Below are 57,671 nucleotides of genomic sequence, written 5' to 3'. Positions count from 1 at the left end.
GCTGGCTTCAAGATAACCTTTCGCCTCATTGAAGACTCTCTCCAACGTCTTGAGTCGTTCTTCTCTCTGTTTTTTCAGCTCCTCTTCGCTCTGCATGAAGTACGGATACGCACCGCCGGTCATGCGTGGCCAGTTGAGATGCATGGCTGTTGGAGCCTTGAGAGTGGCTGATTCCCATGTCCACCCGTCCAGCATCATGGCGGCGGACGTTCCTGAAATGAGGCCACCCATGGGCGTCGTATGTATGATGGCGATGCCGTTTGAACGGGTGACGGGAATCAGTTCCGAATCGGGATTATAGCTCACTTCGGCACGGACGTTCGGATTTACCGTACCCGTCTCTGAGTAATCCAGTGTCGCCCTCACGGCGCCTATCTCCATCAGCCCCATGGTGGTAGTGGCGGCGATGAGGCCGGGATAGACGTGTCTGCCCACAAGATCGATAGTTTCCGTGTTGTCGGGAAGGTTACCGAGTCTGCGCCCTATGGCAGTGATGACGCCTTCCTCGAATAGGATATCGCCACGCTTAATGACTTTTGCAGTCACCGGGTGGATAGTGGCATTTGTCAGCAGAATGGGGTGCGTCTGAGGAGGTGCCGGAATCTGATCGGAGGCGATTGCCACCGATAGAAGTATGGTTATACCTTTTAGTAGTCTGCTCATTGGATCACCCCCTCAAGGCAGCTGTACGGATGTGACAGATGCGGCCTGTAGTGACCGCCTTGTTTTTTGCCACCGGGTGACTTATCCTCGGAAGCAAGAATCTTCTGGATCAACTCATTTCGCTCACGGCTCGCTTCCTCTCTCATCTGCTGATCTTTCACAAGATTGAAGTAGTTCCTGCCTTCGATCCATGTCTGTTCACAGACGGCAAAAGTGGAGAGAGGGCTTTCACTCCAGATGACGAAGTCGGCGTCTTTGCCCTCTTCCAGTGAGCCGACCCATTCATCTATACCCAGCTGAACAGCGGGATTGATGGTGACGAATTTCAGTGCGTCCTCCTCCGAGATTCCTCCATATTTGACGGCCTTGGCCGCCTCCGTATTCATACGCCGTGCCAGTTCGCTGTCGTCTGAATTGTAGGAGGTTGTGACGCCGACCTTCTGCATGAGTGCGCCGTTAAAGGGGATGGCGTCAATCACCTCAAATTTATAGCCCCACCAATCGGTGAATGTCGATCCTCCGGCGCCGTGGTCTGCCAGTGCTTCTGCCATCTTATAGCCCTCAAGTACGTGCTGAAAGGTACCGATACGGAAGCCGAAGTCCTCAGCCACCCTCACCAGCATGAGGATCTCATCCTGACGGTACGAATGACTGTGGACGAGGCGCTCTCCCCTTAGTATTTCTGCCAGCGCTTCCAGCTCCAGATCACGCCGTGGCGGGATCTTCTTGAGAGACTTGGACTTGCCGCCCCCATGCTCATCGAATTTTCTCTGGTATTCTCGCGCAGCCGTGAAAGCGTCACGGATAATCTGTTCAACGCCCATGCGAGTCTGGGGATAGCGAGTGGTGAAATCTTGGCCCCAATTACTCTGTTTCACATTTTCGCCAAGAGCAAACTTGATTCCCTGCGGTGCATCCTTCAATAGAAGATCATTGGGCGCTGTTCCCCAGCGCAACTTGATGACGGCATTCTGCCCGCCGATGGGGTTTGCCGAGCCGTGAAGAACATTCGCTGTGGTCAGCCCTCCGGCCAGCTGGCGATAGAGGTTGATATCATTGCTGTTGAGGACGTCGCGGATGCGTACCTCAGCTGTGACAGCCTGGGTTCCCTCATTGATGGAAGAGGCAGCGGTGTGACTGTGACAATCGATGAGGCCGGGTGTAATATGTCTCCCCTTGGCATCGATCACAACAGCATCTTTCACGCTTCCGGAAACTTTCAGATTTCTGCCGATTTTCCAGATCTTCCCCTTCTTCACCAGCAGGTCGCTTTCTTCTACAATGCCCGCCGGGCCCGAGGTCCAGATGGTAGCATTCTTCACCAGTACGATGGGAGATTGATCGGGCATCGCTTCGAGGCCGAAGGCCCCTTCGGGATAACGGACTGCCAGCGTACTTGCTTCCTCTCGCTTCTTGGGCTTCTCCTGCTCTGGCTTTTCTTCAAATGGGGTCGTCCGGCGAGCGAACCATCTAATCGTTTTTCCATCTGGAGTTCTCCCCTGTCCCTCGGCGTAATCTTCTTTCACACTCCCTGATAAGCGGACGATTCCGGTTAATTCGAGACTATCACCATCAAAGAGGAAAGAGACACTGTTATTGATCTCAATCTTGATGTTCTTCAAGTCGACTGACGATTCGTTCCAGACCAGTTTCGCCTTCAGTTTCGTCTTCTTGCCGGAGACGTCCAGCGTATCTTCTCGCATCATATCATTATACGTCCACTGCATCAGCCACTTGCCGCGGAGGTCTTCATCTGGCTCCTGAACAAGACGGTGACGGTTACCCTGAATCCAGACTTCTGTGACTTGAGACTCGCCCTCGAAATAATTGCCGTCAACCACTGTCAGGTTGGCGATCTTTCCCTCCTCGATAATGCCGAGCTGTTCTTCAAGTCCCAGATATCTGGCTGGTACTGTAGTGAGACTGGCCAGGGCGTCTTTTTCGGACAGACCCCGCTCCACAGACCGGCGCAAATTCTTGCTAAACGAGGTCCCGTCTTTAAGTTCTGAACTTGTGAGCGCAAAGGGGATCCCGGCCTCAATCATTTTGCGGGGGTTATCGGGAGCCAGATCCCAGTGCCGCAGTGCCGCATTCGTCTGCTGGAGGGATTTTTCCCATGTCTCAACGTCAGGTGTCTGCGGAAAATTAAGAGGAAGAATCACGAATGCGTCGAGACCGGCAATTTCTTTCAGACGGCGATACTCGTACCCATTCCCATGTAGCCACAGTTTTAAGTCAAACTCCTTCGCGATCTGTCCAGCGCGAAGTTCCGCCAGTTCATCGCCAGCCTCAAAACAGAAAGCGCCGTTAGCTTCGGTGTGTTGAGAGAGGATCTCCAGAGCACGATCCACTTCTGGTTGTTCGTTATTACCCGGGAAACGGCTGTAGGTTTTCCATGCATCAGCGTACCAATCGGAGTTGATTAATGTCTGACGCATGAGAGCGATGGACCCCAGCAGTGAATTGGGATAAGACCGATCTCTCCAGCCGCCGTATTCGAAAGCCGTCAGATGAACTGGCCCCTGTTCGTTAATGACAGATCCGGATGACCATTCTTCTAAATGTATCACGGCAGATCGTCCCCTGAAGATGCCTTCAGTCGGCACAAGGTGAGCCGAGGTGAAACCGAGTTTCCGCAACTCCTCCAGTTTCTTATCCTCGAGGACGAACTCGTCAAGAACCCTGTAATCCGGTCTGACCAGCTTATTCCAGTGAGCGGTAGCCGTTGCCTCTTCCTTTTTCGGTTCCCTTTCGCTTGGGCGTTCTCCGCGGCCACCTTTTCTCTTTTTATCACGTGTCAGGTAGCTCTCGACAAATCCGGCATAGATTGTCTTGCCTGTCAAATCTATCTCCACCGCGTCTCGGGGGTACTTGGCGACTTTTCCCACCGATTTGATGAGACCGTCCCGGATGACAATCTCACCCTTATCGATCGATTTTCCGGGTTCGGTAACCACCACCGCGCCCTTGAGGATAAACACGCGTGGTGTGTTGTAGTGCAGTCCTTGGTCGGGATCGACAGGTTCGACCTGCGCGATTCCTTGAGTTGCCAGAACAGCTAGGATTATGAGGTGTCCTAAGGTCGTGCGGTTCATATCTGCTCCATCTGTTAGGTTAGGATGAGTGAGAGTCGGTAAGTTAACTACACCCACCTTTTTGTGGGGGAGTTTTTTGATCCGAGGCAGATGATTACCGCAAGGCTATATTTATGCTCTGACATTTTTTTAAGCTAATAAAAATAGACGGGTATCCCGCGGGCGCTCCCATGGATCACCCGCTCTTTCCGCTATTGACCGTCTGATTTGTACCTCAGAAATTCTATAGAGGATCCGCTTTGATCTAATACTGCAATAGGTTTGTATTGGATGAGCGTCTGTGGGGAGGTTAGAAACTATCTCAACAGTACCATTTTCCTAGTCTGTCTGAACTCGCCTGCCTGCACCGTATATAAGTAGACTCCCGCGGAGACGGCTTCTCCAGCATCATTGGTGGCATTCCACTGCAGTGATTTAAGACCGGCTGTTTGTTCCCTGTCAATCACGGTTGCGACGTTTCTACCCATTATATCATAAATGGTCAGTGTCACTACTCCATCTCTTGGCAGAATGTAACGTATTATTGTTGCTGGATTGAAAGGATTGGGATAATTGTCAAAAAGCTGAAACTCTGTGGGCATCCATATCTCATTTTGTACAGTCAAAGAGGTCGTATTGAATTGTCCTGGTGAACCGTGTTCTTGCGAAGCAGACCAGTTTGCCGCTATGGCATTATCCGAATACGGATCAACCAACTCGAGCGTCGGCCCATTCCCGTCCGCTCCGATAGGCCATGGAAAAGAATCATCATATTCGACAACATCCACTAAAACGCCGCTGGCATCAAATAACCTGGTCAATTCACCTGCGCCGTCTAATCCAAAACCGAGATCACCAACGTAATTACTCACATCCGGGAATAAAGCTGAGAAGGCGTCAGCATCCTTGCATAACACCAAGTATTGATCTGGACCAAGGGAGCTATTTTCTGGAATGGTAAACACATGAGCATCATTTTCATCTTTGAATGTCCAATTGCCGATATTTATTGGGTCGTTAGTCGGGTTGTACAATTCGACCCAATCCTCCGGATCAAAGTCATCAGCTGAATTGTAATTAATTTCATTGATGACAACTGTAGAGCCTGAAGCGCCAAGGTCTACTGTATATTCATAGAATTCACGTTCGGCCTTTCTTGGACTTAGTATTAGTGCATCATCGTTGCTTGCTCTGACATAATACTTCACATGATTTCCACTGTCTTGAAAAGGGATAATAGCTCCATGAATAGAATCATTTGCATCTCCATCTCTATGTTCACCATCATCATACATGGGAATAGATGTAAAGTGAGAATTATATTCGTTAATCGTGGCCATTAACTCTACCAGGGTAGCTCCAGTCACTTGAGCCTGAATGAACACATCTTCTCCTTCTCCGGGATTAGTATTTTCCTGGACAACATTAGCAATGACCGGTGGAGTCTTTTTGATCTCCTTATGGTTTAACAGGTAATCAATCCGCTTATCGACGGTTGAAGTGATGCCGCACCAGTGGCCTCCGTCCGGTGTCACAAGATAATTGTCCACGTTGTATCGAAAATAGTCGCCGTTGACGAAAGAGGGAAACAGGTTGGGATCATTTTTAGCGTAAGGTTCAATTATATCCTGTATGTCGTAGGCAAGATCCTGAAAATATTCTATGGTGTAAATATCTTCTATAATGGTACGCATGTGTGCCGTATACAACTTTTTATATAATGGTATACTGATCAATTGACTGAAGAGGGGCCTCGCCTTATCATCCTCAAATAAGAATGGATCCCAGTAATAAACCCAGGAGGCGTCGCCCCCCATGCCGAGAATATCATTGATTTGAGCGCCACCAAACGTTTGATCCTTATCCCAGGGAATCGCTTCAAACTGACCGCTGCTTGTATTGCGGTACAAATAATAATTGTGCGTGTTCAAACCTGTATAAGCATCTAGATCAGGCATGACAGTTGATGCGGCAAAAAACCATAGTACTCTATCTACATTAAGGATTGTTTCAATGTTTTCGATGTCAAAATTCAAGGTATAGATAAGTTCCAGAAGTTCGCTCCAGCCGGATTCTGATTTCAATTCATACCCTTTTTGGTAAGCGTAAACGGTAGAATCACTTCCATACCAGCGCAGGTCAGGAGAAGCATAATAAGGATCACCATAGTGAAACTGAGGTTCACACTTGAAAAAAGTGCCGTCGTCGTTGCCAAAGTGCTTAGTCAGAAAGGGCTTAATTACCGACTCTACCGATACGTAAAGACCCAAAAGTTCTTCATTAACAAAAACATTCATATAGCCGGTTGCTGATGTTGGGAGATAATATGATTCAGTGATATAACCAATTTGCTCTCTCACAAAAGTGGCATCGAATATTGAATTAGACAGTTTGATTTTGTTGTAGCCCATGAGATCCTGGTCATCGTGAATTAGATCAAAATCAATGTTTAGAGGGAATTTGGGACTATCAGTCTCTCTCGCCCACCAGAAGGTCGAATTGCCTTTATAGCGAACGCCCACACTGTCCATTGTTTCACCATTAAAAGTGATAGTGGCCAGTTCGTAGGTCTTATCATCTATCTCCCATTGGGCCTGTAGCACGGAATCATAATCGGCATTATAGAATTCAATTTCCAGCGTATGAACTTTGTAAGGATCGAAAAGCTCCTGTCCGAAGAGGATTGTGCTTAATAAACACACTACTACTTTGATTGAAGAGAGATTAACGACATGGCGATCTTCTGAAGACTTCTTTAGAACCATTAATCAGAAGTTTCTTCCCTTCAGATGTGTCTTCGTCAACTCCTTGGTAAGAAACTGATAGGCGTCGTCCACGGAATCAGAGAAGTGAAAAAGGTTCAGATCTTCCTTTGAGATAGTACCTGCTTTTACCAGGTAATCGAAGTTCAGCACCTTGTTCCAGTAATCGGGGCCGTAGATGACTACCGGTACTTTCTTTCTGATCTTGCCGGTCTGGATCAGGGTCGATAGCTCCATCATTTCATCGAGCGTTCCGAAGCCTCCGGGGAAAACGACTAACGCCTTCGCCAGATAGAGAAACCAGAATTTGCGCATGAAGAAGTAGTGGAATTCGAGGTCTAACTCTTCGGTGGTATAACGATTGCCCTGAGGTTCGTACGGCAGTGAAATGTTGAGTCCGATGGCGTAGCCGGACGCCTCGCTTGCTCCGCGGCAGGCAGCTTCCATAATGCCTCCACCTCCGCCGGAAGTGACAATAAAGCGATGTTTAGAATGCTTCAACCCCTTGGACCATTTTGTGAGACGATAGGCCAGTTTTCTTGCATCTTCATAATATTCTACCAGATTGAGCAGATTGCCGTCAGACTTTTCTGCTCCTTTGTCCGGCTTTTTCGCATCCTCAGGTGAGGGGATTCTGGCTGAACCGAAGAACACGATGGTGTCTTTAATCTTTCGCCTGCGGAAAATCCGTAACGGTCCGAAATATTCGGCGAGCAGTCGCGACGGCCTGGCTTCGGAGCTGTTGAGGAAATCGAAATCTTTGTAGAACTTCTCTCTATTCTTATAGTCTCTGGTCATGTTATTCACTCCTGCATAATGTGGTCGTGCTTCAGAACAAGCGGACAAGATTACTAAACGTGCTCAGTAATGACAAGGGAAAGCAGGTGAGAAGCTAAACGTGATTCAGAACCGTGAGTAGTCTATTCCCTTCTGTACCCCCCACCTCCGGGTGTCTTGATTATAATCCGCTCGCCCGCCTGGACGATCTTCTCCGCTTTGGAATTGAGTTGAGTTACCGCGCCTTCCGCTGTAACGAGGAGATTTTTGCCCTTCCGTCCCGGACGACCTTCGGACATGCCGTAAGGCGGATACACTCTTCTTTCAGACAGGATCGAGACTTTGCGTGGCTCAAGGAAGAGTATCTCCCGCACAGTACCGTCACCGCCCCTGTTTCCTCCCTTTCCGCCCGATCTGCGCCTCAGGGAAAATTGCTCCAATCGCAACTCCGGAAAGCGGTGTTCCAGCACTTCCGGGTCGGTGGCACGCGTGTTAGTCATATGAACCTGAACCGCGGAAGCACCTGCGTGATTCTTGGTTGCGCCTGACCCACCGGCGATAGTTTCATAATACTGTTTTCCTTTACCGTCGATTCTGCCGAAGACAAAGTTGTTCATCGTCCCCTGCGAGGCCGCTGCTACGCCGAGGGCGCCCAGCAACACGTCAACAATCCTCTGGGATGTTTCCACATTTCCGCCGACAACAGCCGCTTCGTCGCTGGGAGAAAGAAGAGAACCTTCAGGAATGTGAATGTCAATCGGTTCCAGGCATCCTGAGTTCAGGGGAATTTCGGCATCGATGAGCGTCCTGAAAACGTAGAGGACAGCGGCTTTCGTTACGGCGATAGGAGCGTTGAGGTTGCCTTTCAGCTGGGGGCTCGTGCCGGAAAAATCTATCGTGGTGCTATGAGAGTGGGGAGGATCGTCTCCCCTTTCAATGGTGATGGCGACACGGATGCGCGAGCCGCCATCGAGGAAATCTTCGAACTGCGACTCAAACCGATCGTCCTTGGCGAGGAACTTCCCCAGTGCCAATCGCAAGGATTCGGCGGCGTTCTCGCGGATGTGACCCATGTATGCGAGTACTGTATCAAGCGTATATTTTTCAACGAGAGCGTTCAATTCGCGGATGCCCGTATTGACAGCGGCGATCTGGGCTCTCAGATCAGAGACTCTTTCGTCGGGATTGCGTGCCGGAAACGGGGAAGATCTTAGCATCAGCCGCAGTTTACGTTCCCTGAAATTTCCCGAGTGGACGAGCAGGAAGTTGTCGATGACTATACCTTCCTCATCGATTGATGTTGCAAAGGGCGGCAGGGAGCCCGGCGCGATTCCGCCAATGTCGGCGTGATGCCCGCGGGTGGCAGTGTAGAAGATCGGCTTTCCGCCGTCGACAAAGACGGGAGCAATGGTCGTCAAATCAGGAAGATGCGAACCGCCCCGGTGAGGATTGTTCATTAGGTAAACGTCACCTTCTTGCATCGTCCCTGTATTGGCCTCAATAATCGACTTGACGGACTCGCCCATGGCTCCTAGATGTACCGGCATGTGAGGTGCATTTGCGACCAGATTTCCGTCTGAGTCGAAAATAGCACAGGAGAAATCGAGACGCTCCTTGATATTGACGGAGTGGGCTGTATTACACAGCGTGTGACCCATCTGTTCAGCCACGCTCATAAATAGGTGATTGAATACTTCCAGCATAACAGGATCGCGGGCGGCGGAGACTTCCTTAGATTCTCTCTCGTGCTGAGTAATAATCAGGTGACCGTAGTCGTTGACTGAAGCCGAGAATCCCGGCTCAAGAACAGTTGTGGAGTAGGACTCAACTATGATAGCCGGCCCTTCGATTTCCACGTTGTTCTGCAGGTGATCGCGGTGATAAACAGGTGTCTTTACAGCGCCTTCAGTGAAATAGGATGTAGATGTTTGGAGTGGCTTCGCCTCTGCAAACGTTCTCGGCCCTTTGTGCTTTGCCTCACTTAGTTTCTCACTGCGCCCTGTGACATCTACGCGAATGTTCACCAGTTCAAGTTCAACGTCGATCGGTCTGAATCCGTAGTGCTGCTCATGAACATCGGCGAAAGCGTCCGCGATTCTTGTGAAAGGCATCATGGGAATGGACAGGTAAGAGTCGGTCCCCAGAGGCCGCAAGTCGAGATAGCGGTTGATTTCGATTTGATCTTCGGGAGTACCGCCTTCAGTCAACTCCTGCCTCAACGGTTCTGAAAGATCATCGAACTGTGTCTGGAGAGTGGCATAGAGCTTCTTATCCAGTAGCGCCACAACGGACTTGACTCCGTAGCGAAGTTGAACGGCCGTGGCGATTCCGTAGGCTGACAGCAATCCCGCCAAGGGATGGATTATAACAGTTTCGATTCCGAGAATTCTCGCAATGGCGCAGGCGTGCTGGGGAGCGGCGCCTCCGAAGCAGACAAGGGCGTGCGTCCTCACGTCGTATCCTCGAGAGACAGAGATTTCCTTTATGGCCTTAGCCATGGTTTCGTTGGCGATTGTGACACATCCGAGAGCCACTTCCTGGGGCGTCAGATGAGAAGAGGCGGCCTGGCTCACTTCATCAGTGAGGATATCGAATCTTGCCTTAGTGGCAGTTCTGTCCAGTGGCCTGTCTCGCGTGGGGCCAAAGGTGGTTGGGAAGAACTGCGGCACAATCCGGCCGAGTAGCAGGTTGGCATCTGTCAGTGATAGGGGGCCATCGAGGCCGTAGCAGGCAGGTCCCGGATCAGCTCCAGATGATTCAGGCCCTACGCGAAGCTTCTGGCCATCGAACCAGAGAATAGATCCGCCGCCGGCGGCTACGGTGTTGATGTTCAGGCTCGGCGCCTGGAACTGGATGCCCCCCGTTTCTACCTCGAAGACCGTTTCGAGTCGGCCGCAGGAGCGCGACACATCCGTGGAAGTACCGCCCATATCGAAGGCGATAACTTCGTCCAGACCGTTCACCTTCGCCACGCCCGCCGCTCCGATGACGCCTCCCGCCGGTCCTGAGATGATGGCATCCTTGCCCGTGAAAGAGTCGGCGTCGGTCATGCCGCCGGAGCTTTGCATGAATTCCAGTGGAATGCTGCCGGTGAAGGCTCTGACAGAATCGATGTAACGCATGAGAATAGGACTCAGGTATGCGTCAACCACAGTCGTCTGTCCCCGGCCGACGATCTTGATTAGCGGCATGATCTCATGACTGACAGACACCTGCCTGAAACCGAGCTCGCGCGCAATCTGCGCTACACACTCCTCGTGCTCAGAGTTCTTCCAGGAGTGCATCAAAACAATGGCGACCGAAGTGATCCTCATGCGGCGGATTCGTTTCAGATCCTCCCTCACTTTGGAGGCTTCAAGTTGCCTGATTATTCTGCCGCTGTGATCTATCCGTTCGTTCACCTCCTTAATGCAGCGGTATAGCTGTTTCGGCTTCTTTACAGCGAGCTTGAACAGTTCCGGTCTGGCCTGATGTCCGATCTGTAGCAGATCGCGGAATCCCTTTGTGATAAACAGCGCTACTGACGCACCTTTCCGCTCCAACAGGGCGTTAGTAGCCACGGTTGTTCCCATTCTTATTCGTGAGACGCGATTTTGCGGCATGGGTTGCCCTGTTTTGAGGTCCATCATGCGACGGATGCCTTCTATGGCTGGATCGGTGTAGTCGACGGAGTGGGAAAGCACTTTTATGCTCTCAATTTTGCCTTGAGGGCCGACGCCGATAATGTCAGTAAACGTGCCGCCCCTATCGATGGAAAAGGTCCATTTGCGGTGCGTCTGGTTGGCGGGCATTGAATTCTCCGTGATAGGTCAGAATGTACTGCGCCCCATGTCGATAGACGAAAGGAAAATCGGAGTTAGGCGGAGATCAGGAAGAGACTGGTTTTTCCGGTACGATGATCCAGGCGGCGATATAGGCGATGATGCCCGCACCGTGCCAAAGTACCAGAAAAACAAAAAATAGCCTGATGAGGACAGGATCGACGTCGAAGTATTCACCCAGTCCTGCACAGACACCGGCTATCTTTCCTTCCAGCCTGTTTCGGTAAAGACGCTTCATGTTTCAAGTAGAATCAGCTCCCCAGTCGTCATCAGAATCAGCGTAAAGGGGGTAAGGAAATCTAAGCCGAACCGTTCGTTTTTGCGCATGATTTTGAATCCGTCGGTGATTCCGATCCCGATAGCGGGCGGTCGCCGACAGGTTTGCGGGTATACCCTGGATTTGCCGTCAGCGACCCGCCAAGGCGGGCTCACAGACGGCTGGTGAAGGTTGTCCTTTGCGTTCTATTTGATCAAGCGTAGTTTTCTGAGTGCTCATTGTGTGGTATCTAATCGATGACTGACCGGTTGCGTTTCTTGTTCAGGAGGTTACCGCGTATTAACCAATTCTAGACGTAACTCTTAGAGCACAAAAGGAAAGTATGGAAGACCGTCTCGAGCAACTGTTAGCTGAGTTAGTGGCGTGTGATTCTGTCAATCCGGCGTGGAGTGAGGGGCCTGGTGAAAAGAGCGCTGCCAAATTCATCGCATCGGAATTGAGCAGCGCGGGAGTGACGCCGGCTGTGCAAGATAGCGGTTCTGGACGGGCAAATGTGGTGGCTACTATCCCGGGAGCGGGCGGTGCACCGTCCGTTCTCCTGAATGCGCACATGGATGTCGTGGGAACTGAGAATATGGACGATCCCTTCACTTTGCGGCGGGATGGAGATAAACTCTACGGTCGAGGCGCATACGATATGAAAGGCAGTGCGGCGATCATGCTGGCGCTGGCAGAACACTTTTCGGATCATTTACCTCCGGGCGATATTCATCTAACGTTCGTGGTAGACGAAGAAGACTTGAGTCTCGGCATGGAGCGGCTGATTGATGATTGGCTGCCGACGCTCCCCCAGCTACCGTCTGCGGGCATCTTTATGGAGCCGACAGAAGAGCAGATAGGTATCTGTCATAAGGGATTTGCCTGGTACGAGCTGACGATTGCCGGTAAGTCAGCTCACGGATCGCGGCCGGAGGAAGGAGTTGACGCTGCTCAGCCGCTGGGTCCTGCCATAGCGGAAATTGCCGAGATCCAGTCTGAGCTGCACGCTCGCGCGCCACACCCTCTTTTGGGACACGCGACACTGCACGTAGGGACCGTCAAAGGAGGCTCCGCCCTGCCTGTGATCGCGGCTGAATCGAGGCTGACGTGGGAGCGGAGGATACTGCCGGGGGAGGAGAAGGAAGATCTCAACCGTGAGCTGAAGCGGGTTGCGGACGCTGCGAACGCTTTCCCTGGAAATCACTCTGTCGACTCAAAAGAACTGTTCTACCGTCCGTCACACAGTCTTGATGCCGATGCAGAAATCGTCCTTCGCCTTCAGTCTGTGGCTCCATCGGCGGAGCTGAAAGGGATGTCATACTGGGCTGATTCAGCCCTCGCCGCCGCGGCAGGAATTCCTTCAGTCCTTTTCGGTCCTGTCGGTCACGGTGCCCACGCCGTCGATGAGTGGGTGAGTCTCAGCAGCTTAGTGAGAGTGTATGAGTCGCTACAAAAGCTGATCAGCAGCATGGATCAGTCATCGGTGAATTGATACGCATGCTCGAGACCCTCTTCAGGAGGTAATGATGGCAAAGGTGGAAGTTGGCGGGATCAATCTATACTACGACATTCACGGGACTGGGGAGCCGCTGTTGTTTATTCACGGTCTTGGCTCCAGCACGCGGGACTGGGAGGCACAGACGAAATTCTTTTCGGCGGACTATCGGGTAATCCTGATCGACCTTCGGGGGCACGGCCAGTCAGATAAACCGAAAGAACAATACAGTATTCTTCAGTTTTCAGCGGATATTGAAGCTCTCCTAAACGGGTTGGAGATAGAGTCTCTGCATGTTGTTGGGCTTTCACTCGGCGGTGTGATAGCGCTTCAGTTTGCGCTGGACCATCCCCATCGAGTCAGAAGTCTCGTTCTGGTAAACAGTTTTGTGGAGCTTCTCTTTCGAACCTTTAGCGAAAAGATGGAAATGTGGAAACGGAACACCGTCGTGAGACTTTTAGGGATGAGAAAGATGGGTAAAGTGCTGGCGGGCCGACTGTTTCCGAAGGACAGTCAGGAGGAACTGCGGAACGTCTTCATCGAGCGGTGGGCGGAGAATAACAAGCAATCTTACCTGAGTGCTTTCAAGTCTATGGCGGGATGGAGTGTTCGCGATCGGCTTGGGGAGCTTCATGTGCCTACGCTGGTGCTTTCCGCAGAACACGATTATACTCCCCTTAACGTGAAAGAAGCATACGTGTCCCAAATGCTCGGCGCTGAACTGGTAGTCATCGAAGATTCTTATCACGGGCTGCCGGCAGAAAAACCGGAGGAGTTCAACCACGCCGTGGCCGGTTTTCTGAACAGGTTAGACCGATAGGACAGAGTTTCTGAAGATGTCTGCCTACATCTATCAGTATGGTCTTGGTGGCATAGTCTTTTTTGCGGGACTTTTCTTCGCCTGGCGGCAGGGATATGTTGGATTGTCGGGCAAAGGGGTGCGTAATCTTCTCATTCTCTTTTTCGCCCTCGCCTTCTACGCCCTCCTTCAGGGCTATCTTCAATTTGGTTCCATGTCCCAAGGAGTAACCGGTATTTCCCGGGAACTCTGGTTGCCAGTCGGAACAATGGGCACACCCCTCGACTACGGCATCATGATCGCGTACTTCATTCTGATCCTCATCGTCGGGACGACCTTCGCCAGACGCCAGAAGACACTGGCTGACTTTTTTTTCGCCGGGCGGCGCTTCCGCTGGCCCATCATCACTTTTTCTCTGGTGGCGACGACGGTGGGCTCTTACAGCTTTGTGAAATACAGCCAGGTAGCCTTCAAGTATGGCCTCGGAAGTTCGCAGACCTATCTCAACGACTGGATGTGGCTACCGCTTTTCCTGTTCGGCTGGCTGCCGATCCTCTACTTTTCCCGAATCACCTCCATTCCGGAGTACTTTGAGCGACGGTTCGATTCGAAGGTACGACGCTGGGTGACATTCTATCTATTGATCTACCTCATCGGCTACGTGGGGGTGAATCTTTTCACCATGGGGAAGGTGCTGAACATCCTTCTCGGTTGGCCGATTCCTACGGCAGCGATCATTGTCGCAACCATCTCCGCCATCTATGTCACCGCTGGCGGACAGACAAGCGTCATCATGACTGACCTGTTGCAGGGCGTAATGCTCTTGGTCACTGGCATCCTGATTCTGTTTCTCGGAGTCAACTATTTCGGTGGATTTGATGACTTCTGGCATCACTTGCCGCGAAGTCACAGGCTGGCATTCCCGAACTTCAACAGCGATCCCTCGTTCCCCAGTGTCGGCATCTTTTGGCAGGACGGCATCGCCAACACGGCCATGTTCTACTTTCTGAATCAAGGGATCATTATGCGATTTCTGTCGGCGAGATCGGTGGCTGATGGCCGCAAGGCCATGGTGGCAGTGGTGCTGGTTCTGATGCCTGTGGCGGCTGTTGTGGTGGCATCGGGCGGATGGGTAGCGCGGGCGCTGGTTCAAGCAGGCGTTCTGTCACCGGGTACTGAATCGGCAGAAGCTTTTTTTATGGCAACCCACTTCCTGAGCCGTCCGGGAATCTTTGGACTCATTCTCGCCACCCTCACCGCCGCCCTCATGTCCACCGTCGACACCCTCATCACCGCTGTGGCAGCGGTGTTTGTGAATGACGTTTACAGGCCAATCTTCCGCCAGGAAGCTCAGGAGAAGGAGTTACTTGTGGCCGCGCGCCTCAGTTCAGTGGCCGTCACAATCCTTGGTATTCTACTCGTGCCGGTGTTCATGTCTTTCCAGACCATCTACGCGGCCCACGGCGCCTTCACCGCCGCGGTTACGCCTCCCCTCGTGGTGACACTCATGCTGTCCGTCTTCTGGCGACGCTTCACCCAGAAGGCCGCCCTCGCTACGCTCATCGGCGGGATGGGGGCAATCGTGTTGTCTCTGTTCGTGCCACAGATCATCACGCCCTTCGCCCATGGCGTCCCAATGACGGAGGGCGGCGACAGCCTCCTCGCGGGGATGAATCAGTTCAAGTTTATGCGCGCCTGTTTCGGTGTGGCAGTGAGCGGTCTTTTCGGCGTAGCTGTCACCTTCTTCTCGAAAGCCGAGCCGGCTGAACGGCAGAGAGGACTGGTTTGGGGAACGGTCGAAGAGAATTGATCGTTTGTTAGTAAGACTACTTCACCCTAACCCGCCTCTCCCTGATGAGCGCCATCAGCCGGTCGGGGTAGTCGGTGATGATGCCGTCCACACCCAGGTCAAGGAGCTGTGCCATTGTCTCAGTGTCGTTCACCGTCCACGGGATCACCTCAAACCCGGTGTTCTGAATTTCTTTCACGGTGCTCCCGAGAAAGAGTGAATCTTCTGCTACCACGAGTGCCCAGTGGGGAGAGAAGATATCGACGTAGGCGTCCGCCGCCCTGAGCAGTCCCAGAGACGTACCGCCCGATTTATGGAAGTCGATCCCGTTCAGCCACGGTGACGGTGTGGAATCGTTCATCGACTTGTATGTGTCGTCTCCGAGGAGGGCCGCCGTTCGTATGGATGGTGCGAGATTTCTGACACGTTCTAGGGCCGGCCAGTAGAAAGACTGGATCACCACGCGCCCTTCCATCCCGTTCAGGCGAATTATCTCCAGAACCGCGGTCACGAATTTTTCATCAGGAACCGTTACAGGATAGAGAGGATGGATCTTCAGTTCGAGGTTGAATCTGACGTTGCGTCCTTGTTTCTTCGCTAGATCGAATACCTCTTGGAGGGTTGGAATAGGTGTGCCTGGAAGGTTCACTCTCGGAGGTTCGGGGAAGCGCGCTGGATCAGGATTGAGGGAGCCGCAGTCAAATGATTGTACTTCTTTCAGAGTGAGGTTCATAATGAATGGGCCGTACCCTCCGGAATCGACTTCGATGGGGGAACCGTCGGCATTCAGGCACAGTCGCGGATTGATGTAAGGGTCGTGTGCGACAACCACCTGCCTGTCCTTCGTGACGCCGAGATCCAGCTCGATGGTGGAGACGCCGATCTCCATAGCCAGTTCAATGCCGGGCAGTGTATTCTCCGGGAGCAGCCCTCTTGCTCCCCGATGACCTTGGACGTCGAAGACCGGATCGGGAACGCACGAAATGTAGCAGAAAACGGTCGTTAAAAAGATATTCAGGGGACTATGAATAGTTCGATTTGTAACCAGTGACATGATGCTTCTTTTTCTTTCTGAATAATCTTACTTTAGATGGGACTGCAGAGTCTAATACTTCTGTCGCTAATAGTCAATCTATGACACATCACCAAATCAGGAGATGCGCTTCATGCTGAATAAATATCTATACCTCGTTTGCTGTCTCATGCTGATGAGTTGTAGTGGCTGGGTTAGTAAAGTGAGCAAACCGTTCGCGTACTCGGGTTTTTCTGCACCGGAGTTCAGCGGTTTCACAAAAAGTTCAGAATACGTGAAAATGTCTGACGGAACCAAGATCGCCATCGACATTTTCATACCGGCCGAAGGACCGCCAAGAGAGAGCTTCCCGACGGTACTGTGGTACACCCCCTATCAGCGTGCGCAGATCAATCCTGAGACAGGCGAGATCAGGGATATGTCTCACGAGGATGGGGCTACTTTTCTTCTGTCTCACGGTTATGCCCTGGTGTGCGCCGACATCCGCGGAACAGGTATCTCCAGCGGCTGGCTCATGGATTTCATGCCGGAAATCTGGCGGGACGGCAAGGAGCTTATCGACTGGATGGCGGCTCAGCCGTGGTGCGATGGAAACGTGGGCATGATGGGAGGTTCCTATGTCGGATGGTCGCAGACCGCCACAGCCTCTCAAAAGCCTGAGGCGCTGAAGTGCATTATGCCCGCTGTCATTCCTCTGGACGGCTACACCGGAGAGGTCTATCCCGGCGGTATCTACCTGGAAGGCTTCATGAAGGACTGGTCCGGCTTTATGTACTATTCCGAACGGAATTTCTATCACCCCGATATTAAGGCTATGACTGCCCCCGTAACGGATGAAGACGGTGATGGTGAACTGACCGATGAGATTCCCATAGATGTTAACGAAAATGGGATGTTCCTTGATGACGGCTATCCCCCTGCCTATCGTGATGAGAATGGTGCCGAGCGGGAACATATCTACTATCACGCTACCATGGATCACCATCAGAGAAACTATGACTATACAGAATGGGCGGAGGATCTCTTTTTTGTTGACGCCAAGAACCCCTTGGGATATGCGGCCATAGATGTCGGTCCCAACGCTCAGGCGACGGCCATTATGGAGTCGGGCATCGCCGTGTATAATGTGGGCGGCTGGTTCGACGGATTCACCCGGGGAAGCTTCGAGCTTTACTGTACCCTTGGACAGAAGAATCCTTCAAGAATAATGATAACACCAGCCTATCATAGTATTACCTCCGGTCCTTGGTGGCACTACTTTGGCTATACCGATGAGGAAGCTCTCGATATGGTTCTGACAGAACATTTGAGATTCTTTGACCGCTATCTTAAGGGGATTGAAAACGGAATTGAGCGTGAAGATCCTGTGTTGATCTACGTCATGAATGGTGACGGTTGGCGGCAGGAGAAAGAGTGGCCGCTGAAACGCCAGGTTGTCAGAAGTTACTACTTCGGACCGGAGGGGTTGCTGAGTGAGACATCGCCAAGCAGAGGTACCGATGACTATACAGTTGACTATTCTCACAGTTCAGTTTACGGTTCAAACAATGGCAATCGATGGATGAGCCTCTCTGGCGGACAGCCCGACGCTATTCCGGTGAGAACTGAACTGGACAAGAAGACACTGCTGTACACCAGTCCACCTATGTCCCGCGATACGGAGGTCACCGGCCACCCTGTTGTCGATCTCTGGGTTTCCTCAACTGAGGCCTACGGCGATTTTTTCATCTATCTGGAAGATGTGGACGAGACTGGTCAATCCGTTCTGGTGACAGAGGGGCAGCTCAGGGCAGGCTTCGCCGGGCTGTACGATAACGATGACATCATTCCGGGCAATAGCGGTATCGAAGTTTTGCCTGAACTCCCCTGGCACGGCTACCGCAAGGACCAGTATGTGGAAGGTATCCTTGCAGATGGGAGGACGGTCGAACTCAGGTTCGATTTTCACCCCACGTCATGGGTATTCAGGAAAGGGCACCGGATTCAGGTTTCCATCGCCTGTGCCGATGCGCCGACCTTCAGGCTCCATCCGAAGCTGGCGCCGAATAATGATCCGGATGATGGTGAGAATATTGTGCCTACAGTCACTGTGCACTGGGGCGGCAATCGCCCTTCGCGGATTGAACTTCCGATCATACCGTCCTCTTGAGGATGCCTCTGTCGCGGATTGCCCCTCACGTTAGACGTTCGAGGACGGGCGGACAAACAGCGAGTGACGAGCAACCAATAACCAGCTACCGCTAACCAATCACAAAGTACTTAAGGGTCGTGCCCGATAGTCCATTCACAATCCGCTCCTTCGAGCCAAAAGATGAATCTGCCGTTTATGAGATTTGCCTCAAGACCGGCGACTCGGGCAAGGATGCTTCCCATCTGTTCACCGATCCCTTGGCACTGGGCCACATCTATGTAGGGCCGTATGTAAACCTCGAACCTCAGTCCGCCTTCGTGCTGGAAGATGACCGCGGCGTTTGCGGCTATATCTTCGGAGCTGTTGAGTCTGATCTGTTCTACCGCCGCTTCAGGAACGAGTGGCTGCCGCAGCTGAGACGGAGATACCGTGAGCCTGCCGGTGATCGCTCAGAGTGGACGGAGGACGAGAAGCTCTACCACCTCTACTATCACCCCCATGTCACTCATCCTGACTCATTGCGGAAATACCAGTCCCATCTCCACATAGATCTTTTGCCGCAGGCTCAAGGCAAGGGACAAGGTGTGCTCATGATGGATCGACTGATGGAACATCTCAGGGAAGCAGGTTCAGCGGGCGTTCATCTCGAACTTGCGCTCAACAATGAGAGGGCCTATCGGTTCTACACTGTCTACGGATTCGTGGAGCTGGAGAGGAGTGGGGATTCGATCTATATGGGGTTGCGGCTTTAGGGAGGTTATGGCCAGCGGCCGAACGGCAAGAATTTTTGCTTATTGAGCAGAACTCCTACTGATCTGGCTTACGGTAAAGTATTCGACTTTCGGTACGTGAACAATCGGAGACCCGTCCTTTATAGCGCCAGTGAAGAAGGATGGCTATTCTACTCAATCCACCCGTAGTACCGCCCCATCCAATAAGGGAGAAGCCAGTATGTAGGGGTTTCTTCGCTCGATCCATCTCCGCCGCCGTCTGGAATGAATGGATTTGTATTCCACTTGTGAATCCGTCGTTCGTCCGGCGGCAGGACAAAGGTGGTTTGAGGGTGGCCGGAACGATCCGCCAGTGGCCGCAGTTGTATATCGATGCGGTGAGAGTTCTCCATGCGCCATTCAACCATTTCGAGAGGAATTCTATCCAGGGTCATGAGCGACTCTTTCAGTATATCGTCGGTCATAGCGCCGGCACCTGAGGCGACGGACATGAAGTTCCAGAGCGGGTTCATATCCGGGCGGATCTGACTCCAGGTGAACCGCACGCTGGCGAGGTAATTGTCCCGCAGTGCCGGATCGTCTTCGTATAGAAAAAGAGGAAAGGCCGAAAGGTAGTAGAGTTCGTCATCGGAAAAGTTAATCTCCCACTCTTCGCTGATCCAGCGGCGGTAGTAGAGTGTGTTCGTGCCGTAGCCGTGATCAAGCCGGTCGCGGTAGGCGTCGTCATATTTCTGGTTTCCGGTGATGTGGTGCGCAGTCTTCAGTATGGAGAGGAGTTCCAGCGACCGGAGCGCCTTTTCGTATTCTCCTTCTGGCGTCTTAAAGTACTCCGTCCCCCAGACTCCCCACCGCGTCGGCTTGCCGTCAACATCGATGAGGTTCCAGTCGTTCTCCATGATGTGGTCAGTGATGCGGGAAAGAACTTCCGCCATCTCCGCCTTCTCTTCTTCCGTGGCTACGAGGTCAAAATAGATGGCATAGGCGTAGTAATGGCCGACCGCCTCGTCGGAACTGGTATCTCCTTTCCAGAGCCACTTCCCATCGGGAGTGGGGTGCCATTCGCCGCCTCCGTGCGGCGGCTCATCCACAGACTTGAACGAGCGGGCAAAGAAGCCGGTAATGCCGGTAATCTCCTCAAGCCTCATGAGGGCGCGCATGGAGCGGCGGGCCTTCCAGAGCGCATCCTCCGAACCGGTCACGGCGTAGCGGTAAGCCTCAGCCGCCAGATACATGGCCGTCCAGAGACCGTCGTTATCCGAGTCTCTCGTCTGACTCGTGGAAGTATCTCCCGGGGCGAAGAGCCCGCAGCCGGAGACAAAGCCGTGGCGAAGGTGTCTGTCATCAATCATCTTTTCATAATGTGCCGCCTTCTCTGCCAGTGTCATAGGCCGCCACTCGATGAGCGACACTCCCGTCTTTGTCCGAATCCAGACCTTCCGCAAGCCGTCCCCCTCTTCCACGTGGATGTTCTGAATATCATTATCTTGGAGCCAGCGGCGCCCGTGGAAGTACTGCCATCGATCCCAGCGATGTGCAGCCTTGCCGTCAAAGCGTACTGCACCCTCGTCACTCCCGAGCCAGACGGCGCCTGGCCGCTCCGTCCTGTACAGCATGAGGCCTTCTACGGGGCCCCGCTCATTTCCCTTCCAAACCTTCGGCCGGGCATTTTGCAGCACCTTCGCGGGCACTTCGGCTGAATTCAATGCATAGTGGGTGGCTACTCTCTGTGTTTGACCGATTACAGTTCCGGTGCCAAAGATTGTGACAGACAGAGCAAGTAAAGCAGTCTTTCGGAACGGATGCCACTTGCTGGAATGGCGGTATCTTTTAAGAACCGTCCACCTGTTGTTCTCCATGATTTCCTCCCTGATAATAGTCAATGTTTACGAATCTGCTGACCTGTTGCCGTAGCGGGCAGCAAGCATAAGTGTGAAAGGATAGAGCACAAAAAAGGCGCCAAGGATCAAGAAGTAGGCTCCGAACTCGAGAAAGATTTCGTTGAACCCTTCGAGGCTCTGTGCTCTGGACAGATTGAACAATCCGATGCAGAGAATCCAGCCGCCGGATATGAACGAAATCAGGTTCTCGAGGCGGAACGGCTTCCCTTCCAACCACTGTCTGAAAGAGACGACCCTTCTCGTCTTGCTTATCCAAAGTCCCAGCCCCATCCAGACGAGCCACGAAACCGCCTGAAGGAGACTCAGACTACGGAAGTAGTCCATCCAGGTGAAAAGGGGGCTTAAGGCTACGAGCTCCCGGCTGTCTTCCCTTCGGTCACTATAGATAAGGAGTTGGGTCTCGGCACTCCTGCGCGACCTCAGGATCTCCATCACAGCCTCCCGCTTTTCTCCAAGGGAGAGTCTTTTCCACTCTGGGATGGTGAGGGCGTTCCAGGTGTAGGCGGCGGAACCGTAACCGTGATAGTCGCATGATCCCAACGAGAGGAGGTTGTTGGACTGACACACCTTGATGAGGGCGGTTCTGAGGCTGTCGGCATATCCGCGGCTGTTCTGATTTTCGAGCTCGAATCCGTCCACGCCCATCTTCACGTAGTGAGCGATGGGATTTTTCCTATTCTCAAACCAGTGAGCCACAATGACTGCTCCGCCCTGGGCGTGAACGGAGTCGATGAGCTGGGGTTCAGCCATTCCTCTGCTCGTAAAATCGTGATTGATCCCCAGCAACAGCATGTGATTGCTGCCGGAGAATTCCTGGCCGCACAGGACAACGGGTGCCTCAGGGATTTCGCCTCTGTTCTGTCTTTCCATAAGTTCGAGCGTTTTCGCGTGGTGATTGTGGTCCGTCATAAAGAAGGCATCAAAGCCGTTCCGTTTGTGCCACGCCATCTGTTGTGCTTGCGAGAAGAGACCGTCGTGGCTGAAGTACGAGTGAGCGTGAATGTTCAGCAGAATTTTGTTTGCGGATTTGTTCCGGATAGTATTGCTTGGAAGAGGAACGAAAATGATCATAAGGAGCGTTGCGCCCCACATTGCGAACGCCGCGGGGAGTCTGGCAAACCACTTCAGAAGAGTGCGTCCCGTACTGCTGTTCTTCAGACCTTTGCCGCGCCTCAGCATGACTATGAGCATGACAACAGCGATCCAAACTGCAAAAGCGAAAAGTTCAGCAATGGGACGGACGCTTCGCATATAGAACAGGAGGGGACCGAAGAACGGTTCGAAGATAATTCTCGCCGGAGCTACGACAACCGAAAAATCTTCTATTTGCTGTTCGGTGAGGGCTTCAGCGATGTAAGGTGATCGGTGGAAAGCAGTGGCGAGTAAAATGATGATAGTGACGAGAATAGCTCTTGGCAGATGGGATCGTATCATGAGCTGCAAAGAATGTATATTGAATAGCTGGATTCTGGCACTATCTTTTTCCGTCACCGGTCGCTCTCTTGCGGGTCGGTTTCGGTAAGAACGCCAGATCCCACGGTAGGATCACCAGTACAATTAAGGCTGGATTTATTATTGAACGATGTATTATCTTGCCGCTTCCTAATGAGGTCTTTCGGCAAAGATAAATCCAATTCCCGGCATTTGACTTTAGAGAATCGCGGACGGTCTAATGCGCTGAGAAGACAGCTCAAGTTCAGCATCCGGGGCATACTTACTATTCTTTTGATTTTCTCTGAAGCGGATCATAAAACATCATGGTTCTTGGACGTATCGACTACATTATAATCGTCATCTACCTTTTGGGCACCGTATCTCTCGGTGCCTATCTCGGCCGTCGCATGCGCACAGGCAAAGATTACTTCCTCGCCGGCCGGTCGCTGCCGTGGTGGGCAATCGGGATGTCGCTGGTGGTGACCGATATCGGTGCTGTGGATATGGTAGGGGTTGCCGGTTCGGCCTATCTCTATGGTATCGTCCTCGGTAATTACGACTGGCTCGGGTCTGTACCTGTCATGATTATAGGGGCGTTCCTTTTCATCCCCATGTTCTGGAAATCAAAAGTGAGTACCATACCCGAGTGGCTCGGTGCCCGTTACAACAACACTGTCCGGACGGTATCAGCCTTAATCTGGGGCGTCTATATGGCCATGGCCCTGGGGATTGTTCTGTACGCTTCTGCTGTCATGTTCAACGTCCTCCTCGATCTTAACCCGAAAATAATGATTGTGAGTCAGGAAAGGCATACGTTTGAAGCAATCCCGAAAGTGACAGATGCGAAAAAATATGACTTTATTTTCACCGGGTCGTATGGTGAGGCAACTGAACTTGAAGAGATACACAATCCCAATCTGGTGCTCATAGACAGGGATCTTCTCACCACAGATGCCCAGGGAGCTGTCGCAGAGGGATCGACACTCTTTTTCCAGCGGGATGAAATCAGTGCCGAATGGGGCAAGAAAGTTCTCGGTGAAGCGAGGCGCCCAAGCTGGACTATTTTCTACTCCATCGTTTTAATGGGTGCCATCATCGGTATCTACACACTTTTGGGCGGTCTACGGGCGGTGGTCTATACTGATGTCATTCAATGTGTCGTAATGCTCGGAGGCTCCCTCTTTGTCCTGTTCTTCGGCATCTACAAGCTTGGTGGCGTCAGCCAGTTTGTGGATACCGTGCACGCATTGGGTGACAGGGCGCAGGATCATTTCAGTCTGATACTTCCCGCGGACACCAAAGCGCCCCATCCGTGGTCAGGAATCTTTTTCGGACTGGGACTTGTTCTGGCCAATGCTTACTGGATTGGTAATCAGGCTATCGTGCAACGGTCTATGGGAGCGCGCTCAATGGCAGATGCCAAAGCTTCGTATGTTTTTGGCTCGCTCTTGAAGGTTCTGATTCCGTTTGCCATGGTGATCCCGGGAATCATCGCCTTGGCCCACAACCCCAATATTGCTGATGCTGATAAAGCTATGGCCACACTTATCAGGGATATCGTCCCTACGGGACTGCTGGGGATCTTCTTCGCCGCTTTTCTGGCGGGACTTATGTCCAGCGTCGATTCAATGCTTAATTCTGCCGCTACCATCTGGACGAGAGATATCTACCAGAACTACATCAGTTCCAACCGCGACGACCACCACTATCTTGTCGTCGGCAGGTGGATTACACTTATCTTCATCGTCTTCTCCATCTATTTCGCCCAGTATGCCAACCGGTTCAGTAGCATCTATGAACTCAGCCAGACGCTGCTGTCCCTGTTTCAGGGACCGAGTCTTGCCATCATCATTCTCGGTGTCCTGTGGAAGCGGACCACAGGCAAGGGGGCCTTGGCAGGACTTCTCACCGGTGTGGCGTTTTCCAGTGGACTGGTATGGGTTAATAATAATGCCACCCAGCCGCTGTTCCAGATCACGGAACCGTTCCTCTATATTGCGTGGTGGTCGTTTGTTGTATCCATCTCGTTTACTGTCATTGTCAGTCTGTTAACCTCCCCGGAACCTGATGAAAAACTGAGGGGCATGGTATATCGTTATGAATAAAAGAGAGATCATATGACTGCCGTTCTGATAGCGATCTCTAATGCGCTTGCCGATTTCTGGGCCGATATCCTCCGCGGTCCGGGAGATTTTTTCCGTGACCTGGTTATCTCAGTTGATCTGACGGTGGCCCGTGGCGTATTCATTGCCTACTTTGTGATTCTGCTCGTCTGGATCTTCACCATTCCCCAATCTGAAATGACCATTAAGAACAAAGCAACTGGCAAGCTTACCAATCTGCGGCCGTTCGCCATCGTTGCCCTCGTCTCCCAAATCGCTATTTATCTCCTTTTTTAGCTCCCCGGCTATGCCGTGGCTTGAAATTCAACAGATGTTTGCCTTGCAGGAAAAACGTGAATTTTTCACTGATGTCAGGTAAAACTGGAATACGGAACAGATTAGGGAATGCCTTTGTTGTTTTGGTCACTGCTTCGTTTCTACTGGCCGGAGATGGACCCGCGCCTCCGCGGGGGTATTACAGCTTTAAGTTTTTGGAGCTAGCTGTTTTTCTAGGCGTCGAAAATATAGTCAATCTCGATCCTGAAGTGCCGCCCGATATAGTTGAACAGAAGGATCTCGTCTACAGGGAAGTGGGCGGCAGGGAGCTGGCTCTCGATCTCTATCGTATGAAGGGACAGCCGGAACCGGCCCCTTGCCTGGTCTTTATTCACGGTGGCAGTTGGCGCCACGGGGAGCGGTCAGATTATCTTGTCTACCTCCTCGATTTCGCGGAACAGGGCTATGTAACGGCCTCAGTCTCCTACCATTTCTCCCCTGACTACCAATTCCCCGCGGCTGTAACAGACGTGCGGCAGGCGGTGCGGTGGATCAAAGCCAACGCCGGGCGTCTGATGGTTGATCCCGAAAGGATCGCCCTCATCGGCGGATCGGCGGGTGGGCACCTTGCCCTTATGGTCGCCTATTCAGAAGAAGAGGACCAGCCTGTGGAGAGCAAGAATGGGGCGGAGTCCAGTTTAGTTCAAGCGGTTGTGGATATTTACGGCCCTGTCGATCTGACAACACCGGTGGGACAGCAGAGTGATGCGGTGCGGGAGTTTCTGGGCAAGTCATATCTTGAAGATCCTCAACTGTTCGTGACAGCATCACCCATCACTCACGTTACAGCAGACGATCCGCCTACGCTAATCTTCCACGGCACCAGCGATAAGGTTGTCCCCATCCGGCAGGGTGATATTCTGGCCGCCAGATTAGAGCAAGTTGGTGTGCCGCATGAATACCACCGACTGAAGGGGTGGGTGCACATGATGGACGCCGTGGTTTCTGTGAACGAGTATTTTCAGTATCATATGAACGATTTTTTCCAGCGATTCCTGATAAACGCTGACTGAGGAGGAGTCATGGCGAGACACTTTACCGGTATACTGCTCTTGGGACTTTTCATTGCGTGCACCGGCAGTTCTGAGAATTCGGAAGCCAGCGCCACATGGGGTGAAAGGCTCGGTTATGCAAAAGACAAGCGCGTGTTGATCCTGCACGCTGATGACATCGGCATGTGCTATGAGGCAAATGTTGCCGCAAAGGATTACCTTATAGGCGACTTCATCCAGTCGGCTTCAGCCATGGTGCCGTGCCCGTGGTTCGATGAAATAGCCGACTGGTACCGGGAAAACTCCGAAGAAGATGTCGGTCTCCACCTCGCCCTTACCAGCGAATGGGATTACTACCGCTGGGGATCAGTCTCACGCGCAACAGATGTGCCGGGACTTATCGATCCCGATGGCTATCTTTGGCGCGAGGTAATAGATGTGGTGAAGCACGCATCGGGAACGGAAGTCGAGAAAGAGATCAGGGCGCAAGTGGAGCGGTCCATTTCACGGGGAATACGCCCCGGTCACCTGGATACCCACATGGGGACCCTCTACGCCAGCACCGCTTTCACGGAGGCTTACTTCAAGGTGGCGACAGAATACGGAATTCCTGCCATGGTGATCGAGTTTACACCGGAGGTGGTGGTGCGGTTCCGGGGTGAGGGCTACCCGATCGATGAACGGATGATCGAGCTCGGACGGAACTATCCTCTGCCGAAACTGGACGACTTCTACGCCGCGCCGGAAGCTGATACTTACGCTGAGAAAAAAGGAAAATTCTATAAACTGGTTCAATCACTGAAGCCGGGGATTACGGAGATCATATTTCACCCGTCCATCGAGACGCCCGCCCTGAAGCGGATCACCAACTCGTGGCAGCAGCGGGTGTGGGAGGCACAGATGTTTTCCGATCCGGAAGTGATGGAATTCCTTCAGCAAGAAGGAGTACTATTCACGAATTGGAAGGAGATGATGGGACGGTTCCGAGATGGCCGGCAAGCTGAACAGCCCCGAGCAGACACCGGGGCTCCAGACGGTGGATAGGGACCGGATTTTAATACATTATCGGCCAACTCCGCGGTTTGTTCTGAGATCCCTGTTCACAGTTATCCTTCCATAAAGACCACTGTCTCTCACTACGCTCATCCGGCTAGGCTTCCAGGAACGTTGCCCAGACAAAATTGGCCGATGCGTGCACCAGCGCCGATGCGGTGATTTTTCCTGTTTTCATCCAGGTGTAGCCGTAAGCGAGACCCGCCAGCGTGGCCATGATGGCGTACATCCAGTTGGGCTCTGGGTAGCCGGTTGTAGCGTTGTTGATATGAGCTAGACCAAAGATGACGGCTCCGATTCCCAGGGCCAGGTTTCTATTGCCGAAACGCGTTTCCATCTGTTGCTGAATGATCCCCCTGAAAAGCATCTCCTCCGGCAGGGCGGTGAAGAAGAAACCGAGCACCCATATCAGGATCCAGCGCGGCAGGTCAAACGGCTGGATATGCAGCGCCAGAAAGTTAGAAGCGAGCCCGAGAGGAATTCCCACGATCAGAAACGCGCTGAAACTGAGCAGTACGATTCTCAAATCGCTCCTTCGTATTCTGAAATTGTAGCCCATTTGCGGCAGAGGCCTCAAAATCAGATATAGAAAAAATCCCAGATTGACAGCCGTCAGCTGACGGATGGGGAAGCTCACCCCGGAGGTGGTATGGGCGTCCGCTTTCGGCAGCCAGCCGAATTCAACGGGCAGCCAGAGGGCCAGGATGGCTACCACGTCAGCAAAATTCAAGGTGGGAGCATCCTTGGGACGGTAAAGAGTCAGCAGCGCAGGAGTCAGCAGATAGAGGAAGAGCCTGCCGAAATCTGTGAGAAATCTGTAGATGTCATGGGAGAAAGTGGATAAGTTTGCGAGGACAAAAGGGACGGCCAAAAGAGCGGTAATCAGCAATGCTCTGCCGCGGCTCGAACAGAGTGATTGTAACGGACTGGTAAACCAAGTACCGGAGAAAGCAACATAGAGTATTATCAGAAGGAGAAAAGCTGTCCAGTCGAGCCACATATTCTTTACAGTTTAACGGGTGTGAACAAAGATGACAACCGATTTCAGTGTGGCCCGGCCGGGGAAACAGTCGGCGGGTAAGGGCGATTACCCTGTTGTCATCACTTTCTTAGCGAAACACGATTTAACAAGGGAGCATCAACATGAAGTGGCTTAAGCGGACAGGAATAGTGCTGGTGATTATCATTATTATCTCTGCAATCTGGATGATTACCAACATCCGCAACCGGCATCCCGGCTATTCAGTCGATCTGAAGATTGATGCTGCTGAGACAGAGGGCCCATTGTCGGCAGGTTTCGCCGCATTCCCCATCACACCTACAGTAGTTGATACGTGGACAGATGCCAACGGAGACGCCCGTTATCAGCCGCTTGACGGCGATATTTTTGAGGATGGAAACGGTAACGGCATGTTCGATCCCGTCTGGATTGCCGGTTTCCACAACCGCCGTCCCGCCAACGGCATCCATGACGATCTCTGGGCCAGAGTGATGATCATTGATGACGGACAGACACGCCTGGCCATCGTCGCCCTTGATGCTGTCGGCCTCTTCCATGATGATGTTATCGATATCAGGAAAATGCTCCCCCCGCAGTTAGAAATCGACTATGCCATTGTCTGCAGCACGCATGACCACGAGGCGCCGGATCTGTTGGGACTGTGGGGCGGCGGCTGGTTCAAGAGCGGTGTTGACCCGAACTATATGGCACATGTAAAGTCACAATCGGTGAAGGCCGTAGAAGAGGCGGCGCAAAACCTTCGTCCGGCCGTCTTCAGGTTTGCTCAAGATTTGACGGGAGCGGCTCCATTCGTGGAAGACTCCCGCCACCCCATCGTTCTCGATCCGGGGGTGCGACTTATTCAGGCACTCGATGCTGAAGTGGACACAACGTTGGGAATACTCATTGCGTGGGCCAACCACCCGGAGACGATGTGGTCCCGCAATCTTCTTATCTCCTCAGACTATCCTCATTATGTCCGCAAGTTCATTGAAGAGGGTGTCGGTGGGACAGCCGTCTATATTAACGGCGCCATTGGCGGTCTTATGACCACCAGTCCGAGATTTGCCATCCCCGATCTGTTTGAGGACACTACCTACACGTCTGTCTCTTTTGCAAAGGCGAGGGCACAGGGGCAGCAGATTGCTGCGGTGGCGCTCAACGCCCTCAGGCGTGATGGTGTTGTAGAGATAGATGAGGGTGGCATCACCCTGCGTGCGCGCACTATCGCTGTTCCGCTCCATAACAAGATTTTCCGGCTGGCGTTTGCCCTCGGTGTCTTAAGCCACGGCTTTGAACGGTGGATGGAGATGCGGACGGAGGTGGCAGCTTTCACCCTTGGACCCGCCAGTTTCATGACCGTTCCGGGGGAGATCTATCCTGAAATCATTAACGGTGGCATCGAGGCGCCGCCCGGTCAGGACTATACCCTCCAGCCGATGGAAGTGCCCCCGCTGCGGGAGCTGATGCCGGGACGGTTCAAATTCGTTTTTGGACTGGCAAATGATGAGATTGGCTACATCATTCCCAAAAGTGAATGGGACACAGATGCTCCATATTTGTATAATGCAAGTAGTTCGCCCTATGGGGAGGTCAACTCCATCGGTCCTGAGACAGCGCCCATCATACACAGAGAAATCAGTGACGTTGTGTTGGGATTGAGGGACAAACGGTAGGGGGCATGCGGTTAGGTCTCTTTAAAGTGACCCCTGATATTGCCAGCCGTGTGACGGTCTTTGGTTGCCTGCAGTTTCTGCTGTGCTCAACTGTCGCCATGTTCTTCTATGGCGGTGGAACAGCCTGGGATGCTGGTGCTAGCGGCTATACTTTCTGGCACAACTTCTTCAGCGACCTCGGAAGAACGGTCTCCTACGCCGGCGTACCCAACAGGGTGGCTGAACCCCTTTTTAACACCTCTCTCATTATTCACGCGGTCACCCTGATCTACTTTTACATCGTCTATCCCTCGCTCCTTTCGAAAAAGAAGTTTCTTCGTCTGGCTGTCACTCTTGCCGGTGTCCTTTCCGCCATTGGCCTCATACGCGTAGGACTGAATCCCGATGACATCCGCCCGGAGCAGCACATGGCCGGCGTCTGGCTGTGGGGGATTCCGCTCTTTCTGGTGATGATTACTACGATTGGCGACGGAATCTGGGGGAGGAGCCTGGCCAGAAAGGAGCTCCTTTTCACAGGCGGCTTTGCCTTTATCCTCGCCGCTCATATCTATCAGGGGCTCTCGGATCTAAGCGGTCCTGCCGTCCCTGCCATGCAGAAGATAGTTGTATATTACAATATTACTTGGTTTCTTGTGATGAGTCGCCTGTTGAGGAAAGAGTCTTCCCGCAAATAGTACTCTTCACATACGATAGTATACCCTGACGCCAAGCAGGCGGGGCTCCCCCCACTGTTGCATCTGAATGCCGATGTAGCCGTTGATGCCGTGCCATCTGATGTATTCTGTATCCAGCAGATTGTTACCCCACAAGTAGAAGCCGAATCTGCCTGCATCGATGCCCACGTGACCGTTGATGAGCGTACGCGAATCGACAATGAGTTCATTCAGAAGCGGATCGGTGGTAAACTCAACTGCCACTTCACCTATATGATCGCTTCGCAATTGGGCATTCAGGCGCAGGCCTCTCTTGAGCGGTTGCGCGTAGTCGGCTACCAGGCTCCACGACGTCCTGGGATAATAGCTTATGTTCTGACCGGAAAAATCGTTACCCTGTCCATCGTTGAATTTGTTGAAGACCGCTTGCGTGAACCCGAAACCACCCATGAGGGTCAGACGGTTCTGAAAGAGTCGTGCGGTAAAGTCGGCCTCGATCCCCTGGATAGTTGAGGAGGCGGCGTTGGATACTTTATAGCCCTCGAAGAGATCGACAAATTGGCTCACCTGCATATCTTCATAATCCATGTAGAAATAGGCGGCGTTAATGAATGCTGTGTTAGTGCGGTTGCCTGCCTTGATTCCCAGTTCATAGTTGGTGATAAATTCAGGATCAAACGGTTCGGTTACCGATTCGAAGTTTGATACATAGTCCGAATTATACCCGCCACTTTTGAACCCCTGAGAAACAGTCGAATAGATGTTGATGAGAGGAGTGAAGCGATATTTGATACTCACTGATGGTGTAACCGCGCTCCAATCCAAAGTGTCCTCGTAGAATCCGTCGGGTTCTCCGTCACCATCTTCATCTTCCGGCATGTAAATATAACCGAAGGCCGGAAGCCCGTCCTGGCGGTATTTCATATCCTTGGTATCTTTTGTATATCTGGCGCCTAATGTGAAGGTAAGTCGGTCGAACAGTGAATAGTCGAGGGAGCCGAAAACACCAACACTGGTGGTGATGCCGTGACCTTCCGGCGCCACATCCTCTATCAGATTCTCCGTCAGGAAAGGGGGCAGACCGGTGACGAAATAGACAAATTCTGTTGTGGGGTAAACAGGGCCTGTCATATCGTTTGTCAATCTGAAATAGAACAGTCCTCCTACCCATGAGAGATTGCCTCCTGAGCCGGAAGTTAAACGCAGTTCTTGCGAAATCTGGTCCCCGGTATCGTCCCATTTTCCAGTGATGAGGTGCAAGCCGATACCGTCTTCATCATTGAAATAATCCCGGCCGGAAGAGCGGGTAGCGGTGATAGACGAAAGTGTCCAGTCGTTGCTTAGTGTGTAGTTAAGCGTCAGCGTGGCACCGGTCAGATTGCGCTTGTAGTAGGTTGTCGTATCGTGTCGGTAGAAGTACCGTCCTTCATCGGTAATGATTGAATCCCATCTGGCTTCATAGAGCGAATCTATCAGCGTGCCGTTCAGAGTGGGCGCGTCGCTGGTGAGGTGCCAGTCCGATACATGATAGCCGGCACCGATGATGTCATCCCTGCTGAAATCGTAGCTGAAATCGATAGTCAGCCGCCTGAGAGGAACGGCTCGCAAAGCGAACCTGCCGCCGAAAGTATTGTCGTACTTTTCCTGTCTGCCATTGTAACTGTTGGTGAGGTATCCGTCCCAGTACGAATAGAACAGCGTGGATTTCGCATAGATCCAATCAGTGAGTGGGAGGTTGACCATGGCACGAATCTTGCGATAGTTGTTCTGCGCCAGATCGGCGCTGGCGGCCACTCTTCTGACGGGGCTCGGCTTGGCGGAGACCATGTTGATGGCACCGGAGATAGCGTTGCGTCCAAAGAGAGTTCCCTGCGGCCCGCGCAAGAATTCTACGCTCTGCATATCGACGATATCAAAGTTGATGAAACCTGGTCTGCCCATGATGACGCCGTCGAGATAGACCCCCTCGGCTGAGCCGAAGCCGGGATTCCGCGCTCCGCCCGCAATACCCCTTATGTTAAAATCGTCAATTGAAGATTGTCCTTCCACTATGGTCACGTTCGGTACCAGCGCTACCAGTTCGTGCAGTGACGTTGCACCGAGGTCCTTGATCATATCCTCCTGGATTGCCACCATGGAGATGGGCACTTCCTTAATCGTCTCCTCCCGTTTGCGGGCGGTTACCACTACCTCCTGTCCGAACAGTTCTCCCGCAATAAGGGTGATGGTGAGAGCAGTGAGATCATCTGACAGTGAAAGTGAGAGACGCTGCGATTGGTAACCGATGTAGGTGACCACCAGCACAAAATCGGCCGGTGGAATGCTTTCGATGTGAAACCGGCCTTTGCTATCTGTGGCGCCGCCGAACTCAGTTCCTTCGATATAGACATTTGCCCCGATGAGGCGAATCCCCTTTTCGTCAGTTACCAGTCCAGTAACTGACTGCCCATATATGGAAAAACCGCAAGAAATCAGTAATGTGAGGATGATGCGAAGTTTGTCTCTCAACATGAGTCCCCTTGAGTTTCAGGACGAAGATTGAAACACTATTTCCGAATAGGAATATATTTCTTATCCAGTTAATTTGCCAGCACTCAGGTCATTACTCTGTTTCTCGATCTTAGCGGCAGAATGAGGAAACTGGAATGAAATTTGGTGACAGCTACGACTCTGACATTTCGGACGAAAAGTTTGATGTAATCATGATCGGATCCGGCATGAGCGGTCTAGCAACCGCGGCTCTGCTCTCAAAGGCCGGCAAACGTGTATTGGTGCTAGAGCGGCACTTCAAGGTGGGTGGCTGGACTCATACATTCAAGCGCGGAAACTACGAGTGGGACGTCGGCATCCACTATATCGGTGGTGTCGGTAAGAGAGATGGAATTCTGCGTATTTTGTTCGACGATATCACTGAGTCAAGCCTTCAATGGTCCAGAATGCCAGAAACGTACGACCGGATGATCTTTCCTGATGCCTCCTACGACTTTGTTTCCGGCAGGGAAAACTTTATCAATCGCCTGACTGAATACTTCCCGAAGGAAAGAAGTGCCATTGAGCAATACTTGGAACTGGTGCGCGACTGCAACAGGGCGTCGCGGCGGTTCTTTTCCAATCGGGCCCTGCCGAAATCGCTGGGTAGGATCGCCTACCGTCCCATGTCGCGCCATTATCTCAAGTACGCCGATCGTACTACATGGGACGTTCTCTCGAGTCTCACATCAGACAGAAAGCTGATCGGCGTCCTTGCCGGGCAATACGGTGATTACGGCCTGACGCCGAGGCAGAGTTCGTTTGCTATTCACGCCGCTGTTGTCAATCATTATCTGTATGGTGCCTACTATCCGGTGGGCGGCTCGAGCAGTATCGCCGGGACCATCGCACCCGTCATCGAGAGAGCAGGAGGCAAGATTCTTGTGAATGCGCAGGTTGAAAAAATCTTGACTCACAGGGATCGCGCCGTCGGGGTGAAGCTGACTAACGGTGATGAATTGAAGGCGCCGACGGTCATCAGCAGTGCCGGCGTCCTCAATACATTCGGTGACCTTCTGGAGAATAGAACATTGCCGGGGATAGAGATGGAAAAAGTGGAACGTTCCTCCTCTCATGTCTGTCTCTACATCGGTATCAACGGCACGGCGGAGAAACTCGGACTGGGCGGGACGAATCTCTGGATCTATCCCGATTACGACCACGACGCCAACGTGGATAAATATCTGGCTGATTCTCGTTCGCACCTGCCCGTTGTCTATGTTTCGTTCCCTTCCGCCAAAGATCCATCTTGGGAGGGCAACCACGGCGATACAGCCACTATGGAGGCCATTTCTATCGCGCCTTATGATATGTTCACGAGATGGGAAAACACAGGGTGGAAGAAGCGGGGCGAAGATTACGAAGACTTTAAGCAGGAACTGACCAGCCGGATCATGCGATTTGTATATGCCCATGTGCCGCAGGTTGAAGGGCATGTGGATCACCTCGAACTGTCCACGCCCCTGACAACACGCGATTTTCTCGGATATTCCCGCGGCGAGATATACGGTATAGATCATACCCCCAGCCGCTTCCGTCAGAAGTGGTTAAGACCGCACACCCCCGTCAAGGATCTTTATCTCACAGGACAGGATATCGTCACCGATGGTATAGCGGGCGCCCTCATGTCGGGTGTACTCACCACGTCGGCGGTTCTGCGCCGCAATGTAGTCAAGGACATCTTGAAACGGAGGGACTGAAACATTTTACGGAGTACTAACTGTTATGGAGGGAAGTAAGATGGAGAAGTTCATGCCGCGCTTTGTTGGTACATTGATTCTGCTGTTCGTCGTCTTTATGTATGTACCGTTTCCCGGCGTCCCCACGGCGCCGCGAGACAGCCGTTCTCCTTTGCCAGAAGATTCGTTCATCCTGCCTGAACGCAGCCACAATCTGTTGCGTCCTTTTCCCGCCATGCTGGTTCGCCCCGATAACCCCACATCCACGGCCAAGGTGGAGCTGGGACGGCTCCTCTTCTTCGATTCCATTCTCTCTGGAGACAACACTATCTCGTGTGCCCACTGTCACCATCCTGACTTGGGATTCTCTGACAACAGGGGTCAATCCATGGGGAAGGGTGGCGATGGGATCGGGCGTCAAAGAGCGGGAGGTGCTGTCCTGAGACGTGGATCGCCCACAATCTGGAATGCCGCCTATAGTCACAGACAGTTCTGGGACGGCAGAGCCCTCGACCTGGAAGATCAGGCACAGAACCCCATTCAGGACAAGAACGAGATGGCTCAGGATTCAACCGAATTGGTGCGCGAACTGAAGGCCATTCCCCGATACGTCCGTCTGTTTACAGACGTATTCGGTAACGCGGACGGTTCGCCTGTCACCTTTCGCAATGTGACCTATGCCGTCGCTGCCTTCGAACAGACGATACTGTCTCAGAATTCGAGGTTCGATCAGTATGCCCGCGGTGACAGGACTGTTCTTACATCCACGGAACGCCGAGGACTGAATCTCTTTCGTTCTCTAAAGACGCGCTGTTTTGAGTGCCACAATTTTCCCACCTTTGCCAATCGCGATTTCAAGGTTGTCGGCGTACCCGATCTCGATGCATCCGAGCCTGATCTGGGCCGGGGAGAGATCACGACGGAAGTCTACAATCGGGCATTCAAGGTGCCCACTCTCAGAAACATCGCTCTCACGGCGCCCTACATGCATAACGGTATCTTCAGTACGCTGAGTGAAGTGATCGATTTCTATTCAGACGGAGGCGGCCCCGGAAGAGGTCTGCATGTACCTAACGTTGACGACAAGATCAGGAAGCTTAATCTAACATCGCGGGAGAAGATTGATCTCATCGCCTTTCTCCACACCCTGACGGACGAGTCAGCGAAACCTGAATTGCCGCCATCAGTTCCTTCAGGATTACCGCTGGTGCCGAGGCTTGAAAACCAGTCGCCGGAACTTGCCGTTTACGAAAGACTGGAAGAGAGCCGCCTCCCTTCGCAGATCACGAGAAGCGGACGTCGCCTCTTAGTTGAAGCGGGACAGTCTATTCAGGATGCCATCAATCTGGCACAGTCCGGCGACACGGTTCTTGTGCAGCTGGGCACCTATCACGAATCCCTTACCCTGGACGTTTCTGGCGTAACTCTGCTGGGCGTGGAAGAGAGCGGCCAGCGGCCGGTACTGGATGGCGACCACACTCTCTCTGACGGACTGGTCGGCTCAGCCAGTGATGTGGAAATCAGGAGATTTGCTGTGCGCAATTATAGTTCCAACGGCGTCATGATCAACGGCGGCCGCAATGTCACCTTCCGCGACCTCTACTTCTATGATACGGGACTCTATGGTGTATATTCGGTGGAGTGTGTCGGCGTCCTCATCGAGCGCTGTGAAGTGACCAAGGTGAGGGATGCGGGCATTTATGCGGGTCAGTCGAAGGATGTCGTTGTGCGTGGTTGTATCGCCTACGGCAATGTCACCGGCATCGAAATAGAAAACTGTGTCAACACGGTGGTGAAGAACAACGAGACCTATAACAACAGCGGTGGGATTCTCGTCTTCCTGTTGCCCAATAATCCATCTAAAATTTCGCGCAATTGCCTTGTCAGCAACAACCTTGTGCATGATAACAATCATGTCAATTTCGCCGATCCTACCGCCATTGTCAGCAATGTGCCCCCCGGTACTGGCATTCTCATCATGGCAGCCGACGACGTGGAAGTAACTGATAATGAGATTACGGGTAACAACTCTTACGGGATTGGCGTAGTGAGTCTGGAAATGGTGCTTGAGGCTGAAGACGGATTTGATGTAGATCCCGCTCCGGAGCGGTGTTGGATCCACGACAACAGCTATGGCGGCAACGGATCAGACCCCCATCTGTTCCTTGTTGAACAGGGCTTTCCCGGTGCTGATTTGCTGTGGGATCTGTCAGGCTACGACAACAGTTGGGATGAACCGAACGCTGTCGCCATGCCGCCTATCCTCCCGGGCAAGTCGTGGTCTGATATCGCCCGCAGGGCAAACTGGCGGCTGTGGAAGATTCTCGAGGCGGTGACGGGGTAGGTTCCGGTGTCGGTGATCGCCAGCGACGTTACAGATGGTGGACTAACGCCAACATCTTCTGAATGATTTCCACGAAGTACGCCCCGTTATAAGGCCCAAACCAGTTCATATAAAACGTCTCGTATTCCTTAAGATCGTACCAGTCATCTTTGGTGATATAGCCGACGTAGCCGCCGTTGAAGCTGGTGACAAGAACTTCTTGTCCATTCTCTCTGGCGGTTCTGACGATAGGCGGCATCAGTTCACCGGAGAAGTCGCACGGTGTTCCCACGAAGACAATGTCACCCAGTCTAAGAAGTGACAGATAAGCCGGTGACGGTTCTGTCAGCCAGCGGAACAGCCACGGCCTCAGACGCCAGTTGCGACCGATGCGCCAGTGGGGTTCCCTCAGGGGAAGATTAAGTTGTACAGTCCTCAGTTTGCTGATTTCACGCGCCGGAAGGTCGACTGTACCGTTTTTCACATTATAAGCAAGTTCAGATGCCAGCCAGCCGATCCGTTTGTAGTCTCGAAAGCCTCCGCTCTGAGGCCGATGGCTTCCCACCGCGCCAGCGCAGAAGGCGGCAAAGTCGATCTCGTCCATGGCTTCCAGCGAGTCGACAAGGGAACCGGGATAGTCGCGGGAGAAGCGCATTTCATCAGGACCGAGGACAGTGGCGTGAGCAGCGAAGGTGGTGATTAGGGCGGTGGCTCCGGACGCCTTCGCTATCTTCACGACGCGAAACCACGGATCGATGATGCCCTTATCTCCCACAAGTCGGTTGCTGACGAGATCTGGCACGCTGTATTCGCTGTAAGCGAGGTTGGCCAATTCGACGGAAGATGCTGCTTCCTGAATCGACGTCAGAATTGCGCTGGTTATACTGTCAACAACCTCCTGATCATAGTCACCGGCAAACTTCTCTCCTATCCAACTGTCGCCCCAGGCGCCCATGGAACAATGCGTGTGAGTGGCGGTGAGAAATAGTTGACTGAAGTGATAGCCGATCTCCGGAAGGCGCGCCTGCAGTTCATAGGTAACAGTAGGGGGGACAATAAGGGCGTCGAGGGTTATGAGAACTGAAGTATCCACTTCGTTGGTGAACACGAACGTGCGCACATAAACTGAATCGTGAACTCCGATGGAGGGGGCACCTTTTCTGGCGCCATAGCCTGAGAGGGGTACGTGACGTGTAGGCGTCATGTTCACCTTGGCCCAGCCCACTTTCAGCAATGCTCCTTTTTCCGGTAACGGTGATGACTTCAGACTGTCCAGTCTACTTAGTGCAAGTCTGTAATAATCCATCTTCTTGTAAGGTGTCCGGTTCACCGGTTCCATCACACAGGCAGTAACAACAAGCAGAACCACGGCACTTGTTCCCAGCACTTTTATCCCTCTTCTCATAACTGATGTCATTTGACAACCGCCAGCGTTCCTCTCTGGATCTGCCCCATGCTTGTCTCTTCAAGTGACTCAACCACCCAGAAGTAGATTCCGCTCACGATCAGCCCTGAGAATGAGATAGTATCTTGTCGCCATGCATCCTCACCAGACTTCTGGTTAAGGTGTTCTTTCTCATAGACGAGGTCACCCGACGCGGAATAGATACGAATCGTGCAGTGGTTTGGCAGATTGATAAACCTGATCTTGAATGGATCGGCGTTATCGGGGTAGCGGTGCTGGTTATCGCTGAAGTCGAGACGATACGGGTTGGGTACCACGCGAATCGGTTTCGACATTGCATTGAATTCATCAGATGATGGCTGGAAGGGAGAGACTGCAATCATGTTGTGCTGTTCTGGTGCCGCGAGCCCGCTTTCCAACGAAGGTATCGGACCGTGATCTTCACCGTTCATGTCGTACCAGTGATCATGACCGGAATCAAAAGAGCGTACACTATAGTAGTAGTTGTAGCCTGCGAAAGATGCCATATCGGTGAAGGAATATGTCCCTGTTTGAGGGTCGTAGTAGTTGGGATCTTTAAGTTCGATTTCGCCTGCGAGTACCCACGGTCCCCAGTGCCAGTAGTGGGAAGGCGGCCATGAACGGTAGATGCGATAGCCCCGAACGTCCGTCGCTTCTTCACTTGTGTAGTCCGGGTCGATGGCGTCGTCGGCTGCGTCAGACCAACGGACGATGACCTGCCCCAGGTGACTGTTGCCGAATCGGATTTCTACATCGGGGGGTGGATCAGGGACATCGAATCCGTTCTTGTAGGCAAACTTGGCCCGAGCATAGTTTCTGAAGAGCGATCGCTCGCCTTCTCGCAGCTGGAGTCTGGCGCTGTCCGTCTTGGACCACGAGAATTCATCTTCGTTGTACCAGTCTGCACCCGAGCCTCCCACAAAGGCGAAAACGAGTTTGGCTTTTTCCCCGGCTTGCAGTGAGTAGGGTCCGAAGACCATGGAGTGAGTCGTCAGATCAGGATAGTCAGGATTGTCCATGATACGGCCGTCGGTGGTATCCGTCATCATCAGAAACATTTCGCTGTCCGTATGTCTCGTGGAAGTGGGTTCGCTGTAGTCCTGTTCGTCTATGTTACCGCTGTGCCACCACTTAACAGCAAACGGTTGGTCGCTGTCGACAGGTTCAACATATGCATCTGAATCTTTTGCGAAGGGAGGATGAAAGTCGAGGATTCCCATGCCGACATACTGGAAGGCCAGCAACTGCCCTTCTTCCTGTCCCTGAAATTCATTAGCACCTGTGTTGGCCACTTCCAGTCTGTACGGTTGACCGGTGTCATTCCAGTTGGTTCCCACCCAATCATCATCTCTCTGATAGATCATTGTTTCCGCGCGGAAGGAATCAGTGAGATCAGGGTTGTCGGCTTCGTAATTGGATGCCCCCGTGTAGAAGGACAGATCGTCCTGCGTCTGAAGACGGTTCACGCGCCAGTCGCTCCATCCCATGCCGCCCCCTTCAGCCCAACCGTGAGCCCCGGCATTGATACTGAAACTGTTCATAAGGGCGAAGTAGATAGGATCGAGATTCTTCGAGCCTCTGTTCTCGAAGATAACTTCCTCAATGATAAAATCGTCGTACTCTGGATAACTCCAGGCGTAAGCTTTCTTTGTGGTGGTGATGCCGGTCTTTGTTTCCCATTGGCTAATGATGATTTCCTCCGGAAACTCGTCGTTTGGAATGTAGTCACCGTAGCGGTAATTATGGATTTCCACAGGCTCTCGTGCAATAGTGTTGTGCGTGGGTGAGTAATTGCTGCGAGTGAGATTGGGACCGGTGGCATCTCCCAAATTCACCTCAGGAGAACCGCCGATAGCGTATCGGCTGTCTTTCACATCTTCTGTGACGTTTCTCGGACCGGCGTACGAAACAAGTGTATCACCGCCATCGGTTATCGCCAGAATCCAGACGCCCTGCCCTTTCGAATTCTGCGCCAGCGTCACGCGCGGTATGTCGATAAGGTTTGGCTCGCCCTTGATGTATGCTTCCACATCGAGCCAGTACTCCACAAAGTCTTCCCCCACTCTCGAGGCGCCTCCGGGGTAGGTGAGACTTTCCTGACTGTGGCTTCCGGATTGATTCCGGTTTCCCCCACCGTCGAGGCCGTTGTTGCGGTAAGTAGACCACATTTTCCCGCGCGTTAGATTTCGCGGCTTATAGCCGTCCACCATATCAGGTTGCCCGTAAAGATCGTTGGGTGTAAGGACAATTAATCCGACGGTAAAGACTAAGATGCGCTCTCTCATTACAGAACTGAAGATAGTTCGGTTAGAACGAGCCGGAGAGGGAAAGCCTCAGCGGCGGCTGGAAGTACTTGCTGAAGTTTGAGTAGGAGATATCTACCGCCAACTTCCGTCCTTCAAGATCCATTTTCAGGCCGAATCCAGCGGTGAAATCTTCAGTATCGTAGTTAAACTTGTAGCCTCCCCTGAGCGCGATCAGATTGAACAGCCATAGCTCCGCGCCGGCGTGGTAGCGATCACGATAATCAGTGGCGAAAGCGCTCTCCAGTGATCCCAGAAGATGAAGAGGGGCGCCGTCTGATCCAAGGACATCCAGCGCCAAGTTGATGTTAAAGTAGAGAGGAGTCTTGAATTTCTCCGCCAGATACTTGACGTCAGGACCGAAATTCTTCATCGCCATGGCGATAACGCCATTCCGGAATCCCGTGCGGTAGTAGGTTGAAAAATCTACTACCCAGGAACTCGCCTGATCCCTGTCTATATTTTCTTCAACATATTGAATGCGTGAACCGAAGGAGAGTCGATCGGTGAGCCTCAGACCGTAGGCGAGGCCCACGGCGATGTCGCCCACATGTACCGTACGGCCAGTCCCTTCCGGTTCCGTTACGGTCGTCTCTTCAAATCCGGGTGGAGCGAAAGAGACTGCGCTGACGCCGACAGTGCCTCTCCCCAGCGGAAGAGCGACGGCGGCGGACATCAGTTGCGAATCGATGATCCAGTTGGTGATACCCAATGAATATTCAAGCCGGTCGATGTTGGTTAAACCCGCCGGATTGAAAAAAATGGCCGTTGCATCGTCAGCTATGGCTGTGAAAGCATCGCCCATTCCCGCGGCTCTCGCCGATGGTGATATCTTGAGGAAAGTAAAACCCGCCTTCCCAAGGCGCTTAAAAGTTTCACCCTGCTGAGAGAGAAGAGGGGTACTCGAGAGAAAAATGCTCAGAAGTAGGGATGTGGGGGTGAAGAGTTTTCTTGTTTTATCTGACAACGGCCAGCGTTCCTTTCTGTATTTCTCCTCTGCTCTCATCCATGAGCGATTCCACTAACCAGAAATAGATGCCACTTACTACCAGTCCTGAGAATGATATGGTGTCCTGTCGCCATGCAGTCTCGCCGGATCGTTTGACATTGTGCTCCTTCTCATAAACCAGGTCTCCCGAGGTGGAGTAAATCCGTATCATGCAGTGGCGCGGCAGGTTGATGAATCGAATCTTGTACGGGTCTGCCGTGTCGGGATATCGGTGCAGGTCATCCTGAAAGTCGAGCCTGAAGGGATTTGGAACAACACGAATCTTTTCTGCCATGGTGTCGAAATCGGGCGATGATGGCTGATAGGGAGTAATCGCGATCATGTTCTTCTGTTCAGGCGAGGCGTATCCGCTCTCCAGCGGCGGAACGGCACCGTGGTCAGTACCGAATTGGTCGATCCACGAGTCGTGACCAGAATCATAACTGCGTACGCTGTAGAAATAGTTATATCCGGCGAAAGAGGCGTCGTCTGAATACGAATAGGTGTGATTCTCTGCACTGTAGTAGTTAGGATCGCCTACAGGTATGTCTGTCACGAATTCCCACGGTCCGTAGTGCCAGTCAAACGAAGACGGCCATGAGCGGTAAACTCTGTAGCCGCGCACGTCTCTTGCTTCGTCGCCGGAATAATCGGGATCGGTGGCACTGTCAGCGGCGTCGCTCCACGTCAGTCGGACTTCTCCCAGCGCACTGTTGCCGAATGATACCTCTACATCAGGAGGAGGATCAGGCAGGTCGAAGCCCATCTCGTAGGCAAAGACGGCGCGGCGGAAGTTGCGCACAATGGACTTTTCGCCATCCTTGAGCTGCGCCATGGCTCCCTTGGTCTGTGACCAGGTAAGTTCATCCATGTCGTGCCAGTCTGCGCCTGAACCGGCGGCGTAGGCTACCACCACTTTAGCCTTCTGGCCGGGCGAAAGATCGTAAGGGCCGATCACCAGCGCGTGCGTTACAAGACCGGAAGAATCCGGATTGTCTATGGCACTGCCCGCTGAGAGCTCGGTGATTATCTTGTACATTTCAGTGTCGGTGTGGCGCGTAAAACTCGGTTCATCAAAATCGTGTTCGTCTATGTTGCCGTTGTGCCACCACTTCTCCGCATAAGGTTGATCTTCCTGCTTAGGCGCTACGTAACTTTCTGCCGGATCGTTGATGAATGGGGGCCAGATATCGATGAGACCAAAACCGATGTATTGATATCCCATCAACTGCCCTTCCACCTGGCCCTGGAACTGGTTGTAACTGGTCATATTGGCAACATCCTGTCTGAAGGGCTGCCCTGAATCGTCCCACGATGAGCCGAGCCAGTCATCGTCTCTCTGATAAGCGAAGATCAGTTCTTTGTAGACGTCAGTGCTTTCCGGGTTATCGGCCACATAGTTAGGCGCCCCGGTGTACCAGAAACGATCGTCCTGGGCCGAGAGCCGGTTGACGCGCCAGTCACTCCAGCTCATGCCGCCGCTGCCCGGCCATTGATGTCCCGCGCTGGATACAGAGAAGCTGTTCATGAACACGAAGAAGGTTTCTTGGAGATCGTGCGATCCTGTATTCTCAAAGATCAATTCTTCCAGGATGAAGTCATCATAATCCGGATAGCTCCAGCTGTAAGCCTTCCGTGTGACGGTCATGTCCATTTTATTAGTCCACTGGGAGATTATAATCTCTTCCGGGAATTCATCATCGGGAATGTATCGGCCGTAGCGGTAGTTGTGGATTTCAATCGGTTCGTTCGCTACTGAGTAGTGATAGGGTGAATAATTCGAGCGGACGAGATTGGGGCCCGTGGAATCGCCGAGAGATGCTTCAGCACCGCTACGAACACTGTAGATTCTTGCCTTTACGTCCTCAGTCACTTCGCGAGGGCCACTGTAGGAGACAAGCGTATCGGCCCCGTCCCTGACTGTCAGCACCCAGATACCGGACCCTTTTGTATTCTGGGGATTGCAGACCCGGGCTACGTCCAGGATATTGGGGTCACCTGCCACGATGGCCGCGACATCGAACCAGTATTCCATGAAGTCATTCGCCACTCTACCGACATTCCCCGGGTACTCCAGCCCGGTCTGATCATGGTTAGAGTAGTGAGCGCGGTTACCTCCATCTTGGAGACCGTTATTGCGGAACGTAGACCACAGTTTGCCACGCGTCATAAGGCGAGGAGGATAACCGCCTACCATGTCGGGCTGTCCCATGAGGTCCGATAATGGGAGAAGGAGCAGACTTAAGGTCAGTGAACTTCGGAGATTCCGTCTCATCATGTCTGATTGTCCCCGTGAATCACCACGAAACGTTCGCAATAAATGCACTTCGATTTATTGCAGTGCTCCAGTCGTTCGCACTTTCGATGTTCATACGGGTTCAGCTCATCCCTCGTTCGAAGGCCACCGCTCCTGATGGGGGATACGCAAGGTGATCTCGTTTCCAGTGCGGATTGTTCCGGGACGTTCAACCCACGCCACTACGCCTCGTATGCCGAGAGAGTGCTTTGGAAATGCCTCAGCTCCTTCCTTCAAATCTGGGAAGTGCTGCTGAATGATCTTTCCCGGATGAATACACGGCAGGTTTTCACCATCTACTACCAGTACGGCGCCATCAGCAAATTCCATTCTCGTTGACGGCGGCAACAGAGTTAGATGAGGAATTCCCTCCACTGCCAGGTTCGCGCCTATCCAACCCGGCTGAATCTCATCAATGCCCATGCTGTCAGCGATGGATTGTAATTCTTCCACTGACACGATGGAGACCTGCCGATAATTGCGGATCTGGGTCCCTTTCGGGTAGTGCGGCTGGCGTCCGCCAGACTTCATTGTAAGACCGGCGTGAGTATCACCGGCGAATCCTTCGTATGTTATCTGGCATGAATCGACGGGCCATTTCTCCAGCGTATCAGGATCCTTCCCAACGAGGACTTGAGTTACTTTGCCCATCTTCCGTTCAATCAGTTTCATGATTCAGTTTCCATCGGTGCACACCCTTGGATCTTCAGAACGTTGCCCGTACTCCCAATTTCACTTCCCTCGGGGAACCGTAATAGCGTGAATAGACTTTGAAGTCGCCGTACTTTAGATACTCCTCATTGTCCGGACGAGGTTTTTCCATTCCCCAGCGGATATAATTGCCAGGCCCAAAAATGCTCTTGAATCCACCGTCGTTGCGCAAGTCTTGCTGATTGAATAGGTTAAATACTTCGATGTAAAAAGTCGCCCTTGCTCCTCCCTTTTGAAAGACCGCTTTTTCAAGACTTAGATCGGTACGCGTGACGAGTGGGGCGCTGCGCCAGTAGGCCGCCGAGCCGATAGGGGAGTAGAGGAAGGGCGTCCCCGTGGACATGCGGTACATGAGGTTCACGTTGAGGTTGCCTAACAGTCCCCACGGACCCACCTTATCGGGTGTCGATATGAATATTTGAGCTTTGCCAAAACTGCGGATGTCCGCATCGGGCTTCGGTTCATCCTGTTCTGTGGCGCCCCAGAAATCGACAGACCAGATACCCGTCGTATCCAGTTCACTCATAACAATACCGAGCGATGCGAGAGAATCGAGGAAGGTGGCGGCCTTGTTGGCATAGCTTTGTGCCAGAAATGGGATAACGAAGCCGGGTTCCTCAGAACCGTCTTCGCCGGCGTTGTGGGAAGTCCAGAATTTACTGTCCATGACAAATTGAGAGTCAGGTGAAAAGAAGCGGCTGCCGACACCGGATGCTCCTTCTACTGCCCACTGAAGATTGTAAGCAAGACTGAAGGAGAAGTAGTCGCTGAAGCTCTTTCTGAGACTCAGTTCAAACCCTTGAATATCTTCGTGAATTCCGTTGCCCGCCTTGTGCGTGAACTGAAAATCGAACATCTGGCTTGCCGGATCCCACCAGTTCAGCTGTACCTCACCCGGGCTGGACACCTGGTTACTGGAACTCTTGTAATAAGATGAAACGGACAGAACATACTCCGACACGAAGTTCCAGTCGAAACCTAATTCGAAACTGATAGTTTTCTCGAAGTCCAGCTCCGGATTGCCGAAGAAGCCGCGAATAGCTTGCAGCGTGTTGTATTCCTCGGTCTCTTCTATGGCGCCGTCCTCATTTACATCGTTATCGCGCTGACCGTAGTTCTGCCACTGTTCCACGAACATGGTGTAGAAACTGGGGAGTTGATAGATATGCCCGTAGAAGAAGTGAATCATGGAACGGTCAGTGATAGGGTGAGCCACACCAAGGCGCGGCGCCAGGACCATCCTCGGCTCGATCTTCCTCATTAGGCCGAATTCTCGCAAGCGATCAAAGTCGAATCGTGTGAATGTATTGAAGTAATACTTGGAAGCGGCTAAGGCCGGTGTTATAGGGTATTCGATGTTGGGATCAAACCAGTCGAGGCGAATGCCCGCGTTGACCACCAGACCCTCGTATTCCATCTTGTCCTGAATATACCAGGCAAACTGTCTGGGGCGTATGGGAGATCTGAGCCGGTGATCTTTGCCGATGTAGGTGAGACTGCGGTCGTTGAAGTAGTCCTGATAGCGGACGGCCCAGAGGGCGTAATCAGTATAATCTATTCCCGTCTTCATGAGATGATTTCTGTTGATCTGACTCGACAGATCAAGCTTCACGCCTCTCCTGGTCCTGGCCGTTTCATCGAAGTAAATGACGTCTCTACCAAGATTGAACCAGCCGTCCGCGTCCTTACGGTTTTCGGTGGTTGAATCGGCAATGTCTTCAGCCAGTTGCCCCGTTACGGAGTTGGAGACACGCAGTTCATAAAACGTGCTGGGAGTCAGCATATGTGTCAGGGCAACGTATTCCATATGATCTGTGCTGGCGCTTTTTCCGGCCGCTGATTCGTTCAAGGGGAGGAATACGTTCTTACCGTTATCGCCCATGCTGCGCAGGCCGCCCACAGATGGTCCCGAGTTGAAAGACCAGCGGTCCGAATAGACACCGCCAGTCTTTAGAAATATGTTTGAAGTGAGGGCGAGGGAGAGTTTCCATGTGCTCTCAAGGTTATCAGGCGAATGGGTGGTGGGCGCGATGCCGTTTATGGCGGAGCGGTTAAACCGTGAGCTGACGTAGAACGAGAGATTTTTGAAGATAGGACCGGAGAGGTTTACCTGATAGTTCTGCCCCCACAGATCTGTATAGTCGATACGATCGTGAATCTTGCGGCCGCTGAGTGAATCTACTTCGTTCTCCCACTCTGAATCTCCCCATTTCATATGATCCCGGTGTGTGGGAGCATTGAAGTAATTGGGACCCCAGTGGTGTTTGCCTGGCAGGGAGCTGCCAATCTCAACCGTCCCGTGAAAGGTGTCGGCGCCTTCCTTTGTTACGATATTGACGATACCTGCCTGGGCATTTCCGTACTCGGCGCTGAGTCCACCCGTAATGATGGAAAGCGATTCGATATCGTATTTGCCGACTCCGGTAAAATTGTGCAGACTCATGCCGTCGCTGTTGACCATCTTGATTCCATCCACGTAATAGACCACATCGGCGGCGATAGAATTCATATCTCCTCCCCGTATCATGCCGCGGCCCTGGATGTCCATGCCGGGCTCCATGGAGATTAGATCGCCGACACTCTTCAACATCACCGAACGGTTGATATCTTCTGAGTTCACTATGTATTCACTGAATGTCCTGTCCACCGCTACTTTCGATCTTTCTGCTGTCACCTCCACTTGTTCGAGGCCCACAGCTTCCATCGCCAGTTGGAAATCGACATGGGTGGTACGGTCAACGTTGACCAGAACACCAAGCTGTACCACCCTTTCGTATCCGATGACCTGCACAGCCAGGTCGTAGTTTCCCGGAGGGACGGAGAGGATAATGTAATTGCCTAATGCGTCGGCAGCGGCGCCACGGTTCGCTCCCACGAGCATCACGTTAGCTCCTGGTAAGGGAGCACTGTTCACGTCTGTCACCTGACCTTGGATCTTACCGGTGACACCGGCTACAGCTCTTGATGCGAGTAGAAGGCTAAAGGTGAAAAGGACGGAGCGGATCGCTTTACGCATTCAGTTGATCCGCCATATACAACTATCTGCTTTTCTCTTGCTCCGATGGGGAGTCGACGTCATCCGCGCAATACCCGAATGGGGTCATGCAGAGGCTATTTTACCAACACCATCTTTCTCGTCTCGGAGAATCCGCCCGTCTCCAGACGGCAAAAGTAGATTCCCGACGGAACATCGGTGGCGTCCCAATGCGTCTCATGCGGTCCGGGAGTTGCCCAGCCGTTCACAAGTGTTGCTACCAATTTACCTTTCAAGTTGTAGACATTGAGGGTAACTCTGCTGAATTGGGCCAGCTCATAACTGATGGTGGTGACTGGATTGAACGGATTCGGATAGTTCTGACTCAGTCTAAGCCGCTCGATGACCGCTAATGCGCCGTCTCCTGCTGAAAGAGTGGGGGCTGTATTGTAGTAAACCTCATCAACAATGACGGTTACCGAGTCATCCTCTGTGGCTGCCACCAGAACCAGTCTTGGATCGAATCCCGTCTCATCATTCACGTTTGACTGTATCCACTGAAAATGTGGCTCCACTGGAGGCTCACCCGTATCCGAATTAGGCTCTCCCCATTCGGGCATGATCCAGCCGTTGATGACCGAATCTTGAACCACAATTTTGAACCAGAGCCATTCCTCGTATTCGATAAATCCTTTCGGCACCGCCACCTTCGTCTGATTTTCAGCGAAGTAGAACACTCCGGCCGCCTTTCCTGAAGGGACGGTCGCAACCGTATATACGTTAGTATTGGTAATAAAATTGGGATCGCCCACACAAGCAACATGGAATTGATCGTCATCGCTCGGCTGACCCTCAGTGGATATCTTAAACTTGACGTATATTTCCGCATCTTGCGGTGTGACCAAAGCGTTAGGATCTGACGCTTCTCCTATATGAAGCCAGCATGTGTTCAGTCCGAAAATATCTTCGGCCGCTTTCATATGGAGGGCGCCCTCCTTCACCTCAACGCTCCCCCAACCCCACCACTGCCAGGTATTATCGCTGTCCAAGAAGAACGAAGCGTCAGCTGTTGCATCCGTTGAGAAACTTTCGTGCCACCCCTGAGCGTGCAGACATCCCAGAACAGTAAGCATCATTGTGATCTTCTTCATTTCGTTACCTCCATGTTAGTTTTCACCTTTTCTCCTTAAACTTCGTGTCTGGAGATTTAAAAGGTTACCCCGATGTTTATTGACAGAAACTGAATGGGAACCACTTCACTGAGCCCCCAGTCCTCGAACGGGCGCAGATAGCCGATGGCCACGTGATAGTCTGCCGTCACTAGAGCTAGGAATCGTCCCGCCAGCGGTACAGCTGCTCCGGCCCCCAGGTTGCCGCCCCAGGCGACCCTTCGATCTGAAACTGGGTTCATCACGAACTCTGTATCGAGGGGCGTCTGCGGCTGGCCGGGATAGACCAATCCACTCACGCGGTGGACATAGTTGTAGAAACCTGCGCCGAAACTCCAGAAAGGGGTCCACCGCTTCTTGCCGAAAGAGACTGAACGTTCCGGCAAGAGCGTCCTGTTCTTTACGATGAAGTCGTTCCAGATCATCTGCGCCGCGGCCTGTGGACTTTTGTATAGTTGATAGTCAACAAGCCAGCGGAATTCTCTATCCTCGATGGCACCGTGATCGAATCTTAGAGTGTGCACTTCCACAATAATCTGGTGAGATTCATCGCGGGGGAAAACGGCTTGGATACCGAGTTGAGGTGTCGGATTGTACCAGTCATTCAGCCCCATTAGCGGCAGTGCGGTTCCTGCGGTAACAGAGAAATCATAAAGTCTCGTGCCGTCAGCGCGCGTCAGAAGGAGAATCAGCAAGATAAAGGCCCCGCCGCACGAGGTAACCTTATTTGCGAAAGTTCGTTTCATCACGGCATGATCGATGCAGGAAATTGTTTATCACAGAACGATCTGTCTGAGTTGCTCTCTCCCAAATCTATATCAATGGAATATTTGAAGCAAGGGAGGATTGCCGAGGAGTTTCCTCGTTTTTTTGCAGATGGAGTATTCCGTTCCCAGCGCTGACTGCAGATTCCTTATGCTCCTCTTCACCTCCGGTTTGGACTCAAAGTCTCACCAAGACTTGACTTAAGGATCAGTCTGGTCTTTGCCCTGCACCAGGACTGGTAGCGTAAATTGGATTTGCGGAGTAAATTACACTTGACTGTTTTCGCGAGATTAATTCTGCATTGACCTATCAGCCATCATGAAAAGAAGTGACAGACTCCCGCTCATCGTTGCCTTAGCATCCGCCTCCGCGGTTATATGGCTTTCTCTTCGCTGGGCCACGGATATCTCAATTCCGATTGCAGAACCGGTCAGAGAGAGCAGGTTTGTGGACAAACCGGTGCAGTACTTTGGGGTCGTGTCGCGGTATACTCCCCGCGAGATATATCTCGGTTATCAGCCCATCATGGACTATCTGTCTGAAAAGACCCCGTATCTTTTTGAACTGAAACTTAGCACATCGTACGCCGGAACGGCTGAACAACTAGGCTCCGGAGAAATATGTGCTGCCTCCCTCGGAAGCCTCATCTATGTCACCTCACAGAAAGAGTACGGTCTCAACGTTCTGCTAAGACCGCTTAATGCAAAAGGAAAAGACTACTTCCACATCGTCTTTGTCACCCGGAGTGACAGTCCCATTGAGGATTTGCCTGACTTGAGAGGCAAAAGACTGTTGTTTCCATCGGAAGAATCTCTAACGGGGCAGTGGATGCCCCACTACCTTTCAGCGCATTCTTCTATCATGCCGGACGATTTGTTACGATATGAATTTGTTCCCTATCATACGACTGTTGCGGAGAGAGTGCTCAGTGGGGAATTTGACGCTGGCGTAGTCAAAAGCGTGGTGGCTGATCAGTACGTCGCGAAGGGGTTGAAGGTTTTCCACATATCGCCGCCGATCCCGTCTACTCCCATTGTCGTATCCAGTCAGACTCCTCGGGAGATAGAGAAGGCAATCAGCGATGCATTGCTTGCCATCGATCCGGCTGACCCCGGGATGCGAGAGCGTCTTGAATCGTGGGATGAGGAATTTTCCCACGGTTTTGAGTTGGCCCAGAATAAGGATTACGACATCATCAGGAATATAATCGGAAGCGGCACGCGCTGATGTTCACTCTCCCCCAAACTCTCAAGGCCCGGCTGACTCTCCTCTTCGGTACATTGTTGATCGGTGTGGTTGCCGTGACTATGGTGCTTGTATTCGGCCGCATGAAACGGCTCGTTCTAGAGAAACATATGCGGTCCGCTCAGAGTGTTGCCCACATCGGCGCCATCCCGCTGACCGATGCCATGCTGTCTAGTGAAATGGGAAAATCGCCACCGGAAGACTATTTCCACCGCACCTTGCGAACTCTTCGCTCGGATCAGGATCAGGCAATTATCTATGCAGTTTTCGTGGATGCAGCAGGCAGCTCAGCGCTGGCATCCAGCACGGAGGGAGAATGGTTCAAGAGGATGCCTCCTTCTCAACTGGGTGATTATATCTATCGGTCGAAAAGTGAATGGATACTGCAGACAACCGCCTCCATCGGGATATCATCCAAGGTCTGGGGTTATCTCGTTCTCGGATTCGACGCCACCAAGGTTCAAACTGAAGTACGGTATGCTCTCATCCTTATAAGTTTCGCAGGTTTTACCGTCATTTTGATCACGCTTGCTGTTGTCAATCTGATGGCTGAACAGATCACCAAGAGGTTGAATCGGATGATGGTTGCCGTGGATCAGTTCAGCTTTGGAGAGTCTCAGATCGATCTTCCTGAAGGGGATGATGAGATCGGAAGACTTGCCACCCGATTTAATGAAATGAGAGAGCGACTCATCCAGTCAAGTCAGGAACTGCGCGATTCTGAGCGAAGCCTCTTTCACGCGGAAAAACTGGCCTCGGTGGGGAGACTGGCGGCGGGCGTTGCTCATGAAATTAATAACCCGCTCACAGGCATCAGACACGCCATCACCAATATTCTTTCAGATGCGAGTGATGAGAAAGAGCGTCAAGAGTATCTGACGCTTATCGATGAAGCACTGAAGAAAATTGAATCTGTCATCACAAAACTGCTCGGTTTTTCCCGTAGAAGAGGCGATGTAACGACTGACGCTTCTCTGGCGGATGCGGTGACGAATGCTGTCCAGCTCCTGGACTACACTATTCAATCAAAGAAAGCGGATGTAAAGTTTGAAAATCCAGACGGTCTACCGGCACTCTATTGCGATCCCCATCTCTTGGATGAGATTTGTATGAACCTCATTATTAATGCTCTTGATGCAGTGGATGAAAATGGCCATATAGTGTGCCGTACGGGAGAAGCTGATGGTATGGTCACCCTGGAGATAGAGGACGATGGTCATGGTATCTCAGAAGACGTCATGCTGCACCTGTTTGAGCCTTTTTTCACCACAAAGCAGGTGGGAGAAGGGACAGGACTGGGTCTTTATGTGACAAGGGAGATTGTCCACGGACTTAGGGGTCGGATTGATGTATCTTCTAACGGAACAAAGGGTGCTAAATTTACCGTGTTGCTGCCTTTGGGATCGTAATGAAAATACTGTTAATAGAAGATGAAAAAATTCTGAGAGTGTCGCTTAACAAGGCGTTGCGTAAAGCGGGGTACGCGGTCCATCCGTGCAGTGACGGTAAAAAAGGGGCTGAAGCGCTTGGAAAAGAAGTGTTTGATGTGGTCCTCACCGATTTGCGCCTGCCGGGCTATGACGGCATTGAAATTCTGAGGCGAGTGAAGAAACGGTCGCCCTCGACGCATGTTGTTCTTATGACAGCCTATGCAACCGTTGAATCTGCCGTTGAGGCTTTAAAGATGGGGGCACACGATTACCTGACTAAACCATTCTCGCAGGAGGAACTTCTCCACCGCATGGCTCAACTGGATAGTTACCAGTCGCTATTGAGCGAAAACAGAGAGCTGAAGGGACGTCTTTCTGAGAAGCATGAGATTATCGGCAACGCACCGTCCTTCCGGCGATCTCTGGAACGCATTCATCAGTCAGCGCCGGGCGAGCACACGGTACTTCTTGAGGGTGAGAGCGGAACAGGCAAAGAATTGATAGCGGATCTACTCCACGATCTGAGCGCAAGAAAAGGCGGACCACTGATAAAGGTAAGCTGTTCGGCTCTGCCTGAATCTCTGTTTGAGAGTGAACTGTTTGGCCACGAGAAGGGAGCTTTTACCGGAGCGGCGAAACGGAGCATCGGCCGATTTGAACGGGCCGATGGAGGCACCATTTTTCTCGATGATATTGACGATTTGCCAAAGCCTCTACAGGTGAAGCTGTTGCGTGCCATCGAGGAGCGCGAAATTGAGAGGGTGGGCGGTCAGCAGACCATTTCTGTGGATGTGCGGATCGTAGCAGCCACAAAGGTCGATCTGAGACACAAAATGGAGGAGGGAGAATTCAGGGACGATCTGTTTTATCGTCTGAACGTGGTAAATGTCCAGATACCTCCGCTGCGCGAAAGACAGTCAGACATTCCTCTCTTAGCCGCACATTCCCTTGATAAGTTTGGCGATGGTTACACTATGACGCCGGCGTTGTTGGAAAGGTTTATGGAGTATCAGTGGCCTGGGAATGTACGTGAACTCGAGAACGTGATAATCCAGATGATCGCCCTTGCCCAAGAAAAAACGCTGGAGGCCAGTCTATTACCCTCACATTTCCACAAACCTGAAACGGCTCTGATTGATGCGGATGCTTCGAGTCTGACAGAAGCCACAACGGCGCTGGAAAAATCGATGATTCTGGAAGCCCTTGAGAAGTGCAAATGGCGTCAGAAAGATGCTGCCGAGATGCTCAAAGTTCCTCGAACTACGCTGCGAAGCAAAATGCAGCGATATGGGCTCACCGGTTGAGTATAAGTACCCTATAAGTGACAACAGTTCGTCTTATTGGCGAATTGGAGGCATCTCCCGTTAAGTTCCTCCATCCTCGATCTCTCGACAGATCGTTTTGCTGCTCTTGGCACGGTATTTGTGAATTACTTAACAGTCTTAGCATAGGAGAGGTCTATCATGGCACAAGAAAAGATGAAGATCGGTGAAATATCAAAGCCGAGGTTCGAGTTCCGATCATTCGGAACTGACTTCGCACGGGAGGCCTCACGGATGGCAGAACTGTCAGCGCCGGTCCCGGAACATGTTAAAGTGAGACACTCGGATGAGATCTATATTATGTCACGTACGAATGACGTCAACAATACTAAGATCCGCGGCGGTAAAATGGACATCAAGACCTATGTGCAGACAACAGACGGTCTTGAACAGTGGAATCCTCTCATGAAGGCGGAGTTTCCTGTATCTTGCACTGTACTCGAGGGAGAAGTCTTTCCTGCCTTTCAGGTGGATATGCCGGCATTCGAAAAAGAGGAGTATACCCGGGACGAATTTCTTGCCCTCGTGAAGGCTCATCCAGATCTGCAAGCCGTGACCGTAAATAAGGAGCGGTTCGGGCACATGGTGAACGATACTATTTGTGAAGTGGCCAATGTGGAGATTGACGGTAACACTGTGGTAACCATCAATTCCGAATCGACTGAAATTCCGGATGTACTGAAAACGTTGAGTGATGTAGGTCTTGAGGGGGTGGAAAACATCAACTACCTTCAGGCCATCAAGCGCACCATCGGTTGGATCGACAAACCGTTAGCAAATTGAAGGGGGTTATGATATGACGCAAGAGATCGAACGCAAGTTCCTGGTAAAGGATAGTCTACCTCAAGATATGGAGGGGACGACACTGCGCCAGGGCTATCTCCAGCCGCAGAAGGAACGTGCTGTCCGCATCAGGACTGTAGAGACATCGGCCGGGAAGAAGGGTGTTTTAACCATAAAAGGGATGGGCGATAAGAGCGGCACCAGCCGTTATGAATTTGAGACGGAGATATCGGTATCAGATGCGGATCATCTGTTGACACTCTGTGATCAACCTTTAATTGAAAAGACACGATATAAATATGAATACGGTGGGCTTATTTGGGAAGTGGACGAATTTCACGGTGTAAATGATGGTCTAATTATTGCTGAGGTTGAGCTGGAAAGTGAAGATCAACAGTTCAATAAACCGGATTTTGTGGGTGATGAGGTGACCGGGCAGGTAAAGTATTATAATATGATGCTTTTGAAAAATCCTTATACAACCTGGTAAAAAAATAGAACAATCCATAACGGGGTTGTTTGAATAATGATTTAACATCAACCTAAAAAATGGTGATTAAATCAACACTTAAATTTTGTATTTTATTTTTCCTCCTTTTCGGTATTGTGTTTGCGGGTTTCCCTGATAAACCTATCAAAATTGTTGTCTATACAGGTCCGGGCGGATTAATCGACATAACAGCTCGCAAATTTGCAAGTGTAGCGGATAAATACGTAGATGCGACATTTGTCGTTGAAAATAAACCCGGTGCCGGTGGAATTGTTGCATTGAAAAAGGTACTACAAGCTCCTGAAGACGGATACAATCTTTATGCTTGTACAAAATCAAATATTGCCAAATTCATTCAAGTAGGTGGTCGCGATTATGTAAATGCGCTGCATTGGACGGCAATGTTAATGGCTGATCCCGAATGCGTTTTGACAAATGTAGAAAATGATATTTTTGAATGGAATGATATTGTCAATGATGCATTACAAAATCCCGGAGAACAGAATTGGGTGGGACCAGCAGCTGGTGGATTAGATCATGTAACCGCTATGAAAATATGGGATGAATATGGTATGTATGCCAAATGGATTCCATACAAAAGTGGTGGAAAAGCAATTGCTGCTTTACTTGGTGAGCAGGGAGTTGCTTATGTTGGTAATCCACGCGATGCTCTTGGTAACCCTGATTTGTACATTGCTGCAGTTTCAAGTGATGAGAGGTTAGAAGCTTTCCCTAATGCACCAACTTTCGCTGAACTTGGTACGACTACACTAAACAATGAATATATGTGGCGTGGGTTTGCCCTAAAAGCAGGAACACCACCTGATGTTATTGAATGGTATACTAACCTATTCCAACAAGTTACAGTAGATCCTGATTGGAAAGAATTTTGGGAAAAGGGCGGTATTGATGTTGAATTCATTGGCGGTGATGAGTTTACTGATATTGTTAAGCAGGATGTTGAAACATTCGAATATTATCTAACGAAGTCGGAGATTATTTCTACTTCTAGTAATAACGGGTTAAGTAAATATGGAGAGGGGACCCCTTTATTAATTTTAACCATAGGTTTGATTACTGTCATTGGTTTAGCGGGATACTTGATATATAAATCATCGTTCTCAAATACTTTTGGCAGGATAATGGTAATTGGCTTTTTCCTATTAATTTCAATAGTATTTTATCTACAATCTTTCATTTTTCCGGTGAGTGGTGAAGTTGGACCAGCTGTTGTTCCTCGTTTATGGATATTTGCCTTAGTTCCACTTTCTCTTTTACTATTAGTAAAAACGTTAAGGAATAAAGAGGGTGTAGAGCACGCAGGACCGAGAGTTGATATTGTTCTAACATTTATTGGCTTCCTTGTAGTTTATTTATTAGTGATGAATTATGTCGGGTATTTCCTAAGCACTTTTGTTTTTATGATTACCGGAATGATTTATTTAGGTTATAAGAATATAAAAGTAATGCTCATTACATCTGCAACATGGATTGTGTTTTCATATATCATTTTCTATAAGATATTATTTGTACCGCTTCCGCTTGGTAAGTGGTTTGAGGGATTATTCTAATGGAATTACTTTCAAATTTAGGTGATGGACTTTCATACATAATTGGAGTAATACCTATCCTTACAATTATTTTGGGTGTTACAATGGGTATTATAGCAGGGGCAACGCCGGGGCTTTCTCCTTCGATGGGAGTGGCATTACTAGTCCCCTTTACATATGCAATGACTCCAACTTTAGCACTGATTTTACTTGTCGCAATTTATATTGCTGCAAACTATGGCGGTTCCATTACAGCTGTAACAATCAATGCACCCGGCACTCCATCATCTGTAGTTACATCATTTGACGGATACCCATTAACTAAAAAAGGTAAACCGGGTATGGCACTTGGAGTATCTCTAGTAGCATCAACAATTGGAGGTATTGTAGGTACTCTAATATTAATATTTTTCTCAGGTCCGCTTGCAAAAGTCGCTTTGAAATTTCATCCGGCTGAGTATTTCGCCTTAGCGATATTCGGGCTCACCACAGTAGCATCACTTGGTGGAAAAAATTGGATCAAAGCATTTATTGCAGCAATGTTTGGACTACTGATTAATACTATAGGTATAGATCCGATTTCAGGAGTAAGCCGATTTACATTTGGGCTATCATTCTTATATGATGGATTCGTTTTGATACCTGCACTGATTGGTTTATTTGCATTAAGCGAAATATTTAAACAATTGGAAAACGGAAAATTTGACAGCAAAGCTGCTGATTCCGGTAAACAAAAATGGCCAACTTTCTTAGAATATTGGAAGTTAAAATTGACCATTTTGCGCTCTTCTGTTATAGGTACAATAATCGGGATATTCCCGGGAGCGGGGGCAACAATAGCTGCATTTATATCCTATGATTTGACTCAAAAAATGAGCAAAACACCTGAGGAGTTTGGAAAAGGTAGCATGGAAGGAGTAGCAGCTGCAGAAGGAGCAAACAGTAGTTCCGTTGGCGGTGCATTAATTCCATTATTGACATTAGGAATACCGGGCAGTGCCTCCACTGCCGTACTGATCGGAGCGTTAATGATTCACGATCTTACTCCCGGTCCGCAACTATTTATTTCTAGTCCTGACATTATTTATGGTTTACTTGCAAGCTTATTATTAGCAAATATTATTTTATTAGCTCTTGGATTCTTTGGCAGTCGATTATGGATTAAAGTAACTACAATTCCAAAACGTATATTATTCCCAATAATATTTGCTGT

General features: G+C 51.5%; 39 protein-coding genes (1 of these 39 running past the window's edge). 20 read left to right on the top strand and 19 right to left on the bottom strand.

Annotated features, from left to right (window positions below; genetic code table 11):
• From QF669_03295 to QF669_03270, 6 genes are all read right to left on the bottom strand, one after another.
• Positions 1-663, bottom strand: the 5' portion of a protein-coding gene (locus tag QF669_03295; protein ID MDP6456472.1) for an amidohydrolase family protein. 663 nt of this gene lie to the left of the window's left edge; the window shows 663 of its 1,326 coding nt (coding positions 1-663); the start codon lies at positions 661-663; its stop codon lies beyond the left edge, outside the window.
• The gene (locus QF669_03290; protein ID MDP6456471.1) at positions 660-3,758 is read right to left on the bottom strand and encodes an amidohydrolase family protein; all 3,099 of its coding nucleotides are present in this window, start codon (positions 3,756-3,758) and stop codon (positions 660-662) included. The genes QF669_03295 and QF669_03290 overlap by 4 nt, the downstream gene beginning before the upstream one ends.
• Before the next feature lie 296 nt (positions 3,759-4,054).
• Positions 4,055-6,502, bottom strand: a complete 2,448-nt coding sequence (locus tag QF669_03285; protein MDP6456470.1) for a CotH kinase family protein — start codon at positions 6,500-6,502, stop codon at positions 4,055-4,057.
• A 3-nt stretch (positions 6,503-6,505) separates the two neighbouring features.
• Positions 6,506-7,297, bottom strand: coding sequence for a TIGR00730 family Rossman fold protein (locus QF669_03280; GenBank protein MDP6456469.1), 792 nt, complete (start codon positions 7,295-7,297; stop codon positions 6,506-6,508).
• A 122-nt stretch (positions 7,298-7,419) separates the two neighbouring features.
• Positions 7,420-11,067 (bottom strand): hydantoinase B/oxoprolinase family protein, encoded by a 3,648-nt coding sequence (locus QF669_03275; protein MDP6456468.1) that lies wholly within the window; start codon positions 11,065-11,067, stop codon positions 7,420-7,422.
• Positions 11,068-11,143: 76 nt separating this feature from the next.
• Positions 11,144-11,335, bottom strand: coding sequence for a PspC domain-containing protein (locus QF669_03270; GenBank protein ID MDP6456467.1), 192 nt, complete (start codon positions 11,333-11,335; stop codon positions 11,144-11,146).
• 361 nt (positions 11,336-11,696) lie between these two features.
• Between QF669_03270 and QF669_03265 the strand changes: the two genes are divergently transcribed.
• From QF669_03265 to QF669_03255, 3 genes are read left to right on the top strand one after another with little or no spacing between them, the layout of a single operon-like run.
• Entirely contained in the window at positions 11,697-12,845 is a 1,149-nt protein-coding gene (locus tag QF669_03265) for a M20/M25/M40 family metallo-hydrolase (protein ID MDP6456466.1), read from the top strand.
• Between the two features lie 31 nt (positions 12,846-12,876).
• Entirely contained in the window at positions 12,877-13,668 is a 792-nt protein-coding gene (locus QF669_03260) for an alpha/beta hydrolase (protein ID MDP6456465.1), read from the top strand.
• A gap of 16 nt (positions 13,669-13,684) precedes the next feature.
• Positions 13,685-15,457 (top strand): sodium/solute symporter, encoded by a 1,773-nt coding sequence (locus QF669_03255; GenBank protein ID MDP6456464.1) that lies wholly within the window; start codon positions 13,685-13,687, stop codon positions 15,455-15,457.
• 16 nt (positions 15,458-15,473) lie between these two features.
• Here the strand turns inward: QF669_03255 and QF669_03250 are convergent, their stop codons facing one another.
• Positions 15,474-16,490: a glycerophosphodiester phosphodiesterase family protein gene (locus QF669_03250; protein ID MDP6456463.1), complete on the bottom strand. Its 1,017-nt coding sequence runs from the start codon at positions 16,488-16,490 to the stop codon at positions 15,474-15,476.
• Between the two features lie 112 nt (positions 16,491-16,602).
• On the opposite strand from QF669_03250, the gene QF669_03245 reads away from it, so the two are divergent.
• Together QF669_03245 and QF669_03240 are read left to right on the top strand one after the other, a co-directional pair.
• Entirely contained in the window at positions 16,603-18,618 is a 2,016-nt protein-coding gene (locus QF669_03245; GenBank protein MDP6456462.1) for a CocE/NonD family hydrolase, read from the top strand.
• A gap of 119 nt (positions 18,619-18,737) precedes the next feature.
• A complete protein-coding gene (locus tag QF669_03240) occupies positions 18,738-19,352 on the top strand; it encodes a GNAT family N-acetyltransferase (GenBank protein MDP6456461.1) in 615 nt (204 codons plus the stop codon).
• Positions 19,353-19,501: 149 nt separating this feature from the next.
• On the opposite strand, the gene QF669_03235 is transcribed toward QF669_03240, so the two are convergent.
• A complete protein-coding gene (locus QF669_03235) occupies positions 19,502-21,187 on the bottom strand; it encodes a hypothetical protein (GenBank protein ID MDP6456460.1) in 1,686 nt (561 codons plus the stop codon).
• Positions 21,188-21,214: 27 nt separating this feature from the next.
• The gene (locus tag QF669_03230) at positions 21,215-22,720 is read right to left on the bottom strand and encodes a hypothetical protein (protein ID MDP6456459.1); all 1,506 of its coding nucleotides are present in this window, start codon (positions 22,718-22,720) and stop codon (positions 21,215-21,217) included.
• Positions 22,721-22,986: 266 nt separating this feature from the next.
• Between QF669_03230 and QF669_03225 the strand changes: the two genes are divergently transcribed.
• The 4 genes from QF669_03225 to QF669_03210 all read left to right on the top strand — a co-directional run bounded on the left by QF669_03225 (position 22,987) and on the right by QF669_03210 (position 27,137).
• Entirely contained in the window at positions 22,987-24,768 is a 1,782-nt protein-coding gene (locus QF669_03225) for a sodium/solute symporter (GenBank protein MDP6456458.1), read from the top strand.
• Between the two features lie 12 nt (positions 24,769-24,780).
• Positions 24,781-25,062: a hypothetical protein gene (locus QF669_03220; protein MDP6456457.1), complete on the top strand. Its 282-nt coding sequence runs from the start codon at positions 24,781-24,783 to the stop codon at positions 25,060-25,062.
• A gap of 71 nt (positions 25,063-25,133) precedes the next feature.
• Positions 25,134-26,114, top strand: coding sequence for an alpha/beta hydrolase (locus QF669_03215; protein MDP6456456.1), 981 nt, complete (start codon positions 25,134-25,136; stop codon positions 26,112-26,114).
• A gap of 9 nt (positions 26,115-26,123) precedes the next feature.
• Positions 26,124-27,137 (top strand): polysaccharide deacetylase family protein, encoded by a 1,014-nt coding sequence (locus QF669_03210; GenBank protein MDP6456455.1) that lies wholly within the window; start codon positions 26,124-26,126, stop codon positions 27,135-27,137.
• A gap of 106 nt (positions 27,138-27,243) precedes the next feature.
• Here the strand turns inward: QF669_03210 and QF669_03205 are convergent, their stop codons facing one another.
• Positions 27,244-28,146, bottom strand: a complete 903-nt coding sequence (locus tag QF669_03205; protein ID MDP6456454.1) for a type II CAAX endopeptidase family protein — start codon at positions 28,144-28,146, stop codon at positions 27,244-27,246.
• Positions 28,147-28,289: 143 nt separating this feature from the next.
• On the opposite strand from QF669_03205, the gene QF669_03200 reads away from it, so the two are divergent.
• Together QF669_03200 and QF669_03195 are read left to right on the top strand one after the other, a co-directional pair.
• A complete protein-coding gene (locus QF669_03200) occupies positions 28,290-29,822 on the top strand; it encodes a hypothetical protein (protein MDP6456453.1) in 1,533 nt (510 codons plus the stop codon).
• A gap of 5 nt (positions 29,823-29,827) precedes the next feature.
• Positions 29,828-30,496: a hypothetical protein gene (locus tag QF669_03195; protein MDP6456452.1), complete on the top strand. Its 669-nt coding sequence runs from the start codon at positions 29,828-29,830 to the stop codon at positions 30,494-30,496.
• Positions 30,497-30,502: 6 nt separating this feature from the next.
• Here QF669_03195 and QF669_03190 read toward each other — a convergent pair whose 3' ends face one another.
• The gene (locus QF669_03190) at positions 30,503-32,986 is read right to left on the bottom strand and encodes a TonB-dependent receptor (GenBank protein MDP6456451.1); all 2,484 of its coding nucleotides are present in this window, start codon (positions 32,984-32,986) and stop codon (positions 30,503-30,505) included.
• A 134-nt stretch (positions 32,987-33,120) separates the two neighbouring features.
• On the opposite strand from QF669_03190, the gene QF669_03185 reads away from it, so the two are divergent.
• Both QF669_03185 and QF669_03180 read left to right on the top strand, forming a co-directional pair.
• On the top strand, positions 33,121-34,704 hold the full coding sequence (locus tag QF669_03185; protein MDP6456450.1) for an NAD(P)/FAD-dependent oxidoreductase: 1,584 nt from the start codon (positions 33,121-33,123) through the stop codon (positions 34,702-34,704).
• Positions 34,705-34,729: 25 nt separating this feature from the next.
• A complete protein-coding gene (locus QF669_03180) occupies positions 34,730-37,027 on the top strand; it encodes a parallel beta-helix domain-containing protein (GenBank protein ID MDP6456449.1) in 2,298 nt (765 codons plus the stop codon).
• A 28-nt stretch (positions 37,028-37,055) separates the two neighbouring features.
• Here QF669_03180 and QF669_03175 read toward each other — a convergent pair whose 3' ends face one another.
• The 8 genes from QF669_03175 to QF669_03140 all read right to left on the bottom strand — a co-directional run bounded on the left by QF669_03175 (position 37,056) and on the right by QF669_03140 (position 49,619).
• Complete coding sequence (locus QF669_03175) at positions 37,056-38,423, bottom strand: neutral/alkaline non-lysosomal ceramidase N-terminal domain-containing protein (protein ID MDP6456448.1); 1,368 nt, start codon at positions 38,421-38,423, stop codon at positions 37,056-37,058.
• On the bottom strand, positions 38,420-40,717 hold the full coding sequence (locus QF669_03170) for a hypothetical protein (GenBank protein MDP6456447.1): 2,298 nt from the start codon (positions 40,715-40,717) through the stop codon (positions 38,420-38,422). The genes QF669_03175 and QF669_03170 overlap by 4 nt, the downstream gene beginning before the upstream one ends.
• 22 nt (positions 40,718-40,739) lie before the next feature.
• Positions 40,740-41,702 carry a PorV/PorQ family protein gene (locus QF669_03165; GenBank protein ID MDP6456446.1) on the bottom strand — a complete coding sequence of 321 codons (963 nt, stop codon included), beginning with the start codon at positions 41,700-41,702 and terminating at the stop codon, positions 40,740-40,742.
• Positions 41,692-44,001, bottom strand: a complete 2,310-nt coding sequence (locus QF669_03160; protein ID MDP6456445.1) for a hypothetical protein — start codon at positions 43,999-44,001, stop codon at positions 41,692-41,694. Before QF669_03160 ends, QF669_03165 begins: the two co-directional genes overlap by 11 nt.
• 105 nt (positions 44,002-44,106) lie before the next feature.
• On the bottom strand, positions 44,107-44,691 hold the full coding sequence (locus tag QF669_03155; protein MDP6456444.1) for a hypothetical protein: 585 nt from the start codon (positions 44,689-44,691) through the stop codon (positions 44,107-44,109).
• A gap of 34 nt (positions 44,692-44,725) precedes the next feature.
• The gene (locus QF669_03150; GenBank protein ID MDP6456443.1) at positions 44,726-47,746 is read right to left on the bottom strand and encodes a TonB-dependent receptor; all 3,021 of its coding nucleotides are present in this window, start codon (positions 47,744-47,746) and stop codon (positions 44,726-44,728) included.
• 95 nt (positions 47,747-47,841) lie between these two features.
• Positions 47,842-48,855, bottom strand: coding sequence for a T9SS type A sorting domain-containing protein (locus QF669_03145; protein ID MDP6456442.1), 1,014 nt, complete (start codon positions 48,853-48,855; stop codon positions 47,842-47,844).
• A gap of 56 nt (positions 48,856-48,911) precedes the next feature.
• Positions 48,912-49,619, bottom strand: coding sequence for a hypothetical protein (locus tag QF669_03140; GenBank protein MDP6456441.1), 708 nt, complete (start codon positions 49,617-49,619; stop codon positions 48,912-48,914).
• Positions 49,620-49,956: 337 nt separating this feature from the next.
• Here QF669_03140 and QF669_03135 point away from each other — a divergent pair, with 337 nt between their 5' ends.
• The 7 genes from QF669_03135 to QF669_03105 form a co-directional block, all read left to right on the top strand.
• Positions 49,957-50,865 carry a PhnD/SsuA/transferrin family substrate-binding protein gene (locus tag QF669_03135; GenBank protein MDP6456440.1) on the top strand — a complete coding sequence of 303 codons (909 nt, stop codon included), beginning with the start codon at positions 49,957-49,959 and terminating at the stop codon, positions 50,863-50,865.
• Positions 50,865-52,292: an ATP-binding protein gene (locus QF669_03130; GenBank protein ID MDP6456439.1), complete on the top strand. Its 1,428-nt coding sequence runs from the start codon at positions 50,865-50,867 to the stop codon at positions 52,290-52,292. The genes QF669_03135 and QF669_03130 overlap by 1 nt, the downstream gene beginning before the upstream one ends.
• Entirely contained in the window at positions 52,292-53,617 is a 1,326-nt protein-coding gene (locus QF669_03125) for a sigma-54 dependent transcriptional regulator (protein MDP6456438.1), read from the top strand. The genes QF669_03130 and QF669_03125 overlap by 1 nt, the downstream gene beginning before the upstream one ends.
• 159 nt (positions 53,618-53,776) lie before the next feature.
• Positions 53,777-54,418, top strand: a complete 642-nt coding sequence (locus QF669_03120; GenBank protein ID MDP6456437.1) for a hypothetical protein — start codon at positions 53,777-53,779, stop codon at positions 54,416-54,418.
• Between the two features lie 13 nt (positions 54,419-54,431).
• The gene (locus QF669_03115) at positions 54,432-54,908 is read left to right on the top strand and encodes a CYTH domain-containing protein (protein ID MDP6456436.1); all 477 of its coding nucleotides are present in this window, start codon (positions 54,432-54,434) and stop codon (positions 54,906-54,908) included.
• A 59-nt stretch (positions 54,909-54,967) separates the two neighbouring features.
• Positions 54,968-56,479: a tripartite tricarboxylate transporter substrate-binding protein gene (locus tag QF669_03110; GenBank protein ID MDP6456435.1), complete on the top strand. Its 1,512-nt coding sequence runs from the start codon at positions 54,968-54,970 to the stop codon at positions 56,477-56,479.
• Positions 56,479-57,671: tripartite tricarboxylate transporter permease (locus QF669_03105; protein ID MDP6456434.1), on the top strand; the 1,193-nt coding region annotated here is incomplete at its 3' end. The genes QF669_03110 and QF669_03105, both read left to right, overlap by 1 nt.

This window comes from Candidatus Neomarinimicrobiota bacterium, assembly GCA_030743815.1.
GTDB lineage: Bacteria > Fidelibacterota > Marinisomatia > Marinisomatales > S15-B10 > UBA2146.
This window is presented reverse-complemented; position numbering and strand designations above follow the sequence as displayed.

What these genes read in the sequence shown, in the direction of transcription:
- QF669_03160 (MDP6456445.1), bottom strand. Translation starts at nt 44,001, where the DNA reads ATGATGAGACGGAATCTCCGAAGTTCACTGACCTTAAGTCTGCTCCTT.
- QF669_03250 (MDP6456463.1), bottom strand. Translation starts at nt 16,490, where the DNA reads ATGTCACTGGTTACAAATCGAACTATTCATAGTCCCCTGAATATCTTT.
- QF669_03125 (MDP6456438.1), top strand. Translation starts at nt 52,292, where the DNA reads ATGAAAATACTGTTAATAGAAGATGAAAAAATTCTGAGAGTGTCGCTT.
- QF669_03175 (MDP6456448.1), bottom strand. Translation starts at nt 38,423, where the DNA reads ATGACATCAGTTATGAGAAGAGGGATAAAAGTGCTGGGAACAAGTGCC.
- QF669_03150 (MDP6456443.1), bottom strand. Translation starts at nt 47,746, where the DNA reads ATGCGTAAAGCGATCCGCTCCGTCCTTTTCACCTTTAGCCTTCTACTC.
- QF669_03225 (MDP6456458.1), top strand. Translation starts at nt 22,987, where the DNA reads ATGGTTCTTGGACGTATCGACTACATTATAATCGTCATCTACCTTTTG.
- QF669_03135 (MDP6456440.1), top strand. Translation starts at nt 49,957, where the DNA reads ATGAAAAGAAGTGACAGACTCCCGCTCATCGTTGCCTTAGCATCCGCC.
- QF669_03270 (MDP6456467.1), bottom strand. Translation starts at nt 11,335, where the DNA reads ATGAAGCGTCTTTACCGAAACAGGCTGGAAGGAAAGATAGCCGGTGTC.
- QF669_03245 (MDP6456462.1), top strand. Translation starts at nt 16,603, where the DNA reads ATGCTGAATAAATATCTATACCTCGTTTGCTGTCTCATGCTGATGAGT.
- QF669_03215 (MDP6456456.1), top strand. Translation starts at nt 25,134, where the DNA reads ATGTCAGGTAAAACTGGAATACGGAACAGATTAGGGAATGCCTTTGTT.
- QF669_03140 (MDP6456441.1), bottom strand. Translation starts at nt 49,619, where the DNA reads ATGAAACGAACTTTCGCAAATAAGGTTACCTCGTGCGGCGGGGCCTTT.
- QF669_03285 (MDP6456470.1), bottom strand. Translation starts at nt 6,502, where the DNA reads ATGGTTCTAAAGAAGTCTTCAGAAGATCGCCATGTCGTTAATCTCTCT.
- QF669_03195 (MDP6456452.1), top strand. Translation starts at nt 29,828, where the DNA reads ATGCGGTTAGGTCTCTTTAAAGTGACCCCTGATATTGCCAGCCGTGTG.
- QF669_03235 (MDP6456460.1), bottom strand. Translation starts at nt 21,187, where the DNA reads ATGGAGAACAACAGGTGGACGGTTCTTAAAAGATACCGCCATTCCAGC.
- QF669_03120 (MDP6456437.1), top strand. Translation starts at nt 53,777, where the DNA reads ATGGCACAAGAAAAGATGAAGATCGGTGAAATATCAAAGCCGAGGTTC.
- QF669_03265 (MDP6456466.1), top strand. Translation starts at nt 11,697, where the DNA reads ATGGAAGACCGTCTCGAGCAACTGTTAGCTGAGTTAGTGGCGTGTGAT.
- QF669_03180 (MDP6456449.1), top strand. Translation starts at nt 34,730, where the DNA reads ATGGAGGGAAGTAAGATGGAGAAGTTCATGCCGCGCTTTGTTGGTACA.
- QF669_03280 (MDP6456469.1), bottom strand. Translation starts at nt 7,297, where the DNA reads ATGACCAGAGACTATAAGAATAGAGAGAAGTTCTACAAAGATTTCGAT.
- QF669_03210 (MDP6456455.1), top strand. Translation starts at nt 26,124, where the DNA reads ATGGCGAGACACTTTACCGGTATACTGCTCTTGGGACTTTTCATTGCG.
- QF669_03275 (MDP6456468.1), bottom strand. Translation starts at nt 11,067, where the DNA reads ATGCCCGCCAACCAGACGCACCGCAAATGGACCTTTTCCATCGATAGG.
- QF669_03170 (MDP6456447.1), bottom strand. Translation starts at nt 40,717, where the DNA reads ATGAGAGAGCGCATCTTAGTCTTTACCGTCGGATTAATTGTCCTTACA.
- QF669_03110 (MDP6456435.1), top strand. Translation starts at nt 54,968, where the DNA reads ATGGTGATTAAATCAACACTTAAATTTTGTATTTTATTTTTCCTCCTT.
- QF669_03260 (MDP6456465.1), top strand. Translation starts at nt 12,877, where the DNA reads ATGATGGCAAAGGTGGAAGTTGGCGGGATCAATCTATACTACGACATT.
- QF669_03155 (MDP6456444.1), bottom strand. Translation starts at nt 44,691, where the DNA reads ATGAAACTGATTGAACGGAAGATGGGCAAAGTAACTCAAGTCCTCGTT.
- QF669_03205 (MDP6456454.1), bottom strand. Translation starts at nt 28,146, where the DNA reads ATGTGGCTCGACTGGACAGCTTTTCTCCTTCTGATAATACTCTATGTT.
- QF669_03185 (MDP6456450.1), top strand. Translation starts at nt 33,121, where the DNA reads ATGAAATTTGGTGACAGCTACGACTCTGACATTTCGGACGAAAAGTTT.
- QF669_03290 (MDP6456471.1), bottom strand. Translation starts at nt 3,758, where the DNA reads ATGAACCGCACGACCTTAGGACACCTCATAATCCTAGCTGTTCTGGCA.
- QF669_03220 (MDP6456457.1), top strand. Translation starts at nt 24,781, where the DNA reads ATGACTGCCGTTCTGATAGCGATCTCTAATGCGCTTGCCGATTTCTGG.
- QF669_03200 (MDP6456453.1), top strand. Translation starts at nt 28,290, where the DNA reads ATGAAGTGGCTTAAGCGGACAGGAATAGTGCTGGTGATTATCATTATT.
- QF669_03145 (MDP6456442.1), bottom strand. Translation starts at nt 48,855, where the DNA reads ATGAAGAAGATCACAATGATGCTTACTGTTCTGGGATGTCTGCACGCT.
- QF669_03115 (MDP6456436.1), top strand. Translation starts at nt 54,432, where the DNA reads ATGACGCAAGAGATCGAACGCAAGTTCCTGGTAAAGGATAGTCTACCT.
- QF669_03130 (MDP6456439.1), top strand. Translation starts at nt 50,865, where the DNA reads ATGTTCACTCTCCCCCAAACTCTCAAGGCCCGGCTGACTCTCCTCTTC.
- QF669_03255 (MDP6456464.1), top strand. Translation starts at nt 13,685, where the DNA reads ATGTCTGCCTACATCTATCAGTATGGTCTTGGTGGCATAGTCTTTTTT.
- QF669_03190 (MDP6456451.1), bottom strand. Translation starts at nt 32,986, where the DNA reads ATGTTGAGAGACAAACTTCGCATCATCCTCACATTACTGATTTCTTGC.